A 57671-nucleotide genomic window follows, 5' to 3' on the forward strand; every position below is an offset into this window, starting at 1 on the left:
GGGCCTACCGCCTGAACCTGGGCGGCGGGCAGCCGGACAGCGGCTTGCCGGGCACGGAAACCGCGTTCACCGTCGATCGCGTGGTGGATCTGCCGAAGTGAGGGGATTCGCGCTCCTTGGCCTGACGGTCGCGGTCCTTGTGCTGCCGGCGGCTTCGCCCGCGGCCGCACAGCCGGCGAAGAAGGCGCAGGTTACCGAGGCGTCCACCGCGCCGCCGGGCGTTGCCTTCACCCGGCATCAGGAAGCGCCGCTGTGGAAGGTGACGCGGCATCCCGGCGAGGGCAAGGGCGCCTATGCCACGGGCACCTACCGCAATCTGTTCAGCGAACTGCTCGGGGTGCCGCGCGAAGAGGTGAAGGCGCGGATCGAGACGACGTGGCGCGCCTATTTCCATGGCGACGGGCAGGAGCAGCGGCTCTATTTCGAAACCGGCGCCAACGCCAACGGCACGCTGGCCTACGTTACCGACTGGGCGAACAACGATGCCCGGTCGGAAGGCATGAGCTATGGCATGATGATCGCCGTCCAGCTGGGCCACAAGCGCGAGTTCGACGCGCTGTGGAACTGGGCGAAGACTTACATGCAGGTCACCGACCCGGCCAATCCTTCCTATGGCTACTTCGCGTGGTCGATGGGCACCGATGGCAGCGCGCGCAGCACCGGGGCCGCGCCCGATGGCGAGGAATTCTTCGCCATGGCGCTCTATTTCGCGGCGAACCGCTGGGGCAACGGCACCGGCATCTACGACTACAAGGCCGAAGCCGACCGCATCCTGACCGCCATGCGCCATCGCGCGGTGATGACCGGGACGCCGCCGTTCCGCATCCACCCCGAAGACGCGCCGTTCGTGCAGCCGGATCGCCCCTGGCCCAGCATCAACAACCGGGCCGAGGCTGCGGCGCTGGCGGCGCAGGGCAAGACGCCTCCGCCGCCATGGCGCGATCCCGCGCCCAAGCCCCATGCGGTGGGGCCGATGATGGAGGAAAGCCACGCGATGATCCGCTTCGTGGCGGACGTGGGCTATCCGGGGTCGGACGCGTCCTACCACCTGCCCGCGTTCTACGAACTGTGGGCGCGCTGGGGGCCGGAGGCGGATCGCGCGTTCTGGGCGACGGCCGCCGACGTCAGCCGCGATTACTTCGTGCGCGTGACGAACGCGCGCACCGGCCTGGCCCCCGATCACAGCTATTTCGACGGCAGCACCATGACGACGGGCACGGGCGAGCCCTATCCGTTCGGCTACGACAGCTGGCGCACCGCCAGCAACTGGTCGGTCGATGCCAACTGGTGGGGCAAGGACCCGCGCCAGAAAGCGCTGAGCACCGCGATCCAGACGTTCCTGGCGGGCGAGGGGATCGATCGCTTCGCCGATCGCTACACGCTGGACGGCAAGCCTCTGTCACAGCGCCATTCGCCGGGAATGGTGGCGGCCACGGCCGTGGCCGGGCTGGCGGGCACGCCCGAGCCGCTGGCGCGCGCCTTCGTCAAGGAGCTGTGGGACACGCCGATGCCCGAAGGCGAGCAGCGTTATTTCGACGGCATGCTCTACCTCATGAGCATGATGCACCTTGCCGGGGAGTACCGGATCATCACGCCGCCGGTGCGGTAGCTATCAGGCGCGCGCGGGCGCGTCGATATCGGCCAGGGCCAGTTCGATCAGCGTCTGCATTGCCGCGCGCGCGGCCGGGCCATCGCCATCGGCCACGGCATCGAACAGCACGCGGTGATCGGGCAGGGGATCGCGCGGCAGCTTGCGCTTGCGCTGCTTGTAGATCGTGGTCCACCGCACGGCCGCCGAAATCGTGCTGGCCAGCGAGATCAGCGCCATGTTGCCGGTGGCCTTCAGCAGCGTGGAATGAAAGGCCTGGTCCGCCGCCTGCCCCAGCGGGGAAGCGAGCGTGTGCTTGGCCATTTCCTCCAGCGCATGGCCCATCTGCGCCAGTTGCGCCCCGGTGCGGCGCGTGGCGGCGATCTCGGCGGCGGCCGGCTCGATGATCAGGCGCAGCTCGAACAGGTCGTCGATTGCCGCCCGGCTGGGTTCGCCCTCGAAGGTCCAGGCCAGCACGTCAGGATCGAGAATGTGCCAGCGCGAGGGGTCGGTGATCTTGGTGCCCGCCTTGGGGCGGCTTTCGACCAGACCCTTGGCGGCGAGGATGCGGATCGCCTCGCGATAGGCGGTGCGCGAGATGTGGTTGCGCTCGGCAAAATCGACTTCGCTGGTCAGCACGTGGCCCGGCGGGTACTTGCCGGTGACGATGGCGATGCCAAGGTCACGCGCGATGCTGCCATGCAGCCGCAGCGATTTGTCAGACCTGTCGATCCCGTCCCCGACCGGTTCCTTGCTTCGCGACACGTTCCACTCCTTGCCCTTCCCCCTATTTGGGCGCAATTCCGCCAAAGTCCAGCGGTTCGATGATGCCGGGCGCCGGTGCGATCTGTCAGTCCTTTCGGATCAGGGCCGGCGGAATGTCCACTTGCCCGCATCGGAAGCCGGATCGAAGCGGACAAGGCGCGGCGTGCTGGCGCCCACGGCGGACAGCGCGAGGGGCCTGAACGGATCGGGCGTGGACTTCGGGATGATCCGGAAGGCGCCGTCGGCAAGCTGGTCGATCCGCCAGAGCTGTTCGGGCGCGCCGGTGAAGGCGGGCACGGCCACGACATCGCCCGCCGGCGTCGCCGCCAGCGCGCGGCTGGTGCCGGCGATCACGATCCGCACATAGGGCGCGCCGAACCAGCCGCCGGCGCCGGCCACCGGCTCGATCGTCCAGTGCTGGTGCGGCCGCACCATGTAATCGCCCATGTCGACCGGGATCGGCCCGGCCGGCCAGGTCGCGCGGTTCTGGTCGAGTGTCTGGTCGGGCACCGGCACCAGCGGTTCCTTGGGCGGTCCGAAGCCGGTCCATTTGAACGGCAGCCGCACCTCATCCACCGCCAGTTGCAGTGCGCCGCCGCGCTCGGACTGGATCTCGTAAGTCCCGGGGCGCAGGTTTTCCTGCCCCACGGGCCAGCCGTTCTTCCAGGTGAGCGGAAGGATCGCCAGCACGCTGCGTCCGGCGCGGTCCATGTCCGCCTCGTAGTGGAACGAGAACTTCTCCACCCCGTCGCCAAGGTCCACCAGCCCGAAGTGGCCCGCGCCCATGCCGCGCCCGTTCGACCCCCAGACGAGCTTGCCACCGCCCTTGAGCAGCGGCACGCCGAAGTTGTCGAGATACGGCCCCAGCGGACTGCGCGCGCGGCCGACGCGGATGTTGTAGGTGGAATTGGGGCCGTCGCAGCAGGTGCCGTGGGTGCCCAGCAGATAGTACCAGCCATCGCGGTACAGCAGCGCGGTGGCTTCCATGTCGATCGCCACATCGACCGGCTGGTTCTCCGGCAGGCGCTCGGCGGTCCTGGGATCAAGCTCGATCATGCGGATCGTGCCGAAATAGGTGCCGTAGCTCAGCCACAGCCGCCCTTCGGCCAGCAGGAACGCCGGATCGATGGCGTCGTGCAGTTCCACCCCGTCGCTGGAGGCGACCGTGCCGACCTCGTGAAAGGCGAAATCCTTCGAGGCCGGATCGAGCGATTTCGTCCACATGATCCGGACGTCGCTCTTGTGCCCGCCGTTCATGCCGCCGCCGCCCACGGCCCAGGCGACGAAATAGCGGTCGCCCAGCTTGATGACGTCGGGCGCGACGCCGCCGCCGGGGCGCACCGGGCCGCTCTTCCAGGTCCAGCCGTCGCTGGAGACAAGCCCGCCGCCGAACGTGCCGAACGTGTAGAACTTGCCATCCGATTCCACGATGGTCGAGGGATCGTGGATATAGGGTTCGCCCTCCAGCTGGGCGACGGGGTTGCTCTGCGCGAGCACCGCTGCCGGCACGAGAGCGAGGGCGGCGGCGAACACGTGGCGCTTCATCGGCATTCCCCTCACTGCGCGCGCACCGCAAGATCGCGGATCGGCTGGCCTTTGCCATCGACGAAGCGGACGCAGAAATCGCTGAGGCCGGGTCCGTTGATCACCGCCCCGACCAGCACGTTGCGGCCCTTCTTCAGGCCGACGGCGGGCGAGACGACATCGTCCATCACCATGCGGCGGTCGCCGAACAGCGCGGCCGTCTCCGCGCCGTTGAGCCACCAGACCGAGGCGGAATTGGAACCGGCGGCAAGATGCGCATCGGGAATGTCGCGCGGGGCGTCGATCACCGTCACTGCCCAGAAGATCACGCCGTAGGTCGGCTTGCCATAGGCCTGGGCGAAGCCGAATAGCTTGACGTCCCACGGCGTGGCATCGAGCGCGTGCCAGGTGAGCGAAGCGCCCTTGTGCGCTATGGTCTGGCCATCGCGCGGCAGTGCCTGGCCAGAGCCGGTACCAAGCCCGGCCGGACGGTCCGCGGCGAAGGCCGCGCGGACATAGGTGCTGGTGAACAGCTGGTTGGTGCGGTTGGGCTTGGCGATCGGTTCCAGCAGCAGCCAGCGCCGGATGAAGCCATCGGCATCAGGCGCGACGCTCCCCGCCGTCGCAGGGGTGAAGTGGGGCGCCAGCGGCGGCGCCGCGCGCGCCGCCACCGGCACGGCGCTGGCGGCGAGCAGCGCGAACGCTGCCCCAAGAACGCGGGCCTTGTGCATCATCACCTCTCCCCAGCCACGTAACCCCGTCCGACAATCGCCGTCAGAAGCGGTTGAGCATGTTCTCCAGCCATTCCTGCCGGCCCGAAACCGGCTTGGGAGCCAGATCGCGCGCCACGGCGAGATCGGCGATTTCGGCAAGGCTCGCGCCCTTGATCGCCTGTCCCAGTTCGCCGTTCCATCCGGCGTAGCGCTCGGCGCGGAAGGCATCGATGCGGCCATCGGTGATGATCGCCTCGGCGCGCAGCAGGGCCTTGGCGATCACGTCGACACCGCCGATGTGGCCGTGGAACAGGTCCGCCGCGTCGACCGACTGGCGGCGCACCTTGGCATCGAAGTTGAAGCCGCCATCTGTGAAGCCGCCGGCGCGCTCGATCTCGATGCAGGCCAGCGTCAGTTCCTCGACCGAGTTGGGAAACTGGTCGGTATCCCACCCGTTCTGCGGATCGCCGCGGTTAGCGTCGATCGAGCCGAAAATGCCCAGCGCGCGCGCCATGGCGATTTCGTGTTCGAAGGTATGGCCCGAAAGCGTGGCGTGGTTGGCCTCGATGTTGACCTTGACCTCGTTCTCAAGGCCGAAGCGCTTGAGGAAGCCGTACACCGTCTGCGTATCGAAATCGTACTGGTGTTTGGTCGGCTCGTGCGGCTTGGGCTCGATCAGGATGGTGCCGGCAAAGCCGATCTTGTGCTTGTGTTCGACCACCAGGCTGAGGAACCGGCCGAAATTTTCCTGCTCGATAGCGAGGTCGGTGTTGAGGATCGTGTCATAGCCTTCGCGGCCGCCCCACAGGACGTAGTTGGCGCCGCCCAGGCGGTGCGTCGCTTCCAGCGCGTCGCGCACCTGGCTCGCGCCCCAGGCATAGACTTCGGGGCGGGGCGACGTGGCCGCGCCCGCCAGATAGCGCGGGTGGCCGAACAGGTTGGCCGTGCCCCACAGCAGCCTGCGGCCATGCGCGGCTTGCAGTTCCTCCAGATGATCGACCGCGCGGGCGAAGCTGGCGCGGAATTCGCCGATGCTTTCGGCCGGCGCCATCACGTCCACATCGTGGAAGCAGTAGAACGGCAGGTCGAGCTTTTCGACGAAGGCGAGGGCCGCCTCGCGCTTGGCGCGCGCGGCGGCTTCATCCTGCGGGCCATTGAGCCAGGGGCGGTCGAAGGTGCCCGCGCCGAACACGTCGCTGCCCGGCCAACAGAAGGTGTGCCACATGCACACGGCAAAGCGCAGGTAATCCTCCATGCGCTTGCCGAAGACCACGCGGTCCTTGTCGTACCAGCGATAGGCGAAGTCGTTGGCGCTGTCGGGGCCTTCGTAGCGGACGGTGTCGAATGCGTCGAAATAGGCAGCGGACATTGCAGGCTTACTCCTTGATGGCGCTGAGCGCCCGATAGGCGGCGCGGAAGCGTTCCCGCTTCGGCGCAAGGCGGGCGGCGAGATCGGGATCGGGTTCGATCACCGCGCGAACGGGGGGACGGGTACAGACTTCGGCGGCGCTGGCGCCGGTGGCGGCCATCTGCGCCAGGCGCGCGCCGCCCAGCGCGGGGCCGACTTCGCCGCCGTGCAGATAGACCAGGCGGACGCCGAGCACGCTGGAGAGGATGCGGCCCCAGTGCGCCGAGCGCGAGCCGCCGCCGATCACGCACAGTTCCTCGATCCGCGTGCCGGCTCCGCGCAGCGCGTCGATCCCGTCGGCATGGGCGAAGGCCACGCCTTCGAGCACGGCGGCGGCCAGGCGCGGTGTGGTGCTTTCGTTGCCAAGGCCGAGAAACGCGGCGCGAATGTGCGGATCGTTGTGCGGCGTGCGTTCGCCGGAAAGATAGGGCAGGAACAATTCGCCGCCACTGGCCGCGCCGGCTTGTTCGGCCAGCGCGAAGAATTCGGCCGGCCCCGGCACGTTGCAGGCGCGCGCGGCCCAATCGATGCACGAGGCGGCGGACAGGTGCACGCTCATCTGGTGCCACACGCCGGGCAGCGCATGGCAGAACGCGTGGACGGCTTGCGCCGGATTGGGCCGGAATGCCGCGTTGGCGACGAAGATGACGCCCGATGTGCCGAGCGAGAGCATGCCCTGGCCATCGTCCAGCACGCCCACGCCCAGCGCGCCCGCCGCGTTGTCGCCAGCGCCCGCGACCACCGGCACGCGGCCCATGCCCCAATCGCGCGCAACATCCTCGCGCAACACGCCGGTCACGTCCGGGCCTTCGTGGAGGCGCGGCATGTGGCGTTCGTCGAGGCCGGTGGCGGTCAGCATTTCCCCTGACCAGACGCGCCCGGCCACGTCGAGCCACAGCGTTCCGGCTGAATCCGACATGTCGCTGGCCTTCTCGCCGGTGAGGGCAAGGCGCACGTAGTCCTTGGGCAGCAGCACGGTCCGCGTGGCGGCGAAGACATCGGGTTCGTGCTTGCGGACCCAGGCGAGCTTGGGCGCGGTGAAGCCGGGCATGGCGATGTTGCCGGTGATCGCGCGCGTGCGCGGCTCGTCCGCTTCCAGCGCGGCGCATTCGGCGAAGCTGCGGCCGTCGTTCCACAGGATCGCCGGGCGCAGCGGCCGGTCGTCCGAACCGAGCAGGGTGGCGCCATGCATCTGCCCGGCAAGGCCCACCGCCTGCACGCCGCCGCGCAGCGCGGTATTGATGCCGAGCACCGCCTTGTGCGCCGCCTCCACCCAGTCGGCCGGGGCCTGTTCGGACCACAGCGGCTGGGGGCGCGCCACGGAAAGGTCGGCGCTGCTTTGCGCCAGCACCTCGCCGCTCGCGGCGGTGACCACCGCCTTCACGCAGCTCGTTCCGACATCGATGCCAAGGAACATGGGTGGTTACTTCGCCTTCATCGGATCGATCGTCCGGATCGTGCCGTCGGGGTTGAAGGTCAGCTCCGTCACCTTGACGTTGCGCAGGTGGTTCTTGTTGGAAAGCTGGGTGTCGGCGTAGAACAGCCACCACTTGCCGTCGTGCTGGATGATCGAATGGTGCGTGGTCCAGCCCTGCACCGGCTTCAGGATATGGCCGGCATAGCGGAACGGGCCATAGGGGCTGGTGCCGATGGCATAGTTGAGGAAGTGCGTGTCGCCGGTGGAATAGGTGTAGTAATACTTGCCGTCCTTGCGGAAGACCCACGAGGCTTCGAAGAAGCGGCGTTCGTGGTCGCCGCCGGTCACCGGCTTGCCGTCCTCGCCCAGGATCACCGCGTCGCGCGGGGCCTCGGCAAAGGTCTTCATGTCGGGGTTCATCCGGACGACCTTGCCCGAAAGCGCCGGCTTGTCGTCCTGCTTGAGATCGGTGTCCGATCCGTTGGGGTCGTATTGGCCGGTCGCCCAGCGCTGGAGCTGCCCGCCCCAGATTCCGCCGAAATACATGTAGGCGGTGCCGTCATCATCCACGAACACCGCCGGGTCCATCGAGAACGAGCCGGGGATCGGCTCCTTCTCGGCCACGAACGGGCCGGTCGGGCTGTTCGACGTGGCCACGCCAATGCGGAAGGCGCCCAGGCCGTTCCGGTCCTTCGATTTGTCGCGCGCGGGGAAATAGAGGAAGTAGGTGCCGTCCTTGTAGGCGGCATCGGGCGCCCACATCTGCTGCGAGGCCCAGGGCACGTCCTTCACGTCGAGCGCGACCGGGCCGACCGTGACCTTGCCGCCGACCCTGTCCATCGAAAGCACGCGGTAGTCGCGCATGGCGTACTGGTTGCCCAGGTCGTCGTCTGGCGTCGGCGTGGCGATGTCGTGCGAGGGATAGACGTAGATCTTGCCGCCGAACACGTGCGCGGAAGGATCGGCGGTGTAGATGTCGCTGACAAGCGGCTGATCGCGGAACGCGCTGGCGGGCGCGCCGCCGTTGCCGGGCTGCTCCGCGTTGCCCGCTTTGGTGCAGGCCGCGATGGCCAGGACGCTGGCGAGGCACAGCGCGGCGGTGGTGATTCTTGCCTTCATGGTCGGACATCCTCTTGCAGGCCGTTTTCCCGGGCCTTTCGCATGATCGCTCGGGTAATGATAGCGCTACCTAAATGGTACGGCAATTTGAAATGTGGGGTTGGGGCCAGTGGGGTTGTGCCAGTCGATTGTGGAGACGCGGGGGCGGTCCCCCGCCGTCGCGCTCAATCCTCGAACGGATCGACCGCAACGCGCGTGCCGCGCAGGAAAGCGTCCGCCACCAGGCGCAGCGGATCGATATCCACGTCGCTGCGGCCGGTGCGGATCAGCGTGGCGAAGCGGGCGTAGAGGCCGGGGTATTCGTGATCCTCGTCGCGCTGGGTGCCGGAAGGCAGGGTCAGCACCGCCCCGCCGCTGGAGAGCCGGAGCGTGCCGGCATCGGTTTCCACCGCGATGTCCCAGCTTTGCGGGCCGGTCTGGCGCCAATCGAGGTCCATGTGGACGATCGCGCTGCCGGTATCGCGGAAATGCAGGTCGGCGGCGATCGGCGCGGCGCGGTTGGCGGGAATTTCCAGCGTGGCCGCCTCAAGGAAGATCGGGCGCGGCAGGATGCGGGTGACGATCGACAGCGCGTTGATGCCGGGATCGAACACGCCCAGGCCGCCCGGCTCCCAGATCCACGCCTGCCCCGGATGCCAGACGCGCACGTCCTCCCGCCAGGTGATCTCCACGCGCTTGATCCGCCGCTCGGCCAGCCAGGCGCGCGCCGGGGCGACGCCGGCGGCAAAGCGCGAATGCCACGCGGCGAACAGCGTGGCGCCGACCTTGTCCGCCTGGCTGTGCAGCGCGGCGACTTCCGCCAGCGTCGCGCCGGGCGGCTTTTCCAGGAACACATGGATGCCGCACGCAAGCGCCGTGCTCGCCAGATCATGACGGACCTGCGGCGGCGTGCAGAGCGCCACGGCATCGACCGCGGGGCCGCCAGCCAGCAGTTCGTCGAGGCTGGCGAAATGCGGCACGCCATCGACGCCCGGATCGTGCGGGCTGACCGTGGCGGCAAGACCAAACGCGCGGTTGCCGGCGATGGCGGGCAAGTGCTGGTCGCGGGCGATCTTGCCCACGCCGACCACGGCGATGCGGATCGGGTCCATCGCGCTAGAGCACCCGCACCTTCAGCGGGACCGAAGCGTCGCCCCTCGTCCGCGCCAGCGGATTGCGGCAGGGCAGGGTGAACGGCGCGGCCTCAATCTCGAACACGTCGCCCACCTGCGTGCGCACCGCATCGCTGAACGAAAGCGTGGCGGTGCCGAAGAAATGGACATGGACGTCGCCCGCGCGGCGGAAAAGGTCGTATTTGAAGTGGTGGTGTTCGAGATTGGCGAGGCTGTGGCTCATGTTGTCCTCGCCGGTCAGGAACGGCTTTTCCCACAGCACCTTGCCATCGCGCAGGATGCGGCTGGTGCCGCGAATGTCCGTCGGCGCGGCGTCGATCAGCAATTCGGGGCCAAGCGCCGCGCGGCGCAGCTTGGAATGGGCGAGCCAGAGGTAATTGTGCCGCTCGGTCACGTGGTCGGAAAACTCGTTGGCCAGCGCGAAGCCGAGGCGGAACGGCGTGCCGTCGGGGCCGATCAGGTAGATCCCGGCCAGTTCCGGCTCCTCGCCGCCATCCTGCGCGAAAGCCGGCATGTCCAGCGGTTCGCCGGGGCCGACAAGCTGGCTGCCATCGCCCTTGTAGAACCATTCGGGTTGCTGGCCCACGCCGTCCCCGGCGGGCTTGCCGCCTTCCAGCCCTTCCAGGAACATGCGCATGGAATCGGTCTGGTGCGCGGCGGCGGCTGCTTCGCGGTGCATCTTGTCGCGCCCTTCAGCCGAGCCGAGGTGGGTAAGGCCGGTGCCGGTAAGCGCAAGGTGCGCCGGGTCTTCGTGATCGATGGGCGCGAGGAAGTGGCCCGCTTCGAACTCGGCGGCGAGATCGATCGCCGGCCCGGCCGGGCACTTCCGCGCCTCCACGGCCAGCGTGGTGCCGGCCGCGATTGCGCGATGCGCCAGGTCGGTGGTGCGCGCCACGCCTTCGAGGACACGGGCCACATCGCCATCGGCGAGGATGACGCGGCGCGTGCCGTCGCCGGCGCGGTGCTGCAGGAGGCGGAGTGCCATGGATGAAATCTCCCGTCCGGCGTTCAGAGCGTCAGCGTGCCGTCGATCAGGCGGGGCGCGCCATCGCCGCGCGCCTCATCGCGCAACTCGGGCGGAAGCACCGCCGGGCTGAGGTTCTGGTAGCTGACCGGGCGCAGGAACCGGTCGATCGCCAGGCTGCCGACCGAGGTGGTGCGCGGGTCGGACGTGGCGGGGAAGGGGCCGCCGTGGACCATGGCATGGCAGACCTCGACGCCGGTGGGCCAGCCGTTGGCGAGGATGCGCCCGACTTTCGCTTCCAGCACCGGCAGCAGGCGCGTGGCCAGCGCCTCGTCGGCGGCATCCAGGTGGAGCGTGGCGGTCAGCTGGCCTTCCAGCCCCTTGACCACGGAGACGAGTTCTGCCTCGTCGCGGCAGACGACCACGATCGAGGATGCGCCGAACACCTCGTGCCCCATCGCCTTTTCGGCGAGGAAGGCTGCGGCGGTGGTGCGGAACAGCGCGGCGTGGCCCTGCATCGCTGCGCCGGCCAGGCCCTCGGCCAGCTTCTCGACGCCGGGCGTGGCCTCAAGCGCGGCGACGCCGGACTGGTAGGCCTTGCAGATGCCGCCGGTCAGCATGGTCTGGGCGGCGGCAGCACGGGTCGTCTCGGTGGCGGCGGCCAGGAAGGCGTCGAGCCCTTCGCCCTCGATCGCGAGGATGAGGCCGGGGTTGGTGCAGAACTGGCCGGCACCCATCGTCAGCGAACCGATGAAGGCCGCACCGAGCGCGCTCCCCCGCGCCTTCAGCGCTTCGGGCAGGAGCAGGACCGGGTTGATGCTCGACATTTCGGCATAGACCGGGATCGGCACGTCGCGGCTCTGGGCGAGGCGCACGAGCGCGAGGCCGCCCCCGCGCGATCCGGTGAAGCCCACGGCGGTGATGCGCGGGTCCTGCACCAGCGCGGCGCCGAGATCGTTCGAGGGGCCAACCAGATGGCCGAACACGCCGGCGGGCAGGCCGGAGGCGGCCACCGCGCGGGTGATGGCGGCGGCCACGAGCGCGCCGGTGCGCGGATGGGCGGGGTGGCCCTTGACCACGACCGGGCATCCGGCGGCGAGCGCCGAGGCGGTATCGCCCCCGGCGGTCGAGAAGGCCAACGGGAAGTTCGACGCGCCGAATACCGCGACCGGGCCGACCGGGATCATGCGCAGCCGCAGGTCCGGGCGGGGCAGCGGCTGGCGATCGGGCAGGGCGGGATCGATGCGCAACTGCTGCCACGCGCCCTTGCGCACGACATCGGCGAACAGGCGCAGCTGGCCCACGGTGCGGCCGCGTTCGCCTTCCAGACGGGCGCGGGGCAGTCCGGATTCCTCCATGGCGGCTTCGATCAGCTCGTCGCCGATGGCCAGGATCTCCGCCGCGATGGCTTCCAGAAACGCGGCGCGCTCCTCGCGCCCGGTGGCGCGGTAGGTATCGAAGGCGGCGGCGGCGGCGGCGCAGGCGGCATCGACTTCGGCCGGGCCATCGATGGGGAAGGCAGGGCCGGTCGGCTCACCCGTGGCGGCAGCCACGGAGCGGAATTCGGTCATGGGAATCTCCTGATTTACTCTGACATATTGCCAGAGGTGCCGGAACGCAACCGGTGGCGCGTTCCGCAAAGAGGTGTGGTAAGTTAAGTGTTCAGGCGGTTTCGCCGGTCGGGCGCGATCCCCACAAGGCGTAGAACAGCACGTACAATTCACAGGCGGCCGTCAGCAGGAACGATGTCTGCAGCCCATAGGAATCGGCCAGCCACCCTTGCACCACCACCAGCGCGCCGCCCGCGATCGCCATGATCAGCAGGCCCGAGCCTTCCTCGGTCAGCGGGCCGAGCCCGCGAATGCCGAGCGTGAAGATCGTCGGGAACATGATCGAATGGAACAGGCCGACAAGGATCAGCGCCCACATCGCCGCCGGCCCGGTGGTAAAGACGGTGACGAGCATGACCACGAACGCGCCGACCGAGAACGCGGCGAGCACCCGCGCGGCATCCACCTTCTGCATTATCGCGGACCCGAGGAAGCGGCCGACCATCATGCCGCCCCACAGGAACGTGAGATAGCGGCCTGCCTGCTCGTGCGTGAGATTGGCGATCGTGGGCTGGCTGACGAAGTTCACGAACAGGTTGGCGACGCCGATTTCGGCGATCAGGTAGATGAAGATCGCAGGCACGCCGAACACCAGGTTGCGGTGCTTCCACAACGACAGCTTGCGGCGTTCCTCGGGCGCGAGGCGCAGCGTCGCGCTGCCCATGGCGGGCAGCGGAAAGCGCGCGATCACTACGGCGAGAACCACGAGCACGACCGCGACCAGGCCATAGGGCAGGATCACCGACTGGGCATCGGCCAGCCGCTCCGCCGGGGTCAGCACCACGTCGGCGCTGGCGGTGCCGCCCTTCGACCGGCCGAGGATCAGGTAGGCGCCGAACATCGGCGCCAGCATCGTTCCCGCCGAATTCATCGCCTGCACCAGGTTGAGGCGCGAGGAGGCGGTTTCGGGCTTGCCGACCACGGCCACATAAGGGTTGGCCGCCACCTGCAGCAGGGTGATGCCGCTGGCGATCACGAACAGCATGGCCAGCGTTACCCCGTAGGACGGGATCGACGCGGCCAGCATCATGCCGAGCGCGCCCGCCGCCATGACCAGCAGGCCGATTACCAGCGCCTTCTGGTAGCCCGCCTTCTCGATCAGCTTGGCCGAGGGGATCGAAGCCACGAAATAGGCGATGAACCACACCGATTCGATCAATGTTGTCTGCGTATAGTTGAGATCGAACACGCTGCGCAGATGCGGCAGCAGCGTGTTGTTGATCACCGTGATGAAGCCCCACATGAAGAACAAGCTGGCCAGCAGCGTCAGCGCCGGGCCGTAGCGGACGGGGGAACCGGCGCTATCCGGCGAGATGTTGCTGTTTTCCGGCACCTTCGATTGTGTTGAGGCCACTGGCGGCATGGTCTCGGCTTCCTCTCGTCTGCTCTGCGCTGGCAACGGCTTGTTACCGTCTTGCGCAATCTGTATTTGTCAGACTATATCCGGGAAAAGGTCGCGTCAATGGGCGGCGCCGGTGACGACACGTTCCGAAAGGATGAGAGGATGACGATTGTGGGCAGGTCGAAAGGTGGCGTCCTGATGGTACTGGCACTGGCGGCGCCGGCGATGCTGGCGGCCCCGGCGGCGGAAGCGGCCGAAGCGCGGCAGGAAAGCGCCGGCCGGCTGGCCGACGGGTCGGAGGCGTTCGCGATCACGCTGAAGGCCGCGAACGGCGTCTCGGCGCGGGTCCTAACTTATGGCGCCACGCTGCAAGCGCTGATGGCGCCGGGCCGCGATGGCACGGTGGCCGACGTGCTGCTGGGCTACGACGATGTCCAGTCCTACGAGGCGAAGCCCAACTTCTTCGGCGTGACCGTGGGGCGCTATGCCAACCGCATCGCCGGCGGCCGGTTCACGCTCGACGGCAAGAGCTACCAGCTGCCGCAGAACAACAACGGCAACAGCCTGCACGGCGGCGCCAAGGGGTTCGACAAGCGCAACTGGCAGGTCGTTTCGCTCAAGTCCGGCCCGGTGGCGAGCGTGGTGCTGTCCTATGTCAGCGCCGATGGCGAGGAGGGCTATCCCGGCAAGCTCGACACCAGGGTCACCTACAGCCTCGACGAGCGCGGCAACCTGACCATCGCGTTCGAGGCCGCCACCGACAAGCCGACGATCGTCAACATGACCAACCACGCCATCTTCAACCTGGCCGGGGAAGGTTCGGCGATGGGTGCCATGGGGCACCGCCTGACGATTCCGGCATCGACCTATACCCCGGTCGGCGCGACGCTGATCCCGACCGGCGAGCGGCGCAAGGTGGCCGGCACCGTGTTCGATTTCCGCACGCCGCGCCGCGTGGCCGATGGGCTGCGCGACGGCACCGACCAGCAGATCGCCTATGGACACGGGTATGACCACAACTTCGCGCTCGACAAGGGCGCGACCGCTACGCCCCAGCTTGCCGCGCGGCTGGAAGACCCGGCATCGGGCCGCGTTCTCGAAGTGCTGAGCACAGAGCCCGGCGTGCAGTTCTACACCGGCAACTTCCTCGACGGGACGCTTATCGGCAAGAAGGGGCATGTCTATCGCATGGGCGATGGCATCGCGCTGGAACCGCAGAAGTTCCCGGACGCGCCCAACCAGCCGTCGTTCCTGTCCGCGCGCGTCGATCCGGGCAAACCCTATCGCCACGTGATGATCTACCGCGTCAGCAAGGCGCCGCCGGCGCGCTGATCCTTTTCGCACCTCCAGCACCCGAAGGCCGCAATGACCGATTCTTCCAGCAAGCGCCCCGCCCCGAAGCTGCGTTCCCGCGCTTGGTTCGACAATCCCGACAACATCGACATGACCTCGCTCTATCTCGAGCGCTATCTCAACTTCGGCTTGAGCCTTGAGGAACTGCGGTCGGGCAAGCCGATCATCGGCATCGCGCAGACCGGAAGCGATCTTTCGCCCTGCAACCGTCACCACATCGTGCTGGCCGAGCGCGTGCGCGAGGGCATTCGCGAGGCGGGCGGGATCGCGCTGGAAATCCCGGTCCACCCGATCCAGGAAACGGGCAAGCGGCCGACCGCCGGGCTGGACCGCAACCTGGCCTACATCGGGCTGGTCGAGGCGCTCTATGGCTATCCGATCGATGGCGTGGTTCTGACCACCGGCTGCGACAAGACCACGCCGGCGCTGCTGATGGCGGCGGCCACGGTGAACATCCCGGCGATCGCGCTGTCCGTCGGGCCGATGCTCAATGGCTGGTTCAAGGGCGAGCGCACTGGGTCGGGCACGATCGTGTGGAAGGGCCGCGAGCTGATGGCCAAGGGCGAGCTGGACGAGGAAGGCTTCATCAAGCTCGTCGCCAGTTCCGCGCCATCGACCGGCTATTGCAACACCATGGGCACGGCCACCACGATGAACAGCCTGGCCGAAGCGCTGGGCATGATGCTGCCCGGCTCCGCCGCGATCCCCGCGCCCTACCGCGATCGGCAGGAATGCGCCTGGCGCACGGGCAAGCGCGTGGTCGAGATGGTCCACGAGGACCTGAAGCCTTCGGACATCATGACGCTCGATGCCTTCCACAACGCCATCGTCGTCAATTCCGCGATCGGCGGATCGACCAACGCCCCGATCCACCTGGCCGCGATTGCCCGCCACGTGGGCGTGGACCTGCCGCTGACCGACTGGCAGCGGCTGGGTCACAAGGTGCCGCTGCTGGTGAATCTGCAGCCCGCCGGCGAATATCTGGGCGAGGACTACTACCGCGCCGGCGGCGTGCCGGCCGTGGTCGGCCAGCTGATCGCGCAAGGGCTGATCGCCGAGAACGCGATGACCGCGAACGGCCGGACCATGGGCGAAAACTGCCGCGACGCGAAGATCGAGGACGAGCGGGTGATCCTGCCGTTCGACAAGCCGCTGAAGACGGACGCGGGCTTCGTGGTGCTTTCGGGCAACCTGTTCGATTCCGCGATCATGAAGACCAGCGTGATCAGCGAGGAATTCCGCGCGCGCTATCTGTCCAACCCGGACGATCCCGACGCATTTGAAGGTCCGGCGGTGGTGTTCGACGGGCCGGAGGATTACCACGCGCGGATCGATGACCCCGCCACCGGGATCACCGCCGAAACGCTGCTGTTCATGCGCGGCGCGGGGCCTATCGGCTATCCGGGCGCGGCCGAAGTCGTCAACATGCGCGCGCCGGCCTATCTCATCACCGAGGGCGTCACCGCCCTGCCGTGCATCGGTGACGGGCGCCAGTCGGGCACCAGTGGCAGCCCCTCGATCCTCAACGCCAGCCCGGAGGCGGCGGCGATGGGCGGCCTGGCCCTGCTGAAGACCGGGGATCGCGTCCGCATCGACTTGCGCCGGGGCACCGCCGACATGCTGGTGCCGGACGCGGAACTGGCCGCGCGCCGCGCCGCGCTCGAAGCGGCGGGCGGCTATGCCTATCCGCCTTCGCAGACGCCGTGGCAGGAAATCCAGCGCGAACGCGTCGGCCAGCTTGCGACCGGCGCGATTCTGGAGGGCGCCGAGAAGTACCAGCGCATCGCGCAGACGCGGGGCCTGCCGCGCGACAACCACTGATCCGCGCCCGCGGTTGACGCGCGCGCTGGCCGGACATCCGCGGAGCGCGCTCTGCCGGGGCAGCAATCGCTACCGTTCTGCACAAAGGGGACTATCGATGCGTGGCAAATACCTCCGAACGCTCATGACCATGGGGTGTGCCCTGGCGATGACGGTGCCCGCCGTGGCGCAGACGACCGGCGGGGCCACCGTCACGGTCCAGGCCGACCGCCCCGGCCCGGTGATGAACCGCCAGGTCTTCGGCCAGTTCGCCGAACATCTCGGCCATGGCATCTATGGCGGGATCTGGGTGGGCGAAGGCTCGCCGATCCCCAACGATCACGGCTATCGCCGCGATGTGCTGGACGCGCTGAAGGCGATCAAGGTGCCGGTGGTCCGCTGGCCGGGCGGCTGTTTCGCCGACGAATACCACTGGCGCGACGGCATCGGCCCGCGCGCCAAGCGTCCGGTGAAGATCAACACCAACTGGGGTGGGGTGGACGAGGACAACAGCTTCGGCACCAACGAATTCATGGGCTTCGCCGAACGGCTGGGCGCGGAGGCCTACATATCGGCCAATGTCGGCAGCGGTACGCCCGCCGAAACCAGCGAATGGGTCGAGTACATGACCTCGCCCAACGGCTCGACCCTGGCGGGCGAGCGCGCGGCCAACGGCCATCCCGCGCCGTTCCAGGTGCGCTATCTGGGCATCGGCAACGAATTGTGGGGCTGCGGTGGCAACATGCGCGCCGAATATGCCGCCGATCTCACCAACCGCTTCGCCCAGTTCGCCAAGGCCGGCGGCAAGGACAAGATGCTCAAGATCGCCAGCGGCCCCAGCGACGAGGACTATCCCTGGACCGAGACGCTGATGAAGCTTTCGGGCAAGTACATCGATGGCCTTTCGCTGCATTACTACACCCGCCCGCGTGACAAGGACTGGAACGACAAGGGCGCGGCGCTGGGCTTTCCCGAGAGCGAGTGGGCGACGACGATGCGCAACACGCTGCGCATCGACGAATACATCACCAGGCATTCGGCGATCATGGACAAGTATGATCCCGAGAAGAAGAAGTGGCTGGTCGTCGACGAATGGGGGACGTGGTACGATCCCGCGCCCGGTTCCAACCCCGGCTTTCTGGTCCAGCAGAACAGCCTGCGCGACGCGGTGGTGGCAGGCCTCAACCTCAACATCTTCGCGCACCATGCCGATCGCGTGAAGATGGCGGCGATCGCGCAGATGGTGAACGTGCTGCAGGCGATGCTGCTGACCGACGGCGCGAAGATGGTCAAGACGCCCACCTACTGGGTCTTCGACCTCTACAAGCCGTGGCAGGACGCGACGACCTTGCCGATCGACCTGCAATCGCCGCTGTACCGCAACGGCGACGTCACGGTGCCGGCGATCAGCGCCTCGGCCGTGCGCGATACGGCGGGCCAGGTGCACGTGGCGCTGGTCAACCTCGATCCGCACCGCGCGATCCCGGTGTCGATCGGCCTTGCTGGCGTGCGGGCGGGCACGGTGAGCGGGCGGATCGTCACCGGCACGGCGATGGACGCGCACAACAGCTTCGAGGCGCCCGACGTGGTGCGGCCGGTGGCGTTCACTGGCGCGCGGATCGCGGGCGGGGCGGTCACCGCGACCTTGCCGGCGATGTCGGTGGTGGTGCTGGACCTGCGGTAGGGCCGGACGGAAGCCGGGGCCATGAGGCCGGGACCATGATGGCGGACGAAGCGCGCGGCATCACCCGCCGGGGCCTGATCGAAGGCGCGGTCGTGCTGGGCGCTGGATTTACGGTTTCCGGGCTTGCGCTTCCCGGGCTTGCTCTTCCCGGCATGGCCCTGGCGGAGCCTCCGATCCCGGCCGCGCGGCTGTGGTATCGGCAACCGGCCGAACAATGGACCGAGGCGCTGCCGGTGGGCAACGGCCGGCTGGGGGCGATGGTGTTCGGCGGCGGCGCGCACGAGCGGATCGCGCTCAACGAGGCAACGTTCTGGAGCGGCGGCCCCTACGATCCGGTCAATCCGGGGGCAAAGGGCGCGCTGGCGGAAGTGCGCCGGCTGATCTTCGCCGGGCAATTCGCGGAAGCGCAGGCGCTGGCCAACGCGCGGCTGATGGCCACGCCGCTGGGCCAGATGTCCTACCAGCCGATCGGCGATCTGCTACTGGACCTGCCCGGCCTTGGCCCGTTGGTCGATTACCGGCGCGAGCTGGACCTTGACGCGGCGCTCGCCACCACGCGGTTCGCCACACAATACTTGCGCTACCGCCGCGCGGTCGTGGCCTCGCCGGTGGACCAGGTGATCGCGATCGAGCTGACCTGCGACCGGCCGGGGCGGATCGACCTCGACGTGGCGCTGACCACGCCGCAGCGGGGCACCGTTACCGCGACCGGAGACACGATCCGGCTTGCCGGGCAAGGCCCGGCGGAGAACGGCGTGGCGGGCGCGCTGCACTTCGCCACGGCCGTCCGCGTGATGGCGCAGGGCGGCGTGACCGAAGCGCGGGGCGAACGGCTGGCGGTTCGTGGTGCCGATGCGGTGACCATCCTCGTCGCGATGGCTACCAGCTACCGCCGTTTCGACGATGTCGGCGGCGATCCCGCAACCACCACGGCCGCGCAGATCGAGCGCGCTGCGTCCAAGGGCTTTGCCCGCATCGCCGAGGAGGCGGCGGCCGAGCACCGGCGGCTGTTCCGCCGCGTCCGTCTGGACCTGGGCCGCACCCCGGCGGCGGACCGCCCCACCGACGAACGCATCCGCGTCGGCGCAACCACGGACGACCCGGCGCTGGCGGCGCTCTATTTCGATTACGGGCGCTACCTGCTGATCTGTTCGTCGCGCCCCGGCGGCCCGCCGGCCAACCTGCAGGGGCTGTGGAACGATGCGCCGCAGCCGCCGTGGGGCTCGAAGTACACGATCAACATCAACACCGAGATGAACTACTGGCCGGCGGAAGTGACCGCCCTGCCGGAATGCGTCGCGCCGTTGGTTCAGCTGGTCCGCGAGCTGGCGATCACGGGCGAACACACGGCGCGCGCGATGTACGGCGCGCGCGGCTGGGTGGCGCATCACAATACCGATGGCTGGCGGGCTACGGCCCCCATCGACGGCGCGCAATACGGCCTGTGGCCGATGGGCGGGGCGTGGTTGTGCCTCCATCTGTGGGACCGCTTCGACTACGGGCGCGACATCGCCTATCTGCGCGCGGTCTATCCGCTGATGCGCGGGGCGGCGCTGTTCTTCCTCGATACGCTGCAGACCGATCCGGCCAGCGGATACCTCGTGACCAACCCGTCGCTGTCGCCCGAGAACGAGCACCCCCAAGGAGCGTCGCTGTGCGCGGGGCCGGCGATGGACCAGCAGATCCTGCGCGACCTGTTCGACCGGACGGCACAGGCCGCCGCCATCCTGCATACCGATGCCGGTTTCGCGGCGCAGCTCCGCGCCACGCGCGCGCGGCTGGCGCCCGACCGGATCGGCGCGCAAGGGCAGCTTCAGGAATGGCAGGCCGATTGGGACGCCGCCGCCCCCGATGCGCATCACCGACACGTCTCCCATCTCTATGGCCTGTTTCCCAGCAGCCAGATCGATCCCGACACGACCCCGGCGCTGGCGCGCGCGGCGCGGCGGTCGCTGGAGCTGCGCGGCGATGAATCGACCGGCTGGGCGACGGCGTGGCGGGCCAACCTGTGGGCCAGGCTGCGCGATGGCGACCATGCGCATCGCATCCTCGTTTTCCTGCTGGGGGCCGATCGCACCTATCCCAACCTGTTCGATGCGCATCCGCCCTTTCAGATCGACGGCAATTTCGGCGGCACCCGCGCCGTGGCCGAGATGCTGATGCAGAGCCGCGACGGGGAACTGCTGCTATTGCCCGCGCTGCCGCGTGCCTGGCCGTCCGGATCGGTGTGCGGCCTGCGCGCGCGCGGAGCGATTGGCGTCGATATCGCGTGGCGGGGCGGACTGCTGGAACGGGCGGTGCTGACCGCCGATGTCCCCGGTTCGCTGGTCGTCCGGTGTGGCGATGCGCGCCGCAGCGTGCGGCTGGCGCCGGGGAAGAGCGTGATACTGAACGGCCCGGGCCTGCAACTGGCACCGGGCGCGTCGTGAAGGAAAGGAACTGAACGTGGGCAAATCCTTGTTATCCAATCGGAAAGGTCTTCTCGCCGGGCTTGTCCTCATGGGCGCCAGTTTCGCGGCGTCCCCGGCGTTTTCCCAGGCGGTGACCGAGAGTCCGCCGGTCGTCGCTGGCGCGCCGCGGCTGACGGTGCAGACCATCACGGTCCACGGCGCGGCGCTCGAAGGCAATCTGGAAGGCGAGGCGGCGGACCGGACGGTGCTCGTCGTGCTGCCGCCAAACTACGCCACCCAGCCCAGGCGGCGCTATCCGGTGCTCTATGCGCTGCACGGCTATTCGATCGGTGCCCAACAATGGGTTCAGGAGATCCATGTGCCGCAGACGATCGCCAACGCCTATGCCAAGGGCCTGCCGGACATGATCGTGGTGATCCCCGATGCCAAGACCGCGTACAACGGGTCGATGTATTCGGGCTCGATGACCACGGGCGATTTCGAGACGTTCGTTTCGCGCGATCTGGTCCGCTACGTCGATGCGCACTACCGCACCATACCCGATCGCCTGAGCCGCGGGCTCGCCGGGCATTCGATGGGCGGCTATGGCACGGCGCGGATCGGGATGAAGCACGCCGACACGTTCGGCGCACTCTACATGATGTCGCCGTGCTGCCTTTCGGCCCGCGCCGCCGATCCGCTCACCCCGGAAGCGGCGGCCGCGCTGGCCAGCGTGACGTCGCCGGCGGATTCGGCGAAGCTTCCGTTCCCGCTGCGCGCCCAGTTCGCGGTGGCGGCGGCCTGGTCTCCCAATCCGAAGAAGCCGCCGCTCTACCTTGACCTGCCCGTCGAGAACGGCGTGACAAGGCCCGACGTCATCGCCCGGTGGGCGGCCAACGCGCCGCTCTCCTTTGCCGATCAATACATCGGCAACCTCCGCCAGTATCGCGCGATCGCGATCGACGTGGGCGATCAGGACAGCTTGAAGGTGGATGCGCAGAAGCTCCACGACCTGCTCGATGGCTACGGGGTGGCGAACAGCTTCACCATCTATCCCGGCACCCATGTCAGCCGTGTCGCCTTCCGGTTCCAGGACGAGGTGTTGCCCTTCTTCGGCCGAGAATTGAAGCGGTGAAGCGCCGGTTGCACCGGATCGCGCCCGCCATCGCCGCGTTGGCGCTGGCCCATGTCCCGGCTTCCGCCTCGGCGGACCCACTGGACCCCACCGGGCGGTGGACCGCCAACGAACGTGGCGATGCCGCCCTGCCGCCGATGGGGTGGAATTCGTGGAATGCCTTTACCTCGGACATTTCGGAGGAGAAGATCATGGGTTCGGCGGAGGCGATCCTCCGTTCGGGGCTTGCCGCCAAAGGCTATCGCTACATCAACCTTGATGATGGCTGGTGGCTCAAGCGGCGCCAGCCGGACGGCCGGATGATGCCCCGCACGGCCCAGTTTCCCTCGACCATTGTGCCGGGGGGCGATCCCAGCTTGCGCCCCTTCACCGATCGTCTGCACACGATGGGATTCAAGGCCGGCATCTACAGCGACATCGGGCGCAATTCGTGCGGGCAGGTCTATACCTCGACGATGCCGAACCAGCCCGAGGGCAGCGTGGCGGAGCGCGAAGTCGGCCTCTATGGCCATATCGATCAGGACATCCGGCTCTATTTCCAGGACTGGGGCTTCGATTTCATCAAGGTGGACGGCTGCGGCATTCGCGGGCTGCCGGCGGATCATCCCGAAGTCCGCTCCGGGCGCTATCGCGCGCTGCCGCCGCTGGTGGATTCCGATAGCCTGGCGCGGACCGACGTGGCCGCGGTGCGGCGCCTCTATGGCGAAGTGGCCGATGCGATCCAGCGCTACCGGCCCGACGGCCACTATATCTTCTCGATCTGCCTGTGGGGCTCGGCCGACGTGCGCGCCTGGGGCAAGGATGTCGGCGGCATGTCGCGCACCAGCGAGGACATTGCGCCGAGCTGGGCCAGGATGTTGCACAATCTCGATACCGTCGCGCGCCGGCCGCTCTATGCGCACCCCGGCTCGTGGAACGATCCCGACATGCTGTTCGTCGGCACCGGCGATTTCGACGAGCATCACCTGACCGAGGCGCGATCGCACTTCGCGCTGTGGGCGATGGTCAACGCGCCGCTGTTCATCGGCTATGACTTGCGCCACGCATCGCCGGCGTTGCTGGAACTGCTGGGCAACGAACGCATCATCGCGATCGATCAGGACCCGGCCGGCAACCAGGCGACGCTCGCGTTCGATAGCGACGAGGTGCAGATCTTCGTCAAGACGCTGGCGAGCGGCGACAAGGCGGTGGCGGTGTTCAACCGGGGCAGCGGTCCGGTGGACATGAAGCTGACCGCCGCACACCTGGCCTTCGCCGATGCGGCGGAGATCGGGCTGACCGATCTGTGGTCGGGCGTGCAATCCCGCTTCACCGGCGAGAAGGAGCTTCACCTTGCGTCGCGCGAAACGCTGATCTTCACCGCGCGGGGAACACGCCTGCTGGCGAACGGTGTCTACCTGTCCGAGCAGCCCGGCAGCGTCAATCCGGCGGTGGACGGGGTGCGGACGCCGCAACCCGACCCGCTGGTCCACCGCGCGCCGCTGCAATGGCAGGGCACGCGCGGCAAGGGCGATTTCCCGCGCTATGGCGGCTGGGGCGGCGCGCGGGTGGACCGCACGCCGTTCGACCAGCCGCAGCGCATCGCCGGGCAATGGCTTGGCAACGGCATCGGCGTGCTTGCCAATTCGCGGCTGGAAGTGCGCAGCGGGGGCTACCGCCAATTCCGCGCGCGGGTGGGGATCGACGATTCCGCCGCGCCCGATGCGGCGCCCGTCACGTTCCTGGTGTACGGCGATGGCCGGCTGCTGGCCCGATCGCGGCCGCTGCGGCGGGGCGAGCCGGCGCAACCGCTGTCGGCGGACATCGCGGGGGTCAGGATCGTCGAGCTGGTGACCCGCCAGGCGAGCGCCAGTGCCGCGGACATTCCGGTCAACTGGGGGGAAGCCGCCCTGCTTCGCCCGGATGGATCGCGGCCGGACTGAGTTCGGACCCGTGCGAGGGAAAACCATGAACCACGCTCCCTGCTGCGGCCATTCGCGCCGCGCCTTCCTCTGTTCCGCCGCGACGGCGGCAGTGGCCGCCGGTTTTGCGCCGGCCGCCGTGGCAGGGGCGACTCCCGCGCCGGCCGGAGGCGTGCCCGCGCCGGCGCTGCGGCCGTTCGATCTGGCTGACGTCGATCTGGGCGAAGGCCCGTTCCTGCACGCCCAGCGCATGACCGAAGCCTATCTGCTGCGCCTGCAGCCCGACCGGCTGCTGCACAACTTCCGGGTCAACGCGGGGCTCGCGCCCAGGGCACCCGTCTATGGCGGTTGGGAGTCCGCGGGCATCTGGGAGGATATCAACTGCCACGGCCATACGCTTGGCCACTATCTGTCGGCCTGCGCGCTGGCGTGGCGATCGACCCGCGATCGCCGCTTCCGGCAGCGGGTGGACTATATCGCCGACGAACTGGCCGCATGCCAGCGGGCGTCGGGCACCGGCCTGGTCTGCGCGTTTGCCAAGGGGCCAGCGCTGGTTGCGGCGCATCTGCGCGGGGAGCCGATCACGGGCGTGCCCTGGTACACGCTGCACAAGATCTTCGCGGGGCTGCGCGACGGGGCGCTGCTGGCCGAGAGCGCCCGATCGCGCGAGGTTCTGCTGCGCCTTGCCGATTGGGCGGTGATCGCCACCGCCCCGCTGACGGACGCGCAATTCGAGGCGATGCTCGATACCGAACACGGCGGCATGAACGAGGTTTTCGCCGATCTCCATGCCATGACCGGCAAGCCCGAATACCGCGACCTTGCCCGCCGCTTTTCGCACAAGGCGATCCTGGAGCCGCTGTCGCAGGAGCGCGATCATCTCGACGGGCTTCATGCCAACACGCAGATCCCCAAGATCGTCGGCTTCGCACGGGTCTACGAAGCCACGGGCGACACCGCTTACCGCAATGCCGCCGCGTTCTTCTGGAAGACGGTGGCGCAGACCCGCTCGTTCGCGACCGGCGGCCACGGCGACAACGAACACTTCTTCCCGATGGCCGATTTCGCCAGCCACGTGTTCTCGGCGAAGGGCGGCGAGACGTGCTGCCAGCACAACATGCTCCGCCTGACCCGCGCGCTGTTCCTGCGCGATCCACAGGCCGATTATGCCGATTACTACGAGCGCGTGCTGTACAACGGCATTCTTGCGTCGCAGGACCCGGACAGCGGCATGGTCACCTATTTCCAGGGCGCACGGCCGGGCTACATGAAGCTGTACCACACGCCCGAGGATTCGTTCTGGTGCTGCACCGGCACGGGCATGGAGAACCACGTCAAGTATCGCGATTCGATCTATTTCCGGGGCGACGACAGTATCGTCGTGAACCTGTTCATCCCCTCGACCGTGCGCTGGGCCGAACGCGATGCGGTGTTGACCCAGACCACCGCTTTCCCCGAGCGCCCGTCGACCTTGCTGAAATGGGCGTTGAAGCGCCCGACCGAAGCGACGCTCAAGCTACGTCACCCGCGCTGGAGCAAGGAGGCGACCGTGCTCGTGAACGGGCGCGCGGTCGCGCGGTCGCGGCATCCCGGCAGCTTCGTTGACGTGCGCCGCGCCTGGGAGAACGGCGATCAGGTGGAGCTGGTCCTGGCCATGCACCTCGCGATCGACCGCGCGCCCGCCGCGCCGGACATCGTGGCCTTCACTTACGGCCCGCTGGTGCTGGCCGGTGCGCTCGGCCGTGAAGGTCTGCAGGATGGGGCCGATGTGATCGTCAACGAGCGCCTCTATGGCGCCTATAACGATGGCCCGTTCACGACGCCGCAACTGGCTGGCGATCCGGAGGATATCCTGGGCCGGATTCGCCCCGGCCCGGAGCCGCTGCACTTCACCGTGCCGTCATCGACGGGCGCGCCGGTCCGCCTCGTGCCCTATTTCAGGATCGCCCACGAGCGCTATGCGACCTACTGGCCGACGACAGCCTCATGACCTGACCCTGGCACGGACCGGTCACTCGGCCGGCACGGCGATGTCCTGCCGCGCCATGCGGCGCGAGCCGTAGACCAGTTCGAACAGCGGGCTGGCCATCATCGTCGTCACGATCGCCATGAACACCAGCATCGCGAACAGCGTCGGCCCGATCAGGCCCTTCTGCAGGCCGATGTTGATGATGATCAGTTCCATCAGCCCGCGCGAGTTCATCAGCGCGCCGATGCCGAGCGCGGTGGGATTGTCCTCTCCGCACAGCCGCGCGGCGAGGTAGCAGGCCCCGAACTTCGCGAGGATCGACGCGGCCAGGATGCCGAGCGCCATCAGGAACAGCGGCCACGAGCCGATCATGTCCATGCGCGTGTTCAGCCCCGAATAGGTGAAGAACATCGGCAGCAGCATCACCACCGTGAGCGGCTCGACCCTGCGCTTCAGCTCTTCGGCGAAAAGCCCGCGCGGCATGAACACGCCCAGGATGAACCCGCCGAAGATGGCGTGGATGCCGATCGCGTCCATCAGAAAGGCCGAAAGGCACAGCAGCATCAGCGCACTGGCCAGCACGGCCATGCTCATTTCTCCGCGCTGTTCGACCGCATGGCCCAGCGGGGCCAACAGGCGCCGGCCGAACGCGAACAGCAGGCCCGCGTAGAGAAGCGCTCCCCCGATGGCGACGACCGCGATTCCCGCGCCACCGCCGAACGTGGCAAGCACCACCGCCAGCACGCACCATGACGCGGCATCGTCGAACGCGCCGGCGGTGAGCGAGAGCGTACCCAGCGGGCTTTCGGACAGGCCGCGTTCGTTGATGATCCGCGCCAGCATCGGGAAGGCCGTCAGCGCGATGCAGGCGCCCGTGAACAGCGTGGCGCTGGTCCGGCCGATGTTCGCCGCAAACAGGCCCGGTACGTCGAGCAGGAACGGCGTGATGACCACCGCGATCGCGAACGGCGCCGCGATGCCCGAGACCGATACCGCGGCCGCGCTGCGCGCCTTCGCGCGGAAGTGCGTGGGGCTGAACGTCAGCCCCACCAGGAACATGTAGAGCGCCACGCCAAGCTGCGACCCTGCATACAGCACGTTGCGCGTTTCCGCAGGGAAGATGGCCGCCTGCAGGCCGGGCGCGAGCAACCCCAGCAGCGAAGGACCGAGAAGCACGCCCGCGATCATCTCGCCCACCACCTGCGGCTGGCCGAGGAACTTCTGCCCGATCCGGCCCACGACCTGACAGGCCAGGATGATCAGGGTCAGCTGGAGGAAGAAGTGCACGCTGAAGTCGCCGGGCACATAGCTGGCCGCCGCGCCCGGTGCTGGCGGGCCGTGTGGCGCCAGGATTCCGCCCAGTATCGGCAGGACTTCGTCCAGAATGTGGGCCATGGCTTCCTTGCACTCTCCCGGGGCGCAGCGCCTTCGCGCTTGTCGTCGATCGATGCAGGGGAGATGCGCTACGCGTCCTCCGGCATCAATGCATTGACAGCCATGGTAGCGTTATCTTGCATGTCTGGCAATCGCCGCTATGCGGGAGGAGAAGAGTCGGTTGTCGCCTAGCTCCGCTGCAGCGTTTCCCGCTGCATAAGCCAGATTACGGCTGCCGTTGTGAACGACGCTGCACCCAGCAGCATCGCGGTTGCCAGGCTGAAGGACTGCGCGATCTGCGCGGTGATGATCGGCGCGAAGAAGCTGATCACCCGGCCCCAGTTGAAGATCGAGGCGGCCGTCGATTGCAGGTGCGGCGGATAGAGTTCGGCCATCCACGGCCCCCAGATCACGCTGGAGCACAGTGCGGCGCCATAGATGAGCCCGGCCACTTTCAGCACCGTCGGGTCCGCAGGCCCCAGCAGATAGACCGCGATCGCACCCGAAGCGATGAGGAAGCCGATGGCGTTGAAGCGGCGCCCGAAGCGATCGGCGGCCCAGCCCCAGAAGAAGCCGCCCACGATATTGCCGCTGAACTGCCAGGCGACCAGTGCGCCGGCGGTCTGGGCGCTGAACCCGCGTTCGCCGGTCAGGTAGGTCGTGAGCCAGCCGCTGAACGCCGCGTAACCGAAGAAATTGAGGCCGGCCATAGTCGCCAGCATCAGCGTCTGCTGGCGCAGGCCGGGCGCGAACAGTTCGCTGATCGGCAGGCGCGATACCCCGCCGCGCGCCCCGCGATCCATGCGCGATCCGGTGGGGATGGCGGCAAGGACAAGCAGCGCCAGGGCGAGGGGAGGAATGCCCCCGATCAGCAGCAGGTGCTTCCAGTTGCCCGGCGCGACCAGCCCCATCGCCACGCCGAGCACGACGATCGATAGGCTGAAGGCGGCGTTGAGCGTGCCGGCAAGACGGCCGCGCAAGGTCGGCTGGAACAGGTTGATGTAGATGCCGACAACTACCGGAAACGAGCCGCCGGCAAAGAAGCCGAGCAGGAAACGCTGGAGCAGAAGCTGCGGGTAGCTCGCAACGATCATGCCGGCGAGCAGCAGCACGCCGTAGCCGAACACCAGCCCCGACAGGACGCGGCGCCGCCCGATGCGATCCGCGATCTGCCCCAGCACGATGGCCCCGGTCAGCGCGCCCGCGCCCTGCGCCGAATAGGCCGAGCCCGCCTCGATCAGCGAAAGCCCCAGCGATTCCCGGATGTAGGGCCGCAGCACGTCCACCGTGTTCCAGGCCCAGCCATAGAGGAACTCGCAGGCAAGCAGCAGCACGAAGACCAGCACCTGACGCCCAAGGCCGGGTTCGGCCGAGGCTGGATCGGAGTGCGGCAGCGGAACGGAAGCGGCGGGAATGGACATGGGATCGGTCCGCTGAACGGGAGGGCGGGAGGGCTTGCCGTGCGGTGGGGGCCGCACGGCAAGCACGGATGCGCTCAGGCGGCGCGCTGCAGTTCGGCGAGCTTGATCTGCACCAGCATCGAGAGTTCGTCATAGACAACCCATTCGTCGACGATCTTGCCGTCGCGAATGTGGAAGTGGGTGACGCCCATCACGGAAAGGTGGTGGCCGGTCGGCGCGCCGAGCGAGCCGTAGCCCATGTGGTGACCGTCCATGGTCCAGCGCAGGGCATACTTGGTGCCGCCCTCTTCGCTGTCGACCGAGCAGATATGCTGCGGCACGAAGGCGCAATCCGGGATCAGGGCGACCAGGCGCATCGTCTGCTGCAGCACCGCCGCAACGCCGCCCAGTTCGCGCATCAAGGGGCCATGCCACTGGCAATTGGGCGCGTAGATGTCGCGGATCAGGCCGAACATGCGCTTGTTGTAGATGTGGTGCAGCCAGCGGAGCAGCTGTTCCTCGCCTTCGTTGTGGGCGATCGAAAGGTCGGCTTCGCTTTCGGGCGGATACTGGCCCAGCAGGCGCCGGTTCTCGGCAAGGTCCAGCACCGTCTCGCCGTTTTCGAACTTCTTCCGCGCCAGCCCTTCGGCGAACACCTGCGGGTCAACGCCGACCTGGATCAGCGGCCCCATGTTGTCGCGGACGATCCATTCCTTGTAGATCTTGTTTTCCAGGATCATGCACTCGGCGACCGTGCGGGTGCAGAACGTCCGACCGGTCGGCTTGCCCCACGAACCGAACTCGGAGTGGCGGCCAAGCCCGTGGGTCATGTGGCTGGTGTAGAAGCCGTCCACGTCGTTGCCGCGCCAGATCACCTGCTGCGCCATGCCACGGCGGTCGGGAAACTCGACAAGCCGCTGGATCGTGTCGCGGATATGCGTCTCGCGGTCATACATCGTGCCCAGCGTGGTGTAGGCAACGCAGTTGTGGGTGTAGTGGCTGTAGATCAGCCCCACGTCGCGCTCGTCCCAGATGCGATGGGTGCAGCGGATGATGTAGTCGACGATGTCGGTATAGGATTCGTCGAACCCGCGCATCGACTGCACCCGCGGCCGGTTTTCGGGCACCAGCTGCGTGAAATCGCGGCGTTCCACCTGGAGGACGCTGCCGCCGGAGGGCGCGGCCGCTTTCGCGGATTCGACCGGCTTTACGGGCTTGGGATTGCTTTCGGTCACGATACCTCCGAGGCGTTGGAATAGGTTGAGTTGTCTGCGCACTGACGTTCTGCGCGCGATTGGTGAAGATCGACCTGCCCGAGCCAGGTGGAAAACGCGGCGGAACAGGCGGCGGGTTGCTCAAGAAGCAGGAAGTGCCCCGCATTGGCAACCTCGGTCCATGTCGCCCAGGGCAGGGCGTTGGCCATTTCGGCCTGCAGCTCTTCGGGCGCGACGACGTCCTGCGCGCCCGAAAGCACGAGTGTCGGCATGTCCATGCGGGCAAGGCGCGGGCGGTTGTCGGGGCGTGACAGCGCGATTTCGGTCTGCCGTTCGGCCGTGCCCGGCGGGCACGCGTTCGCCATGGCGATGATCAGCGCGCGAAGGCACTTTTCCTCGCTGCGCGACGGGTGGACATACCGTGACCAGAGCTGTTCGCTGACGAGCGTCGCGGGATCGACACCGGCCACCGCGGCGCGACGGGCGGCATGATCGGCCTCTGGCACAGGTCGCGCGTTGCCGGCGATCAGGGCCATGGCCGCGATCCGGTGCGGCGCACGGGCGGCGAGTTCCAGCGCAACGATGGCCCCGAGAGAAAAGCCCACGGCGATGAACCGGTCCGGCGCCGTCGCCAGCAGCCTTTCGGCCGCGTCTTGCACCGACGTATCTTGCGTCAGATCGGCATGAAGCGTGCGTTCGGCGGAAAGCGCGCCCGAGATCGCGGCGAAAACGCGCGCATCGCACAATGTTCCGGGCAGGAACAGGACGGGTACGGTGCTCTCGGCCGGCAGCATCGAAGGCGGTCTCTTTTCTCGTTTCAGTGCAGGCCTAATCCGAAAAGCGAAAACTCGGCCTTGCGCTTTCCCCGGTCTTGACCTACCAGATTTGCATTCGAATGCAACATCAAGTTTGGAGCTTATCGTGACCGAGTGGACCCGAGAGGCCATGGCGCAGCGCCTGGTGCGTTATGCCGATCTCGTGCCTTGCCGCACCGCCTTCATCGATACCCGCACGCCGGGGTCGACAGAGAAGGAGAACTTCACAATCATCGGTCCGGGCGTGTCCGAAAGCACCGACCAGTTCGTGCACATAACCGAGAAGCACGGTTTCAACATCGGGGCGGCGCGCCAGCCCTTCGGCTGCGTCAATTCGCAGCACAGCCATGATACCGCCGAGGTCTTCATGGTCCATTCCGGGCACTGGCGGCTGCTGTTCGGGCCGAACCGCGAGGATGGCACGCTGGACATCGGACCGGGCGACGTCGTGTCGGTGCCGATCCACATGTTCCGCGGCTTCGAAAAGATCGACGATGGCCTGGGCATGCTGTTCACCGTGCTGGGCGAGGACGATCCGGGCAAGGTCACCTGGGCGCCGGCGGTGTTCGAGGCGGCCGAAGGATTCGGACTGAAGCTCGTCAAGGGCGGGCAACTGATCGATACCAGCGAGGGTGAGCACACCCTGCGCCAGATGGAGCTTGAGGCCCCTCTCGACGAGAACCAACTGCGCGAACTCGCCACCCCGCCGATCGAGAAGCTGATGCAGTGCATCGTCCGCTGGGGCGATGCCGTGGCGAACCCGGATTCGCCTCTCGCGCGCGAAGGCGTCGAGGAGGCCGGTCTGATCGCGGTGGGCGCCAGCGGAGACGGTTTCGCGGCTGGCCCGATTGCGGGCTGGTGGCCGCACGGGTTCCAGTTGCGCCTGCTGACGTTGCAGACCGGTGCCTATGTTCCGATGCACGCCCGCGCCGAAGCGGAAGTGCTGATCGTGCAGGAAGGGACGCTGGAGGTAAGCTGGGGCAGCGAAGCGCTTCTGCTGGGGGCGGGCGATACGCTCACCATCCCGACCGGCCTCGCCCATGCGTTCCGGAACACCGCTTCGGTGCCGGCCAAGGCGTTTGTGGTACGCGGAACCGACAGTCCGGCGGCGCCGATCTTCGGCTGAGCCCCTCGACGGCATGTGAAAAGGCCCGCGAACCTGGTGGTTCGCGGGCCTTTTTGCGTGTCCCGAAGGGCTGTCGGTCCGATTATATCCCGGCCGTCACCGCGAGGCGTCTCGCGGTGACGGCCTGCGGACGAAATCAGGCGTTGGCCTTCTGGCGTTCGAGGCGGATCGCGGCCGCCTTCTGGTGGCCTTCCAGCCCTTCGCTGCCGCTCTGCCGCATCGCCGGCGGGGCGACCGCGCGCACCGCGCTATCGTCAAGCCACTGGTGGGTGGCGATCTTCACGTAGCTGCCGACCCACAGGCCGCCGGTATAGCGGCCGGCGCCCATGGTGGGCAGCGTGTGGTTGGTGCCCACGTTCTTGTCGGAATAGACCACGCTGGCGTTTTCACCGATGAACAGCGATCCGTAATTGCGCAGCTTGTGGGAGAAGGCGTGCGGATCGCGGGTGTGGACCTGCAGGTGTTCGGCAGCCACGTAGTCGGAATAGGCGATCATCGCTGCCTCGTCCGCGCAGATCACCACTTCGCCGTAATCGCGCCAGCTTTCGCTGGCGACGGCGGCGGTAGCGAGCGTCTTGAGCTGGCGTTCCACGGCGGCCACGGTTTCTTCGGCCAGCTTGCTGTCGGTAGTGATCAGGCCCACGCGCGTGCGGATGTCATGCTCCGCCTGGCCGAGCAGATCGGTGGCGATCAGTTCGGGATCGCCGGTCTCGTCGGCCACCACGAAGATTTCGGAAGGTCCGGCGAGCTGGTCGATGCCCACCGGCCCGAACACCTGGCGCTTGGCCTCGTTCACGAACGCGTTGCCGGGGCCCATGATCTTGTTGACCTGCGGCACGCTTTCGGTTCCGAACGCCATGGCCGCGATGGCCTGTGCGCCGCCGATGCGGAAAATGCGGTCGGCGCCGGAGAGGTGGCACCCGGCGATCATGGCGCGGTGCGCGTTGGGGGGAAGACAGGCAACCACTTCGCTGCAGCCGGCCACCTTGCCGGGGACGATCGTCATGATCGGGGCCGACAACAGCGGGAAACGGCCACCCGGAACATAAGCCCCGACGCGCTCGATGGGAATCACCCGATGCCCGAGGTGCAGGCCCGGCATAGGCTCGACTTCCAGCGGAAGAATGGTTCCCAACTGGGCTTCGGCGAAGCGGCGGACGTTCTCGATCGCGAACTCGGTGTCCGCGCGGGTCTGCGGATCGAGTTCCGCCACCGCGGCGGCGCGATCGGCGGCGCTGACTTCGAACTGGTCGAGATCGGCCTTGTCGAACTCGCGGGAATACTGGCGCACGGCGGCGTCGCCGCGGGTGCGCACATCGCGCAGCACGCCGGCGACCAGATCCGAAACCGAACTGCTGTCGGCAATCTGGTCTCGCGCCGGGGCCTTGGCATAGCGCGTGCGATTCTCGAAGCCGCGCGGGGCTGGGACACTCATGGATACGCTCCTGTGGTGGAATCTGCGCGCCCGTATATTGCATTCGAATGCAATTGTCATGCCCCTTGTGCGCGGCAGTGTCGCCGCCCTAATCCGACGCCGAACTTGCCTGTTGCGACCGACAGCCTAGAAGTGCCGCAAGTGCAAGCGCGACGGGATCTCATGGCGAAAACCAAGTCTGACACGGATGCTCAATCGTTTCTGGCGAAGGCCGGGCGGCGGCCGACCTCTTACGATGTCGCGCGCCTTGCCGGGGTTTCGCAGTCGGCGGTTTCGCGGTGTTTCGCGCCCAACGCCTCGATCGGGCAGGCGAAGCGCGAAAAAATCCTGAAGGTCGCGGCGGAGATCGGCTACAAGCCGAATGCCCTCGCGCAGGCGCTGATTTCCAAGCGTACCCACCTTGTGGCGGTGCTGATCTCGAGCAATACCAACCTTACCTATCCGGAAGTGCTGGCGGGCTTGTGCGCCAGCCTGACCGATCGCGACATGCGCGTTCTTCTGTTCAGCCTGCGCAGCGAAAGCGATGTCGACCAGATCATCCACCAGATCTGGCGCCATTCGGTGGACGGCGTGATCGCGGCGGTGCGTCTGTCGGACGACCAGCTGGCGGAATTTGCCCGTCACCGCATTCCGGTGGTGCTTTACAACCGCATGGCCAGCGGTGGCGGAGCCGGTTCGATCCGGTGCGATTCCGCCCAGGGCGAACGCGATCTGGTGACGCGCCTTCTGGACAGCGGGCATCGCCGTTTCGGAGTCATTGCCGGCCCCGAAGACAGCTATGTCGGCGAAGAACGGCGCCAGGCCACTCTGGCTACCCTGGCGGCGGCCGGCATGACCGATGTTCCGGTGGTGCGCGGAGACTACAGCTACGCTTCCGGACGAGCGGGGCTGATCTCTCTCCTGCAGGAACAACCCCAACTGGACGCGATCGTCTGTGGCAGCGACATGATGGCCATCGGCGCCATGGACGGCGCGCGCCAGGATTGCGCCCGGCGCATACCGCAGGACCTTTCGATCGTGGGTTTCGACGGGTCCGGCCCCGCCATGTGGGAAAGCTACCGCCTGACGACGATCCGTCAGCCGGTCAACCGGATGACCGAAGCATCGGTCGCGATGCTCATGGAGCGACTCGACGATCCTTCCGTTCCGGCGGAACAGCGTCTGTTCTCGGGCGAGCTGATCATCGGAGAATCGGCGCGCTTTGCCTGATGGCAACCGGATCGATGCATTCGGTATCAGATATGTTGTTAAAATGTCGCACGAGGGCGGCATTTCTGCGCGTCTTAACGAGGTTGTGCCGCCGCAATATGTGCGGCTGATGGAAATTAAAATACAGAAACATAAGGATTATTTTGAACAGGCTGATGCGTAATCGCAAAATGTGACTTCGAATGCAAAAAGATATCGACGGGTTGGCGCGGGCTCGATAAGTTCCTGTCAAATTCCAATGAGGGAAAGGGGAGTAATCGATGCATCGCAAATTCTGCCTCGGGGCGTCCGCCATCGCGACGGCGCTGGCCGCTTCACCGGTTCTGGCGCAGGGCGCGCCGCAGTCTGACGCCGGCGCCGGTGCATCGGCCGATGTGGGTGGGGACATCATCGTGACCGCGCAGCGCCGCAGCGAACGCCTGCGCGACGTGCCGATCGCCGTCACCGCCCTGTCTGGCGAGGCGCTTGAGCGGCTGCACGCCAACAACATCTCGCGCGTCGAATTCGCCACGCCCGGCTTTACCTGGGGTTCGCAGGGTTCGGACTCGTTCCCGGCCATTCGCGGCGTCCGCACCAGCCTCGTTTCCGCCCAGACCGACCCCGTGATCGGCTTCTATGTCGACGGCATCTATCAGAGCCGCACGCAGCAGCAGAGCATTCCGCTGTTCGACGTGGCCCGCGTGGAAGTGCTGCGCGGTCCGCAGGGCACGCTGTACGGCCGTAACACCTTCGGCGGCAACGTCAGCGTCGTCACGTCCGATCCGACGAAGGATCTTGGCGCGGGTATCAATATCGACAAGGGCAATTTCAACTCGGCCCGGATCGACGGATACGTCAACATCCCCGTGTCCGACACGCTGCAGCTGCGCGTGTCCGGCGTGTTCCAGCGCCACGATGGCTATGTCCGTTCGACCACCTCGGACGTCGTGCTGAACGACCTCAACGAAAACGCGCAGCGCGTGGTGCTGAAGTGGAAGCCCGACAGCCGCCTGGAAGTGACGCTGCGGGCTGGCACCTGGCGCCGTGACGATGCGGGCGCGGGTTCCTATGGCTACAAGGTCGCGGGCACGCTGATCAACCCGGCCACGGGCTATCAGTCGATCAACGGCAGCCCCCTGGCGGTAAACCCCTCGGTGCCCAACGGTTCGCCCAACGTTGCCGGGCGCGATGTGGGCCTGCCGGTCACCGGCGGCGCGTGGACCAACGATTGGGACTATCAGCCTTTCGAACACATCAAGGAAGACTACGTTTCGGGCCAGATCGCCTATGATCTCGGGTTCGCGACGGTCAAGTCGATCACCGGCTACACCCACTTCCGCGCGCATCGCAGCGCCGACAACGACCAGTCGAGCAAGGTGTTCGAAGCCTATGGCTACGGCTCGGGCATCCAGGAACCCAACACCCGGTCCAACGCGTTTTCGCAGGAAATTCAACTCGCCTCGAACTCGCGCTCTCCGCTCGAATGGTTGATCGGCGGCTATTACCTGCATGACTCGATCTTCGAGACCTATCAGCAGAAGATCACCGCGCCGGGCGCGACCACCAATGGCTTCAAGGCGGATTCGGACATCACCACCAACGCCTATGCCGCGTTCGGTCAGGCCAGCTACGCCATCGTGCCGGACAAGCTGAAGCTGATCGGCGGTCTGCGCTACAGCCACGAAAAGAAGGCCTTCATCTTCTCCGACTATGCGGACGCGGCGCCGGGCACCTACAACTTCGTCACGCCCTATGTGACGACGAAGGGTTCGCCGGGCTTCAACAGCTGGACCTGGCGCGCGGGCATCCAGTTCACGCCTTCGCGTTCGACGATGATCTATGCCACCGCGTCCACCGGCTTCGCGTCCGGCGGTGTGAACGACACCGGCGGCAACCCGCTGATCCCGGCTTCCTATGCGCCTCAGAAGGTTTCGGCCTATGAAGGCGGCGTCAAGTCGCTGATCCTTGGCGGCAAGGGCCAGATCGAGGCGTCGGTGTTCTACAACCGCTTCTCGAACCTGCAGATCAACGTCTACACGCCGCTGGTTTCGTACTTCGGTTCGGCCGGCAAGGCACGCAGCTATGGCGGTGAAGTCGCGCTGCGTCTCAATCCGGTGGCTGGCCTGCACATCGACACGACCGCAGCGTTCATGAACGCCAAGTACACGAGCTATATCAGCGGCAACAACTTCTTTGGCCTGTCGAATGGTACGGATCCGGTCTCGCTGAACCTTGCCGGCAAGTCCATTCCGCAGTCGCCGAAGTTCAAGTCGACCGTTGCGGTGTCCTACGATCTCGATCTCGGCGATGCCGGCACGCTGTCGCCGATGGGCACCTGGCTGCATTCGAGCAGCTACTACGTCACCGACCGCAACACCCCGCTGGATTTCCAGAAGTCCTACGACAAGTTCGATGCCTCGCTGCGCTGGAGCGACAAGAACGACCGTACCTTCGTGGAAATCTATGGCGACAACCTCACCAACCGCGCGGTCCTGCTGAGCGGCGTGATCGGTCGCCGCCAGCGCATGCAAGTCTCCTATGGCGCGCCGCGTACCTACGGCGTCCGCGTCGGCACGAAGTTCTGATCTTCACGCGGGGCGGGACAGGTTCCCGCCCCGTCATTGTCTGTTCTCCCTCTGGCCGGGCCCTGATCGGGTCCGGTCATTTTTTGTGCGCGCGGCAAGCGCCGTTCGCCGGCCACGGGGCGAACCGAAGCCGGCAAAATTCGGAAGTGCGAGAGAGGCGGAAGCGCCGGGTTTAGACGGCCGTTGCCTCGATCAGCCGGGCAAGGGCGAACAGCGCGCCCTCGTTGACCGGCGGAGCGAGGAATTCGATGCCCACGGGCATGCCGTTCGCGGCGAACCCGGCGCAGACCGTCAGCGCCGGCCAGCCGCTGCGGGCCGCCAGCTCGGGAGCCCAGCCGCCCTTGGGGTTTTCCAGATCGTCCGGAATGGCCTGCGAGGTCGGATAGACGAGGGCATCGATAGCTAGCGCCGCGCAGGCCGCGCCGAGATGCTCCGCCAGGGCCTGGTGCCGTGCCAGGATGCTGGCGGTTTCGCGGTCCTTCGCCGCGATCCGCGCAGCGAGCGCCTTGGCATGATCGGGCAGAAACGCCTCTCCGGCCACGATCGCATCGAGCGAGGCAGGGGCGGAGCCGGGCAGGAAGTTCGATGCGAGATAGGCATCGAAGGCCGCCGCGAACTCGGCATCCACGATATGCTCGCCATGCCCGGGGTTGAGGTTGGCCGGCAGCGCGGGCAGGTCAACCAGCGTGACGCCCGCTTCGGCCAGCCGGTCGAGCGCGGTGGCGCATACAGCATCCACGGCGGCGTTGGCGCCGAACACCTCGCGCACCACCCCGATCCGGCGTGGCAGCGCGGACACTGACACACCGTGGCCCATCGCCGCGAGCAGCAATTCGGCGTCCGCCACCGTTCGGGCGATCGGGCCGACCGTGTCGGTGGACGGGGCGAGGGGGGCGATGCCCTGCATCGGCAGCGCGCCGTGGGCGGGCCGGAATCCGACCAGCCCGTTGTAGGCTGCGGGGATTCGGATCGAACCGCCGGTGTCCGTGCCGATCCCGCCCAGCGCATAACCCTGAGCCACGGCAACGGCGGTGCCGCCGCTCGATCCCCCGGCGCTGGCGTGCGGAGCCCGGGGATGGAGGACGTCGCCGCCCAGCGAACTGCGCGAGCGGATTTCGAACGAGAATTCGGACAGGTTGGTCTTGCCGACGATTACCGCACCCGCATCGCGCAGGCGTTCGACGATTATGGCCGATCGCCGGGGCATCGCGCCGGCAAGCGCGCGGCAGCCCGACGTGGTGGGCACACCGGCAAGATCGATGTTGTCCTTGAGCACCAGCGGAATGCCATGGAGCGGCCCCGCTGCGGTGCCCTGCGACCGGGCGCGGTCGGCGGCCGCCGCGTCCCGCGCCGCGTGCGGATTGAACGCCAGCATCGCGTGGAAGCGATCGCCGTCCCTATCCAGCTTCTCGAGCACCTGATCCAGCAAGGCACGGGCGGTGGTTTCCCCACGCGCCAGCATCATCGCCGCGGCCGTTATGCTGGCCGGCGGTCCGGTCACGCGCGCGTGCGGTCCAGAAGAGCAGCGGCGCCCTTGAGCAGGAAGGCGTGGTCCGATTCCAGCAGGAACAGCGTCGCGCCGTGCTGCCGCCACAGCGGGACGTCTTCGGCCCGCGCCACGAACATGCCCACCGGACGGCCATGGCGACGCCCGGCAGCGCAGATCTTTTCGACGGCGGCGATCACCTGCGGGTCGTCCTGGCTGGACGCGCCATAGGCGACGGTCAGATCCGCACGTCCCACGAACAGCGCGTCGATGCCCGGCACGGCGGCGATCTCGTCGATGGCGTCCACCGCTTCGGGGTCTTCGATCTGGGCAATCACGGCGGTATTGGCCGCACTTGTGGCCAAGTGATCTGCCATGGTCCGCGTGGTATAGCCCGCCGCGCGCGATGATCCGGCATAGCCCCGGCCACCCGCGCCATAGTGCGCGTACCGCACGAGCGTTTCCGCTTCCGCCCGGGAACGGACGTGCGGCGCGACCACGCCGGTGGCTCCGCAGTCCAGCGCGCCAAGGATCTGTTCGGGCGACGTGACCGGCACCCGGACCAGAACCGGCTTGTCCGCCGCGCGGGCCAGCGCGACGCAGAGGTCGATATCGCGCCGGTCGAACGGCGCGTGCTCGGCATCGAGGCACAGGCAGTCCAGCGCCGTCAGCGCCAGGACTTCCACCACGATGGGCGATGGGGTCTTGATGAACGTGCCGACCAGCAAATCGCCGGCGTTCAAGCGTGCCTTGAATGTCATTCCGCCGTCCATCCGCCATCGACGACCAGGCTGGTGCCCGTCACCATTGCGCTGGCATCGCTGGCGAGGAACAGCGCCGCGCCCATCAGGTCTTCCACGGTGCCGAGCCGGCCCAGCTTGATCTTCTGGAGCACGCTGGCCCGGAATGCCTCGTCTTCGAAGAACGGTTTGGTCATCGGCGTCTCGATGAAAGTTGGCGCGATAGTGTTGCTGCGGATGCCGTGCGGCGCAAGGTCGAGCGCGAAGGCCTTGTTCATGCCTTCCAGCGCCCACTTGCTGGCGCAGTAGAGGCTGCGGTTCGGCCCGCCGACATGGCCCATCTGGCTGCCGATATGGATCAGGCTGCCCTTCACGCCATCACGCAGCATGGCCTTTACGCAATGCTGCGCCACGAAGAACGCCGCTTTCACGTTGAGGTCCAGCACCGCGCCGTAATCGGCCTCGTCCACCTGCCACATCGGCATGGGGCGGTTGGTCCCGGCGTTGTTGACAAGGACGTGGAACGCGGGCCGGCCTTCGAAGAAGGTGGCAACCGCGCCCATGTCCGCCACGTCGAGCACGGCCGCCTCGGCCACGCCGCCCGCCTGCCCGATGGCGGCGGCCGCTTCCTCTATTTCGCCTTGCGTCCGCGCGGCGAGCGTGACCGCCGCGCCCGCTTCGGCAAGGGCCGCCGCCATCGCCAGCCCGATCCCCCTGCCGGCGCCGGTCACCAGGGCCCGGCGCCCGTCCAGGCGGAAAGACGGCGTGACCGGCAGCATTAGGCGCGCGTCAGTTCGCTCGGGGTTGCCTGCCCGGCATAGGGCACGTCGCGTCCGCCATAGCGCCGCACGCGCAGGTTGGCCTGTTCGCCGTGCCCGGCAAAGCCTTCCAGCGCGCACAGCCGGCTGCAATATTCGCCCACCAGCGCGCTCGCTTCGTCGGTGAGCACCTTCTGGTAGGTGCAGGTCTTGAGGAACTTGCCCACCCACAACCCGCCGGTATAGCGCGCCGCCTTCTTCGTCGGCAGCGTATGGTTCGTGCCGATCACCTTGTCGCCGAAGCTGACGTTGGTGCGCGCGCCCAGGAACAGGGCGCCGTAGTTGGTCATGTTCTGCAGGAAATAATCGGGATCGGCGGTCATCACCTGCACGTGCTCGCTGGCGATCTCGTCGGCGATCCTGACCATTTCCTCGTAGCTTTCGGCCACAATGACCTCGCCATAGGTCTCCCACGCCTTGCGGGCATGATCGGCGGTGGGCAGGATCTGCAACAGGCGCTCGATCTCGGCCATCGTTTCGCGCGCGAACTTCTCGCTGTTGGTCAGCAGCACGCCGGGGCTGTCGGGGCCGTGTTCCACCTGCCCGAGAATGTCGGTGGCGGCCATTTCCGGGTCGCAGCCGATCTCGTCGGCGATGATCAGGGTTTCGGTGGGGCCGGCGAACAGGTCGATGCCCACGCGGCCGAACAGCTGGCGCTTGGCTTCGGCCACGAAGGCATTGCCGGGGCCGACCAGAATGTCGATCGGGTCGATCGTCTGCGTGCCGATGGCCATGGCGCCGATTGCCTGGATGCCGCCCAGCGCATAGATCGCGTCCGCCCCGGCCAGGGCTTGCGCGGCCACGATGGCGCGGGCGGGCTTGCCCTGGAAGGGCGGGGCGCAGGTGACGACGCGCTTCACGCCGGCCACCTTGGCGGTGATCACCGACATGTGCGCCGACGCCAGCAGCGGATACTTGCCGCCCGGAACGTAGCAGCCGGCGGCGTTGATCGGCACGTTCTTGTGGCCCAGCACCACGCCGGGCATCGTTTCGACTTCCACGTCCTTCATGGAATCGCGCTGGATCTGCGCAAAGTTGCGCACCTGCGCCTGCGCGAACTCGATGTCCTTGCGCTCCTGCGCGGTCAGGCTATCGACCGCGGCATCGATTTCGGACTGGCTCAGGCGATAGTCTTCGCGGTCCCACCCGTCGAAACGGATGCTCATCTCGCGCACGGCCACGTCGCCCCGCGCCTCGATGTCGGCCAGCGCCGCTTCCACCGTATCGCGTACCTTCCGGTCGCCCTCGGCCTTCGCTTCCGCCGTCGCCCCACGCTTGAGATAGATTGCCACTCAACTCTCCGTCTTCGGATTTGCATTCGAATGCAAACGGTGTGGCAAGCTTGGTGCGGCAAGTCAAGGGCGAGGCGGATGCGAAGCCTCGGGGCGCGGTATGCATCGCTTGGACGATGCCGGCGCCGGCGGTTAGCGGCCGGGTCCTTGCCCGACCAGTTCGGCTTCCCGTGTGCAGGCGGTCGGGTCCGGCACCGGGGCATGCGCGCGCAGCCTTGCCAGTTCGCGCGCGGCAGCGGCAAGATCGCGGTGATAGGCAGGCGAGGTCTGCAGCATCGCGAACATCGCGCTGCCGGCAAGCCAGCCCGCTTGCACCGCGCTGTGCGAATGGACACCGCAGATCACGCGGCTTTCGCCATAAGCGCGGGCACGGGCGAGGAGAGGCGTGGCGCGATCGGGCAGCAACTGGACCAGCACCAGTGCTTCCAGCCAGCCGTTCGCGGCATGGCCCGAAGGATAATCGCCGTTGCGCGCCAGATGATCGGTGCGCGGCTCGCAAATGGGCGCATCCGTGCCGAGATAGGGCCGCGCCTTGCGATAGTGCTCCTTCACCGGTCCCACCATCTCGCCCGTGCCGATCCGGTCGAGCAGCGCGGCCAGCGCCGGCGCGCGGCGAGCATCTATCCGCATCCCCATGGCGCAGGCATAGCGATCGAGCGGCGCATTGGTCACGTCGTCGGCCGCCATCCGCCAGCGCGGGCTTCCCTCGAGCGCGCGGGTGGCCCGAAACAGGGCAAGATCGGCGTTGTCCTGCGGGCTGCCCGGCGCGGGGGGAAGGGGCAGCACGGCCACCCCGTCCGGCACGCGCGCCGGCGCCACGTAAGGCGCCTGCGCTGCGCCCGAGGTTGCCGCGAGCGCGAGCGCCACGCCCGCCGCCAGCCAACCGGGCCGCACGCGGTCAGGCCTCGATGCGCATCGGACCGATCCCGGGATCGGTCCGCCCGGCGCGCCCGTTTTCCACCTTGCCGGCAAAGCGGCGCAGGAAGGCCGGTTCGCTGTCGGTGCGGACGGTCAGGTCGTACCAGTTGTCGCTCGGGCTGAGCCGCCACAGGTCGCTCACCCGCTTGCCCGGCGCCACGGACACCGAGCGGATCGGCGCGGTCTGCGCGCGGTAAGCGAGATCGAGCGCGATCGCGAACGTCACCGGCGCGGCTCCACGATTGACCAGCACGAGTTCCACTGCATCCATTTCCGGCCGGTCGATGCACAGCGCCTCGACGTGCGCGCCAAGTGGCCCGGCGAAGCGCCGCCACAGCCCGTTAGGGCCGCGTAGGGTGAGGTCATAGGCGTCGGCGGTTGCGTCGGCAGCGGGGAGGGGGGCATCGTGCCACTGCTCGCTGGCGAAGCGGTCGCCCGCGCCGATGGTGTAGTGCCATGGCTCCTGCCGGTCGGTGTTGTCGTGGACGGTGAAGGCCGCGCCCTTGGTCCCGGTGTTCGCCAGCGTCAGGCGGAAGCGGCGCGCGGGCGTGACTTCACCCGTCACCGCGAGGCGATAGGGCAGGGGGCGATGCGGGCGTTGGCCGGGCATCTGCGCGGCGGGCTCCTGCCGCGCCGGAATGGCGTTGGCGGTGCCCGCCGCCGAGCGGGCCACGCGGTCGCGGAAATCGGCGGTGTCGGGCAGCGCGCGCGCCGGGCGCGAGGGATCGGCGCGCGTGAAATCGAACGCGGAAGTCAGATCGCCGCATACCGCGCGGCGCCACGCGCTGATGTTGGGTTCGCGCACGCCGAAGCGCCGCTCCAGAAAGCGCAGGACCGAGGTGTGGTCGAACAGTTCCGAGCAGACGAAGCCGCCCCGGCTCCACGGCGAGACCAGCATCGTCGGCGTGCGGATGCCCAGCCCGATGGGGTGGCGCGCGCCATGTTCGGCGGCCCAGGCGCTTTCGGCCGACCAGTCCTTCATCTCGCCGTCGAGTGGCACGGTGCTGTGCCCGCGATAATCACCCACCGGCGGCACCGGCGGCGGCATGTGGTCGAAGAAGCCCCCGGCCTCGTCGTAGTTGAGGATGAACACAGTCCTGGCGAAGACGTCCGGGTGATCGATCAGCGCCTCGATCAGCTTTGCGGTGACGTGTTCGCCCTTGGACGGTTCGGCCTTGGGGTGTTCGGACAGGTCCGCCGCCGTGACGATCCACGAGACCGCCGGAAGCTGGCCAGCCGCCACGTCGGCACGGAACGCGGCGACGAGCTGTTCGCCGTCCGAACGGGTGCGGTCCGGCCCCTGCCGATGTTCGCTGACCCAGGCCCGCCCCCGGCGGTACAGATCGGAATCGGGCGGGCAGGGCCGGAACGGCGGGAATACCGAGAGCAGGTTGTCGCCGAAATTGTCGTATTCCTGATAGACCTTCCACGCGATGCCGGCCTGCTGCAGCCGTTCGGCATAAGTCGTCCAGCGATAGGCGTCGGCGCGCAGCGGCTGGTCGGTCGCCATGTCGGCGCTGGGCGTCTCGTCCTCGCCGTAGTTGCTCATTTCCGGATCACCGCCGACCGTGCCGCCACCGTTGCAGCCGGTGAACAGGTGCAGCCGGTTGGGATAGGTCTGCGTCATGGTGGAGCAGTGATAGGCGTCGCAGACGGTGAAGGCGTCCGCCAGGGCATAGTAGAACGGCAGGTCGCCGGCGGTGTAGTGCAGCATCCGGTTGTGCAGTTCGCCGGTGTGGCCCCAGCGGTCGTAGCGGCCCTGGTGGAAGATGTGCATGTTCTCGCGGTGCGACTGGTCCGCGCCGTCGACGGTGAACGATCGGGTCGTGTGCGAATCGCCGTGATAGGGCAGGACATGCCCGTCGGGATGCTGGTCCGAAGGCTGTGCCCACACGGCGCGTCCACCCGGCAGGCGCAGCGGGCGGGGATCGCCCAGCCCGCGCACGCCGTTCAACATGCCGAGATAGTGATCGAACGAACGGTTTTCCTGCATGTGGATGACCACGTGCTCGACATCCATGATCGAGCCCGTGTGGCCCGCCGGCGCGATCGCCAGCGCCCGATCGATCAGGCCCGACCACAGTCCGCCTGCCGAAAGCGCGCCCGCCACGCTGCCCGCCTGCGCCGTCGCCTTGAGGAAATCGCGCCGGTTGCCGCCGCTTCTGCTCATGCCCGTGCCTTTCTCCGTTGCCGTCAGCCGGTCTGTAAATGTCGCCAGCCAGTCATATTTTTGGTATAGTCCAAAACTGCTACAGATTGACGACGCCCGGAGCGGTGCCGGGCTGCATAAAGCCATGTGCAGGCCTTGCATTGCCGCGGCAGGAATGACGGGAAACCGAATGACGACGACCAGAATTGACAGGATTTTCCGAATTATCAACGAATTCGGCGACCATCACTACGGCGAGGCGATCTCCCAGATCGAGCACGTTCTGCAATGCGGGCACCTGGCTCGGACTGAAGGGTGCACGCCGGCGCTGATCGCGGCATCGCTGTTGCACGATATCGGGCAATTCATTGACGACGCGGGAAATGCTGCGGAGCACAAAGGCATTGATGCGCGTCACGAGGTGACGGGGGCTGCGTTTCTTTCTCCGTTCTTCGCGCCTGACGTGACCGAGCCGGTCCGCCTGCATGTCGATGCCAAGCGTTATCTCTGCGCGGTCGAGCCGGGTTATGCGGAAGGCCTCAGCGGCGCTTCGCTGCTCAGCCTGCAACTGCAGGGCGGCGCGATGAACCCCGATGAAGTGGCCTCTTTCCGAAGCAACCGCTGGTTCGAGGACGCGATCCAGCTTCGCCGCTTCGACGATCTGGGCAAGCGCAAGGACTGGCAGGTTCCCGATCTGGAAACATATCGCCCGCTGCTTGCGGGTCTGCTGCTACCCGAAGGTTGAAAGTGGTGCGACGATGGGCTCCTGCGCGGGGGCCGTTCCATATTTTGATGCAGGCGCGAAAGCTGTAACGCCGATGTAATGGCAAACTGGTTTATACCAGTTGACTGAAAAATCGATTCGCAGACGCCCCACCGGCCGGAAGCTCTCCGCTTCCGGCAACGGGTGCGCCTTGCCTTTTCGGATCGTCCCGCCGGTGCGGGGCGCAGTCGGGGTTTTTGCGTTCCTGGGGAGAAACGACATGGCAGGTTACAAGCGCGCGCGGCAGGGCCGCGCGCTGTTCCGGGCGTCTGTGGCGATCGCGTCGATCGTTGCCGGCACCGCCGCGCACGCCGACGAAGCGGCCGATGCGCCCGATTCCATCACGGTCACCGGCCAGCGCCTGAGCACGGTGGCCGCGATCGAGGAGAAGAAGAAGGCCGACAACGTTATCGACATCATCTCGGCGGACAACCTGGGCAAGCTGCCCGACGCCAACGTGGCCGATGCGCTGGCCCGCATTCCCGGCCTGTCGGTGATCGTGAACCAGGACACGGGCGAGGGCGAATACGTCGCCATTCGCGGCCTTTCGGGCACGTACAACGCGGTCTACATCAACGGCGTGCGCGTGGCGCAGACCGATCCGGGCAGCCGCGATGTTTCGCTCACCGTGCTGCCCCCGAACGGCCTTGCCTCGATCCGCGTGACCAAGACGCTGACGCCCGACCAGGATGGTGACGGCATCGGCGGCTCGATCGATTTCCGCACGCCCACCGCGTTCGATTTCCAGAACGACCTGACGCTGCGCGCCTATGGCGCGGCCGGCTTCAACCAGCAGGCGAAGGATGCGGGCGAAGCGGCGGGCACCTATCAGGGCCAGCTCGATTTCGGCAAGCGCTTCGCCGACGGCCGCTTCGGCGTGTTCATCTCCGCCAACTACGGGATGAACCACGGCAACGGGCAGGAAACCGAAAACGACGGCGAATGGGAACCCTATCGCTGGCGCAAGGACAGCCAGGAGGCGATCGATCAGAGCAACATGCATCTGCCCGGCATCGATCTCGATTACCGCCGCCTGCAGCAGAAGCGCTATGGCGGGAACGTCTCGTTCGACTATCACGGCGATCACACGCAGCTTTACCTGCGCGGCCAGTATTCGCACCAGGAACAGCGCGGCACCAACGACGTGACCGACTACCGCAGCCGCAAGACTGCGCGGCTGACGCAGGTGAACATTAATGACACTACGCTGGTCCAGCCCGACAAGGCGGTGATCGGCACCGGCGCCAAGGGCCGCATCTACAGCTATACCACCAGCCAGATCGTCGATGCCGACGGTGATGGCGTGATTACCGATGCCGACCGCAATTCCAGCCAGTACTGGTCGCTCAACGGCCGTTCCGGGGTGTGGAACCCGCAGGCGTTCCAGTTCGCGCGCAACTTCTCGACGATCGACCAGAACCAGACGCTCTACACGATCGACCTGGGCGGCCACATCGACGCCGGTCGGCTCCAACTCGATTACGACGCCAGCTATTCGGGCGGTTCGCGCGCCACGCCGGAAAGCTATTCGATCAGCTACAACTGCGACAAGTGCACTTATCCGCTCAACGCGCAGGGGCTGGACTGGGTCTCGGCCGACCCGCGCTTTCCCCATGTCGACCTGACCGGACCCGCCGCTAATGTCGAACATGACTCGTCGCTGCTGCCGTTCGACGGGCTCAACGTATCGCGCGACCGCCAGAAGGACAGCCGCATCGCCTTCCGGTTCGATGCGCGCTATAATTTCGAAGGCAGCGTACTCGATTACGTGAAGGTCGGGGCCAAGTTCCTCCAGTCGAAGCGCCAGTACGATTACTATCCCGGCTACGGCGGCGATCTTTCGGGCACGCCGCTCGATGGCCTCAACCTCAAGCAGTCGGGGCTCGTCCAGAAGGAAGTGATGAGCGTGCTGGGCGGCCAGTACTATTACGGCGACGTGTTCAACCGCGACAAGGTGGTCGCCGCGATCAATGCCGCGATGAAGGCCAACGGCTTCACCGACAGCGGATCGCCCGATCTGACGCAGCGCAAGCGCGGCACCGAGCGCGTCTATGCCGCCTATGCCCTCGCTCATTTCCACTTTGACTCGCTGCAGGTGATCGCCGGCACGCGCTTCGAACGCCGCGAGACGCACAACGTCGGCTGGTCCGACGACAGTGCCGGCAGCGGCTTCATCGCGACCGACCGGGGCTACAACGTGCTGCTGCCCAGCGTGACCGCGATCTGGCGCCCCGACGACAAGAATGTCGTCCGCGCCGCGATCTGGACCGGCTATTCCCCGCCCGAATACGGGTTCATCGCCGCCAGCCAGTCGGTTTCGCGCAATTCCAAGGGCGAAGTGGTCGGCATCTCGCGCGGCAACCCGGACCTCAAGGCGGCGCGGGCGCTCAACCTCGATCTCTCGCTGGAAACCTATCCCGATGCCACCAGCATCGTTTCGGCGGGCGTGTACTACAAGCGCATCTCGAACTTCATTTTCACCGGCGGGAACGAGGTCAACGCCAACACTTCGGTCGGCACCGTCGTGATCGACCAACCACAGAACGGGCAGAGGGCGACGATCTACGGCGTCGAGCTGAACATCATCAAGGGGCTCCAGGGCATCACGCCACCGTTCGACGGCTTCGGCATCGAGGGCAACATCACCGTGCAGAAGTCCAGCGCGGAAACGGGCCTTGCCTATCGCGCCGGCAAGCCGATCCGCTTCGTCAACACGCCGCACCTGATCTATAACGCGGCGCTGACCTACCAGAAGTACGGCGTCGAGGCGAAGCTCTCGTACAACTATCGCGGCAAGTACATCGAATCGCTGCGCGACAACGCGGTCGACAAGTGGGTCCAGCCCAACCGCAGCCTCGATTTCCATTCGCGCTACAACTTCAACAAGCACTTCGCGCTGGACTTCGACGTGGGTAACATCCTGGGCGGGTGGAAATACTACACCACCAAGGGCGACAACCCGAGCTACCAGAAGGACTACATGGAGCCGGGCCGCACGTTCCTGTTCCGCGCCAGCTACGTGTACTGACCCACCCTTCCGGACCTGGCGCGGGGGCATCCCTCCGCGCCATCCACGCCGCCCGGCTCCCTCACTGGCCGGGCGGCGTTTTGTTGGCTGATGACCGCGCGCGGTGATGCAACCGCGCGCCAAGCCTCCGGGCGTCGATGATGTAAGCGCTTGCGCTCGTTCCGTTAGCGCGGTAGCCCGATGAAAAGAGGCCATCGCCAGTTCCGTTTCGCATGGCCTGCGGGAGAAGATCGTGATCCACACCGTTCTCGCCACGGGCGACCTTGCGATGGATCGCGATGACTATGACGCCTGTTTTGCGGGCACGGCCGATCTCCTGCAAAGCGCGGACATTGTGTTTGGCCAGCTTGAAACCAGCTTTGCCGAACGGGGCGTAAGGCTTCCGCAGGCGCGCCACGCCGTACTGGCCCGTCCCGAAGGCGCCGCAGCGCTTGGCCGGGCCGGGTTCGACGTGATCTCCATGGCCGGCAATCATGTGATGGACTGGGGCGCCGACGCCTTCTTCGAAACGCGCGGGCACCTGCAGGCGGCCGGCATCAGTGTGGTCGGTGCGGGGGCCAATATCGTCGAGGCGCGCCGCCCGGTGCTACGGCAGCTTCCTGACGGAACGCGCGTCGCCTTCCTCGCCTATTCCAGTATTCTGCCGCACAGCTATTGGGCGGACGAGCGCCGGCCGGGCTGTGCCCCGATGCGCGCCTTCACGGTCTACGAACAGATCGAACACGATCAGCCAGGCACGCCGCCGCGCACCCACACCTATCCCCATCGTGCCGATCTTGCCGCGATGGAGGCGGATATCCGCGCGGCGAAGCGCGAAGCGGATGTCGTGCTTGTTTCGCACCATTGGGGCATTCATTTCGTGCGCGCGGTGATCGCGGACTATCAGCGCGACGTTGCCCGTGCGGCGATCGCCGCGGGGGCTGATGCCATTTTCGGTGGCCATGCCCATATCCTGAAGGGCTGCGAGGTGATCGACGGCAGACCGGTATTCTATTCGCTGTGCAACTTCGCGACCGACCTGCGGATGGACCCTGCGCATGCGGCATCGAAGAGCTTCAATGAAATCCGCGTTCTGGCGGAGGAATGGGAGCCCGATTTCGACAGCCTTTACAATTTCCCCAAAGCCGCGCGCCTGTCGATGATCGCGCGGCTGGATATCGCCAATGGCCGGGTGCGGCAGGCCGGCTTCCTGCCCCTGGTGATTGGCCGCGACGCGGTACCGCGCGTGCCTGCGCCGGGGACCGCGGATTTCGCGGCGGTGGTCGATTACATGGCTGCGGTGACGGACGAGGCGGGGCTCAACGCGCGCTATCGCGTGGAAAGCGACATGGTCATCGTGGAAGCGGCGCAATGAGCGCGCGCCACCGTCGGTTGTCGCTGGCCGCTTTTCCGATGGAAGCCACGGTCTTCCTCTATCTGCTGGCCTATCTGCCGAACGTCATCGTCACGCGTCTGGTCACCTCGGTAACGCATCCCGGCCTGGGACGGCCGTTGACCGGGCTGGAAACGCTGCCGGCCTCGCTGATCATCAGCATGGTCCTGACGTGGGCGTTCATCTGGATTTCGGGATGGCACCGCGATGCCCACGCCGTGCGGGTGGCCGGCATGCGCTTGCCCGTGCCGACGCGTTATACGCTGCTTTCGGGGCTGGGGACCGCGCTCGTGCTGTTCACGGTGCCGCTGTCGTTCACGATCCGGGATGTGAGCATCCCGTTCATCCAGCTCATCATGCGCGGCGATGTCCTGGTTATCGCGCCGCTGGTGGACATGGTATTCGGACGCCGCGTACGCTGGTGGAGCTGGGCGGCGCTGGCCATGGTGCTGCTGGCCTTGCTCATCACCTTGACCGATCGGGGCGGCCTCAAGCTGCCGCCCATCGCGATCGTGACGGTCGTGCTCTACACCATCGGCTATTTCCTCCGGCTCGCAGTGATGACCAAGATTTCCAAGACCGGAGATGCCGCCTCAGTCCGACGCTACTTCGTCGAGGAAAAGATGATCGCGCTGCCCTTGTCGGTGGCAGCGCTCGCGCTGATGTCCGCGTCCGGCATCGGCGGCCAATCGGGCGAGCTTGCCTGGGGCTTCGTCAGTGTGTGGACGGACCCCGTGCTGTGGCCGCTGTTCTGGATCGGCTGCACGCTGACGTTGATTTCGGTGCTGGCGATCATGATCCTGCTGGATCCGCGCGAAAATGCCTATTGCGTGCCGCTGGAACGCGCCGCGAGCCTGGTCGCCGGGGTTGGCGGATCGGTTCTGCTCGCCTTGTTCTGGGGATTGAAGATGCCGCGCCCGGCCGAACTCGTGGGCGCCGGCATTCTGATCGCGGCGATCGTGTTGCTGTCCCTCGCCCCCCGGCTGGCGGCGCGATGATGGCGTCGCCCGAAACCGGCATCAGTGACACGCTGGCCCGGCACATCGCCGCGATGCGCTGGGACGGCTTGCCCGACGATGCGCGCGCCGCCGCCGCCCGCGCATGTCTGGACGCAACCGGGGTGATCTACGCCGCCAGTGGCCTTGCCCACGAAGCGCAGCCGTTCGTGACGCTGGCCGCGCGCGGTGGAGAGGGGCCGTGTAGCATTCTTGGTACCGGCATACGCGCCCTGCCGGTCGGCGCCGCCTTGGCGAATGGCGCCCTTGCCCATGCGGTTGATTACGAGGACGCGTTTGATCGCGCGCCGGCCCATCCCAACGCCTCGCTCGTCCCGGTGCTGCTGGCGCTGGCGCAGTCCGAAGGCCCGGTGGATGGCCGGCGCTTCCTGACGGCGCTGGCGGTCGGTGGCGACATCGCCTGCCGGATGGCGCTTTCGCTCAGGCAGCCCATGGAGGAGGGAGGATGGTATCCGCCCCCCATCGTCGCGGCCTACGGTGCCGCCGCCGGGGCGGCCAACCTGCTGGGGCTAAACGCCGAGCAGGTGAAGGACGCGCTGTCCATGGTCCTGTGTCAGGCAACCATGCCGGGCGAGATCAAACACAGCCGGAGGACGGTGCTGCGGGCGGTGCGCGAGGCCTTTCCCGCCCAGGCCGCGCTTACGGCGGTGCTACTGGCGAGAGAGGGGGTTGCGGGGTTCGAAGCCCCGCTGGAGGGCAGGGCCGGGTTTTACGCGCTTTACGCCGGTGGCGCCTTTTCGGCCGACGATCTTGCCGATCGGCTGGGCACGCATTTCTGGGGTACGGAACTGACGTTCAAGCCCTGGCCGAGTTGCCGGGGAACGCATCCGTTTATCGAAATGGCGCTTGATCTGCGCGGCCGGCACGGTTTTGCCCCGGCCGCAGTCGCCGGCATCGATGTGGAGGTCGATGAGGTGCAGCACATGCTGGTCGATCCGCTGGAGCGCAAGCAGACGCCGGCGGTCGCGATCGACGCGAAGTTTTCCATACCCTTTACGACGGCGCTGGCGCTGACAAGGGGTGGCGTCGGCCTCGACGATTTCGACGCCGACACGCTGGCCGACCCGCAGGTGCTGGCCCTATCGGCGCTGGTGCGGCCGCGTGTTGCGAAGGCGCCGGCCTGGCAGCGGGGCACCGGCGGGGCGATGGGCATCCGGCTCCACGATGGGACGTTCCTGGAGGCGATGGTACCCGATGCGCTGGGCTGCCCGGCGCGCCCGCTGCCGCCTGCGGCGCAGCATGCAAAGTTTGTCGATTGCCTTGCCCATGCCGCGTTGCCGCGTGGCCGGGATCAGGCGGAACGTCTGGCGGCCGCGATCCTCACGCTGGATCGTTGCGAAGACGTGGGCAGCCTGTTCGCGTAATCGTGCGCAAACCGCTTGCAGGCGGCGGTCCCGCGGGGCTGCCGCGCTATCGGCCGTGTTCAGAACAGCACGCGGATCTCCGCGCGGCGTTGCGATTGTCCGGGTAGCCCGTCCGCTTCCGGCTCGTCCGTGGGCAGGGCGCCCGTTTGCGCGCGGGTCTCCACGATCATGCCCGGCAGAAGCCGCCGCAGCGTTTCGGCGATGCTGGCGGCACGCGCGGCGGCAAGGCCGGCCGGCTCCGCGATAGTGCGGCCGGACACGGGCGTCGGATCGGTTGCGGCAAATCCGGTGACGACAAGCTTCCGGGGGTGAGCCGCGCGAATCCAGGTGACCGCGTTGTCGATCAGCCAGTCGTCGTACTGATAGACGAGGAAGTCGTTGCCGAACTCGAAATAGACCGGGAATGTGCGCTCGGCATAAGGGCCGGGCGGCACCTTGCGGGGCACGGACAGCGGATCGATGTTGCGGCGGGGCAGCTTGTAGCGCCGGCCCGCGTATCCTTCCGCCGGCAGCATGTGGCGCGGGCAGGGCGTATCCAGCCGCGAAGTCCGCACCGGGTCCAGCACCGTTGCACCGCACGGAGTGGGCGGATCGGCGGAAACGCGGCCTTCCACCAGCACTTCGCGGTTCCAGTCGGGTTTGTAGGGGCTTTGGCTCACGTCATAGCGGATCCCGCTTTCGCGGTCGTCCGCCAACCAGCAACCCGATTTGCGGCCGGAATCGGTATCACGATAGACGGGGCAGGCGATGAAGCGGACAAGTTCGCCCGCCTGTTGCGCCTGTGCCGACAACGGCGCCGCCAGCACGACGAACCATCCGGCTGCAATCGCGATCCTTTTCATCACAGCACGCTCATCAGGTTGACGAGATCCTGTTTCTCCTGCTCGGTATAGCCGATGGAGTAGCGACGCTCGTAATAGTCCACGATCCCTCGCAAGTCCTTTGCCAAGCCGTTGGAGAAGTACGGCGCGCGGGCGGACAGCCCCCGCATGGATTGCAGCGTGATCTTGCCGACATCGGCGCAGCGGCCACTGGTCAGCGCGAAGCCGGGATCATAGGTGTAGATGACCCGGCCATAATGCGGGTGCGGCGCTTTCAGGCAGGTGACCTTGAACAGCGGCAGATCGGCCCAGGGATCGGCGAAGGGCAGCGTCGTCGTGCCGAGGTCGACCTGCCCCGGCGCCACATCGTTCCCCATCTGGCTCATGTTGTGACAGAACACGCACGAATTGCGCACCGGATTGCCGAAGCCGATGCGGGAATTGATGCCGGCCGTGTCGGTGATGAGAAACATCTTTTCGCGAAACACGCGCGCGCCACGGGCTACGGACTGGCGGAAGGCCAGTTGCTGTGGCGTCAGCGTGCGCGCATCTTCCGCGCTGATCTTTTCCCACCCCGTGAATTCGCTCCATACCGGTTCCCCGATGCTGCCAAGCGCGCCGGGCTGCGAATCCCGCAAACGCGCCGGCCCGGCCCGGGCGCCGGTCGTATCGACAGCACCGCCGGCCTTGCTCGCTTGCTGCGCGGTGAAGATGCGCAGTTCGAAATCCTCGATCCGCCTGCGCTGCTCGGGCGTCAGCCGGCGCAGCATCTGCAGGTGGCTAGCCGCCGCGTCTTCCATCTGGATGCGCAGGTTGCCGGCGCGGTTGTCCGCCATGAGATTGCCGGATTCGGGCTTGCCCGTATCGGGATCGAGCGGCAGCGCGTAGCCTTGCTTGGGATCATAGGGAAAGCCGACCGCCAGCAGGTATTTCATGTTGGCGACCGGGCGCGGCCGGCGATAGACCGAGATCCTGCCCGCCGCGGGGCCGTAGTGCGGACCGCTGTTGCAGCCGTTCGGATCGCGCACCACGTCGATCGAGAAGTCCGGCGTCACCGGCTGGCCATTGAACTGCCGCACCGGCCACGGGCGTTCGATGCGGATCAACCCCCGTTCCAGCAGCAGCGAATGCGATGCCCGTTCCGCCTGCGGCAACGTGGGGCAGTTCGAGCCGTCGTAGGCCGCGAACAAGGGGTCCTTGCCGCCAGTGCGCTCCCATTGCCGCCGGGCGCTTTCGGCAGACAGGCTCATGGCATCGGCCGGCTGGTGGCAGGTCACGCAGGCGCGGCCGTTAGGGCCGAGGGGCTCGAAGAACGGGTGGTCCTTCGTCGGCATCGGACCGCCGACAAGCAGCGCGCGCAACGTGCCGTTGGCGTTGTCGTAGTCCAGTTCGGCCGGAAACACCCGGCCTTCGCCCGGTGCCCACCAGCGGTCCGGCGCATCGCCGCCCCGCGCACCTGCCGATAGGGCAAGCGTCAGGACGGCGATTGCGGGCAGGACGTGGTGGAACCGGATGGACTTGAACACGGTGCGCATCACGTCCGTCCGTTGCCGTCAGTTGCCGATCTCGACCTTGATGCGCAGGCCGTAGGTGCGCGGGGCGCCATAGATGATGCCGCCGTCCGCGCTCGAGCTGTTCTGGATCTGCGTGGCGATGTAGGTCTTGTTGGTCAGGTTGTTGACGAAGGCTTCCAGCTTGTACTTCTTGCCCAGGTCGAACGTCAGGCGCGCGTCGAAGATGTCGCGTCCGGGAACCAGGGTGTTCACGCTGGGGAAGGGCGTGGCATTCTGCCGCGACAGATGCGACCACTGGATGCGCGGCGTCACGTCCACGCCCGCCAGCGCGAGCGTGTATTGCGCGCCGGCATTGACCGTCCATTTCGGAGAGAAGGGCAGCACCCGTCCCTTGGGCACGAAGCGCAGGTTGGTGGGGCAGCCGGGATCGGTGCCGGCCGCGTTGGTATCGGAGATGCAGGCCGAATTGTTGAACTTGGCATCGAGATAGCCGACGCCGGCGTTGGCCGCGAAGCCGCCGAACTGGGCGGTCAGTTCGAGTTCACCGCCCTTGGAGCGCCCCGCCAGCGCGTTCTGTGTGGTGGGCAGGCCGCCGACAAGGCTCGACAGCTGGATGTCCTTGTAGTCCGAATAGAAAACGTCGCCGTTCACGCGCAAGTGGCGGTCGAGGACTTCCGTCTTGAAACCGAGCTCGTAGACGAAATTGCGCTCGGGCTTGAAGTTGGGCGTGTTGGGCGTGAGGTTGACGCCGCCCGCCTTGTAGCCCTTCGACGCGGTCAGGTAGATCAGCCCGTTGCCGTTGAAGTGATAGTTGACGCCAACCTTGCCGGTCAGCTGGCTCGAGGCCTGTTGGCTGACGAAGGGCAGGGTAAAGCCGGCGCCCGGAACGGCAAAGCGGGTGTAGACCTGCTTGTCCCAGCTGTAGCGCGCGCCCGCGAGCAGTTCGATCTGCGGCGTCACGTAATAGTTGATCTGCCCGAAGATCGATTGCGAGGTGTTCTTGGCGGTGGTGATGATGCTGCTGTTCGATTGCAGCAGCTGCGTGGTGTTGCGGTTATCGCGCAGCAGCGTCACCGGAACGGTCTCGTCCATCACGAACGCGCCCAGCACCCACTGGAACGGGCCCTTGCCGGTCGAAAGCAGGTTCACTTCGCCGATCAGCGTCTTGAAGCGCGTATCGCCGTTGCTGACCCGGCCCGGGAAGCGCGCGGTGTTGGCGCCGGATGTCGGCAGGTTGGCCGGAACCGGCAGCGCGGTTGCGGTGCGGTCGCCGTCGGTCTGGTCGTGCGTGAAGCCGTCCTGCCACGAAACGAGCCCGCGCGCCTGCACGGTGTCGGCCACGTCGTAGCGCGCCTCGGCCGAAATCCGGTAGCCGGCCTGGTTCTGGAACGAGGGGGCGTCTTCCTCAATCACGAACGGGTTGGAGGAGACCGCGTCGTTCCGGTTCTTCACGGCGTTGTTGTCGGTCCGCACGTCGAAATATTCGCCGCGCACGTTGACGTTCAGCTTTCCATCCATGCCGCGCAGGCGCAGGTTGGCGCGGATCGCGTCCATGTTGAGGTTGCCGGGCTGGCTCAGGGCGTTGGCGGCGATGTTCCGCGTGTAGCTGTCACGCTGTTCGTGGACGTAGGCGACGCGCAGGGCAACGTCCTCTCCGCCGATATTGGCGGCCACGACGGCGCGATAGCGATCATAATTGCCCGCGGTGAAATCGCCCACCGCGAAATTGCTGCCGAACTCGGGCTCGGGCGTGCGGACGTAGACCGCGCCACCGGTTGAATTCTGGCCGGTCAGCGTGCCCTGCGGGCCGCGCAGCACCTCGATCGAACCGATGTCGAAGAAGCTCTGGCCGATGAACTGTTCGTGCGGGATCAACTGGCCGTCGATGTAATAGGCGACGCCCGGGTTGGATGTGGGGGCGGACTGCGCGATGCCGACGCCGCGGATATTGATGAACGTCGATCGGTTGAAGGTGTTGATCGCCACCGATGGCGCCACCTGCTGCATGTCGTTGAGGTTCGACACGCCCTTCCTCTGCAGATCCTCGCCCGACAGGACCGTTGCCGAAATGGGCACATCCTGCAGGCTTTGCGTGCGGCGTTCGGCGGTCACGACGATGGTCTGCAGCGCGCCGTCGTCCTGCGGGCTGTCGGCCGTCTGGGCCAGCGCGGGGAGCGAAACGCTGCAAAGAAGGATGGACAACGCAGGGCGCGCCGCACGTGCGATGGTGGTCATGGTTTCCTCACCCTCATGAGAATTGTTTGTGGCGTTGGCCGATAACGCATATGTAAGCCCTTGCATAGATGCTTTGTCACGCCGTAGACCCGATAGCGTCCGTCAGCGCGCGCGATTGCGTCGTTCGTGTGCCGACAGGAGGCGTGAAAGCGCGCAGCAGAACGCAAAGGCGGTTGTCAGCAGCAGCGCCAACGCCAGCCGTAACGGGGTTACCGGGGCGAACAGGCCGAGGATTGCCATGGCGCAGCCGCTGGCAAGCATCTGCGTCGCCCCGGCGAGGCTGGCCGCGGTTGCCGCGAGCCCTTCCTCCGCAAAGATCGCGGCATGGATCGCGGCCGGTCCGATCATGCCGGAGGCCACGCCCAGCAACATCATCGGGGCGACGAGTGGCACCGGTCCGATGATCCCGCGGTAGGCCAGCCATGTGGCAAGCAATGTTCCACCCAGAGCGATCGCTGTGCCTGCCAGCAGCGCATCGCCGCGGCGCTCGGTCAGGCCGACCAGGCGCGTTCCGGCGATGCCGGCGCCCGCGATGGCAAGCAGCGCCGTGCCCGTTTGCGCCGGGGTCAGTCCGAACTGGCGGATCAGCAGGAAAGGAGCGCTTCCCAGAAACATGTAGAGGCTGCTGCTGGCGCAGGCGAGACTTCCCGTCGCCAGCAGAAATCCCGGGTTCGACAGGAGTCGGGCATACCCTTTGAGAAGCCTCGCGGAACTGGCCGACGGATGGGCGGTGGAGGAGCCGCTGGCAGGCGCACCGGTCCTGTCCCGCGTTTCCGGAAGCAGAAGCCACGATGACGCGAACGAGGCGCCGCCCACCAGCGCCAGCATTCCCAGGATCATGCGCCACCCGCTGTGAGTCACAATGAGTCCCCCGATAACGGGCGAGATTGCCGGGGATAGCAGGACGATCGTCATCAGCGTGGCCTGCCTGCTTGCGGCTTCCGCGCGATCGAACAGATCGCCCACCATGACGCGCGATGCCACGACTCCGGCCGCTCCACCCATCGCCTGCAGCAGCCGCGCGCCAAGCAGCATTGGGAAGTTCGCGGCAAGCGCGCCGGCTGCCGCGCCCAGCATGTAGCAGGCCAGGCCCAGCAGGAGAACGGGGCGGCGGCCCCAGCGATCGGCAACCGGCCCCGCGATCAACTGGCCGCAGGCAAGGCCGCCGAGATAGACGCTCACAACTTGCTGGGCGCGTGCGGGATTCAGGCCCAGTTCGCCGGC

At 67.1% G+C, this 57671-nt stretch carries 42 protein-coding genes (2 of these 42 cut by a window edge); 17 read left to right on the top strand and 25 right to left on the bottom strand.

Annotated elements, in window-relative coordinates; all coding sequences use genetic code 11:
- Together NMD1_RS00940 and NMD1_RS00945 are read left to right on the top strand one after the other, a co-directional pair.
- Positions 1-101, top strand: partial view of a glycoside hydrolase family 3 C-terminal domain-containing protein gene (locus NMD1_RS00940; RefSeq protein WP_125953747.1) — the 3' portion only. The gene continues 2563 nt to the left of window position 1, outside the view; the window shows 101 of its 2664 coding nt (coding positions 2564-2664); the start codon falls outside the window, past its left edge; its stop codon occupies positions 99-101.
- Positions 98-1609 (top strand): glycosyl hydrolase family 8, encoded by a 1512-nt coding sequence (locus NMD1_RS00945; protein ID WP_125953230.1) that lies wholly within the window; start codon positions 98-100, stop codon positions 1607-1609. Before NMD1_RS00940 ends, NMD1_RS00945 begins: the two co-directional genes overlap by 4 nt.
- A gap of 3 nt (positions 1610-1612) precedes the next feature.
- On the opposite strand, the gene NMD1_RS00950 is transcribed toward NMD1_RS00945, so the two are convergent.
- The 10 genes from NMD1_RS00950 to NMD1_RS00995 form a co-directional block, all read right to left on the bottom strand.
- A complete protein-coding gene (locus tag NMD1_RS00950; RefSeq protein ID WP_124808874.1) occupies positions 1613-2353 on the bottom strand; it encodes a FadR/GntR family transcriptional regulator in 741 nt (246 codons plus the stop codon).
- A 99-nt stretch (positions 2354-2452) separates the two neighbouring features.
- A complete protein-coding gene (locus NMD1_RS00955) occupies positions 2453-3898 on the bottom strand; it encodes a family 43 glycosylhydrolase (protein ID WP_125953231.1) in 1446 nt (481 codons plus the stop codon).
- 11 nt (positions 3899-3909) lie between these two features.
- Positions 3910-4611 (bottom strand): acetylxylan esterase, encoded by a 702-nt coding sequence (locus NMD1_RS00960; protein ID WP_125953232.1) that lies wholly within the window; start codon positions 4609-4611, stop codon positions 3910-3912.
- Positions 4612-4651: 40 nt separating this feature from the next.
- Complete coding sequence (gene xylA, locus NMD1_RS00965) at positions 4652-5959, bottom strand: xylose isomerase (protein WP_125953233.1); 1308 nt, start codon at positions 5957-5959, stop codon at positions 4652-4654.
- A 7-nt stretch (positions 5960-5966) separates the two neighbouring features.
- Entirely contained in the window at positions 5967-7415 is a 1449-nt protein-coding gene (gene xylB / locus NMD1_RS00970; protein WP_125953234.1) for a xylulokinase, read from the bottom strand.
- 6 nt (positions 7416-7421) lie between these two features.
- Positions 7422-8534: a glycoside hydrolase family 43 protein gene (locus NMD1_RS00975; RefSeq protein ID WP_125953235.1), complete on the bottom strand. Its 1113-nt coding sequence runs from the start codon at positions 8532-8534 to the stop codon at positions 7422-7424.
- A gap of 164 nt (positions 8535-8698) precedes the next feature.
- Positions 8699-9625 (bottom strand): Gfo/Idh/MocA family protein, encoded by a 927-nt coding sequence (locus NMD1_RS00980; RefSeq protein ID WP_125953236.1) that lies wholly within the window; start codon positions 9623-9625, stop codon positions 8699-8701.
- 4 nt (positions 9626-9629) lie between these two features.
- Positions 9630-10631: an AraD1 family protein gene (gene araD1, locus NMD1_RS00985; RefSeq protein ID WP_125953237.1), complete on the bottom strand. Its 1002-nt coding sequence runs from the start codon at positions 10629-10631 to the stop codon at positions 9630-9632.
- Between the two features lie 23 nt (positions 10632-10654).
- Positions 10655-12181 carry an aldehyde dehydrogenase (NADP(+)) gene (locus NMD1_RS00990; protein WP_125953238.1) on the bottom strand — a complete coding sequence of 509 codons (1527 nt, stop codon included), beginning with the start codon at positions 12179-12181 and terminating at the stop codon, positions 10655-10657.
- A gap of 91 nt (positions 12182-12272) precedes the next feature.
- Positions 12273-13583: a sugar MFS transporter gene (locus NMD1_RS00995; protein WP_206694924.1), complete on the bottom strand. Its 1311-nt coding sequence runs from the start codon at positions 13581-13583 to the stop codon at positions 12273-12275.
- A gap of 204 nt (positions 13584-13787) precedes the next feature.
- On the opposite strand from NMD1_RS00995, the gene NMD1_RS01000 reads away from it, so the two are divergent.
- The 7 genes from NMD1_RS01000 to NMD1_RS01030 all read left to right on the top strand — a co-directional run bounded on the left by NMD1_RS01000 (position 13788) and on the right by NMD1_RS01030 (position 25815).
- Positions 13788-14894, top strand: coding sequence for an aldose epimerase family protein (locus NMD1_RS01000; RefSeq protein ID WP_125953748.1), 1107 nt, complete (start codon positions 13788-13790; stop codon positions 14892-14894).
- Positions 14895-14927: 33 nt separating this feature from the next.
- Complete coding sequence (locus NMD1_RS01005; protein ID WP_125953239.1) at positions 14928-16736, top strand: IlvD/Edd family dehydratase; 1809 nt, start codon at positions 14928-14930, stop codon at positions 16734-16736.
- Between the two features lie 97 nt (positions 16737-16833).
- A complete protein-coding gene (locus tag NMD1_RS01010) occupies positions 16834-18399 on the top strand; it encodes an alpha-N-arabinofuranosidase (protein WP_375600780.1) in 1566 nt (521 codons plus the stop codon).
- A 35-nt stretch (positions 18400-18434) separates the two neighbouring features.
- The gene (locus NMD1_RS01015) at positions 18435-20828 is read left to right on the top strand and encodes a glycoside hydrolase N-terminal domain-containing protein (protein WP_233497269.1); all 2394 of its coding nucleotides are present in this window, start codon (positions 18435-18437) and stop codon (positions 20826-20828) included.
- A gap of 70 nt (positions 20829-20898) precedes the next feature.
- Positions 20899-21924: an alpha/beta hydrolase family protein gene (locus NMD1_RS01020; RefSeq protein ID WP_125953240.1), complete on the top strand. Its 1026-nt coding sequence runs from the start codon at positions 20899-20901 to the stop codon at positions 21922-21924.
- Positions 21921-23846, top strand: a complete 1926-nt coding sequence (locus tag NMD1_RS01025; RefSeq protein WP_375600781.1) for an NPCBM/NEW2 domain-containing protein — start codon at positions 21921-21923, stop codon at positions 23844-23846. Before NMD1_RS01020 ends, NMD1_RS01025 begins: the two co-directional genes overlap by 4 nt.
- 25 nt (positions 23847-23871) lie before the next feature.
- Positions 23872-25815 carry a glycoside hydrolase family 127 protein gene (locus NMD1_RS01030; protein WP_125953241.1) on the top strand — a complete coding sequence of 648 codons (1944 nt, stop codon included), beginning with the start codon at positions 23872-23874 and terminating at the stop codon, positions 25813-25815.
- A gap of 21 nt (positions 25816-25836) precedes the next feature.
- On the opposite strand, the gene NMD1_RS01035 is transcribed toward NMD1_RS01030, so the two are convergent.
- The 4 genes from NMD1_RS01035 to NMD1_RS01050 all read right to left on the bottom strand — a co-directional run bounded on the left by NMD1_RS01035 (position 25837) and on the right by NMD1_RS01050 (position 30576).
- Positions 25837-27189, bottom strand: a complete 1353-nt coding sequence (locus tag NMD1_RS01035; protein WP_125953242.1) for a cation:proton antiporter — start codon at positions 27187-27189, stop codon at positions 25837-25839.
- A gap of 167 nt (positions 27190-27356) precedes the next feature.
- Positions 27357-28589 carry an MFS transporter gene (locus tag NMD1_RS01040; protein ID WP_125953243.1) on the bottom strand — a complete coding sequence of 411 codons (1233 nt, stop codon included), beginning with the start codon at positions 28587-28589 and terminating at the stop codon, positions 27357-27359.
- A 74-nt stretch (positions 28590-28663) separates the two neighbouring features.
- Positions 28664-29803 (bottom strand): ester cyclase, encoded by a 1140-nt coding sequence (locus NMD1_RS01045; RefSeq protein WP_199558035.1) that lies wholly within the window; start codon positions 29801-29803, stop codon positions 28664-28666.
- Complete coding sequence (locus NMD1_RS01050; RefSeq protein ID WP_158453838.1) at positions 29800-30576, bottom strand: alpha/beta fold hydrolase; 777 nt, start codon at positions 30574-30576, stop codon at positions 29800-29802. The genes NMD1_RS01045 and NMD1_RS01050 overlap by 4 nt, the downstream gene beginning before the upstream one ends.
- 127 nt (positions 30577-30703) lie before the next feature.
- Between NMD1_RS01050 and NMD1_RS01055 the strand changes: the two genes are divergently transcribed.
- A complete protein-coding gene (locus tag NMD1_RS01055; protein WP_125953245.1) occupies positions 30704-31723 on the top strand; it encodes a cupin domain-containing protein in 1020 nt (339 codons plus the stop codon).
- A gap of 136 nt (positions 31724-31859) precedes the next feature.
- Here NMD1_RS01055 and hisD (NMD1_RS01060) read toward each other — a convergent pair whose 3' ends face one another.
- Complete coding sequence (gene hisD, locus NMD1_RS01060; RefSeq protein WP_125953246.1) at positions 31860-33158, bottom strand: histidinol dehydrogenase; 1299 nt, start codon at positions 33156-33158, stop codon at positions 31860-31862.
- 162 nt (positions 33159-33320) lie between these two features.
- On the opposite strand from hisD (NMD1_RS01060), the gene NMD1_RS01065 reads away from it, so the two are divergent.
- On the top strand, positions 33321-34367 hold the full coding sequence (locus tag NMD1_RS01065; protein WP_125953247.1) for a LacI family DNA-binding transcriptional regulator: 1047 nt from the start codon (positions 33321-33323) through the stop codon (positions 34365-34367).
- Between the two features lie 260 nt (positions 34368-34627).
- On the top strand, positions 34628-36931 hold the full coding sequence (locus tag NMD1_RS01070; RefSeq protein ID WP_125953248.1) for a TonB-dependent receptor: 2304 nt from the start codon (positions 34628-34630) through the stop codon (positions 36929-36931).
- Positions 36932-37103: 172 nt separating this feature from the next.
- On the opposite strand, the gene NMD1_RS01075 is transcribed toward NMD1_RS01070, so the two are convergent.
- From NMD1_RS01075 to NMD1_RS01100, 6 genes are all read right to left on the bottom strand, one after another.
- On the bottom strand, positions 37104-38432 hold the full coding sequence (locus tag NMD1_RS01075; protein WP_125953249.1) for an amidase: 1329 nt from the start codon (positions 38430-38432) through the stop codon (positions 37104-37106).
- Entirely contained in the window at positions 38429-39178 is a 750-nt protein-coding gene (locus NMD1_RS01080) for an HpcH/HpaI aldolase/citrate lyase family protein (protein ID WP_199558036.1), read from the bottom strand. The genes NMD1_RS01075 and NMD1_RS01080 overlap by 4 nt, the downstream gene beginning before the upstream one ends.
- On the bottom strand, positions 39175-39936 hold the full coding sequence (locus tag NMD1_RS01085) for an SDR family NAD(P)-dependent oxidoreductase (RefSeq protein WP_125953251.1): 762 nt from the start codon (positions 39934-39936) through the stop codon (positions 39175-39177). Before NMD1_RS01085 ends, NMD1_RS01080 begins: the two co-directional genes overlap by 4 nt.
- Positions 39936-41267: a histidinol dehydrogenase gene (hisD, locus tag NMD1_RS01090; RefSeq protein ID WP_125953252.1), complete on the bottom strand. Its 1332-nt coding sequence runs from the start codon at positions 41265-41267 to the stop codon at positions 39936-39938. Before hisD (NMD1_RS01090) ends, NMD1_RS01085 begins: the two co-directional genes overlap by 1 nt.
- A gap of 132 nt (positions 41268-41399) precedes the next feature.
- Complete coding sequence (locus NMD1_RS01095; protein ID WP_125953253.1) at positions 41400-42161, bottom strand: phosphatase PAP2 family protein; 762 nt, start codon at positions 42159-42161, stop codon at positions 41400-41402.
- A 4-nt stretch (positions 42162-42165) separates the two neighbouring features.
- Positions 42166-44355, bottom strand: coding sequence for a phosphocholine-specific phospholipase C (locus NMD1_RS01100; protein WP_125953254.1), 2190 nt, complete (start codon positions 44353-44355; stop codon positions 42166-42168).
- On the opposite strand from NMD1_RS01100, the gene NMD1_RS01105 reads away from it, so the two are divergent.
- The 5 genes from NMD1_RS01105 (at position 44336) to NMD1_RS01125 (ending at position 51877) form a co-directional block, all read left to right on the top strand.
- Positions 44336-45079, top strand: coding sequence for an HD domain-containing protein (locus NMD1_RS01105; RefSeq protein WP_233497270.1), 744 nt, complete (start codon positions 44336-44338; stop codon positions 45077-45079). The two genes, NMD1_RS01100 and NMD1_RS01105, sit on opposite strands and share 20 nt — an antisense overlap.
- Before the next feature lie 238 nt (positions 45080-45317).
- The gene (locus tag NMD1_RS01110) at positions 45318-48125 is read left to right on the top strand and encodes a TonB-dependent receptor (RefSeq protein WP_125953255.1); all 2808 of its coding nucleotides are present in this window, start codon (positions 45318-45320) and stop codon (positions 48123-48125) included.
- Positions 48126-48357: 232 nt separating this feature from the next.
- The gene (locus tag NMD1_RS01115) at positions 48358-49479 is read left to right on the top strand and encodes a CapA family protein (RefSeq protein ID WP_125953256.1); all 1122 of its coding nucleotides are present in this window, start codon (positions 48358-48360) and stop codon (positions 49477-49479) included.
- Positions 49476-50495 (top strand): hypothetical protein, encoded by a 1020-nt coding sequence (locus NMD1_RS01120; protein WP_125953257.1) that lies wholly within the window; start codon positions 49476-49478, stop codon positions 50493-50495. The genes NMD1_RS01115 and NMD1_RS01120 overlap by 4 nt, the downstream gene beginning before the upstream one ends.
- Entirely contained in the window at positions 50492-51877 is a 1386-nt protein-coding gene (locus tag NMD1_RS01125; protein WP_233497271.1) for an MmgE/PrpD family protein, read from the top strand. Before NMD1_RS01120 ends, NMD1_RS01125 begins: the two co-directional genes overlap by 4 nt.
- Positions 51878-51936: 59 nt before the next feature.
- On the opposite strand, the gene NMD1_RS01130 is transcribed toward NMD1_RS01125, so the two are convergent.
- The 4 genes from NMD1_RS01130 to NMD1_RS01145 form a co-directional block, all read right to left on the bottom strand.
- Positions 51937-52719 (bottom strand): hypothetical protein, encoded by a 783-nt coding sequence (locus NMD1_RS01130; RefSeq protein WP_125953258.1) that lies wholly within the window; start codon positions 52717-52719, stop codon positions 51937-51939.
- On the bottom strand, positions 52719-54233 hold the full coding sequence (locus tag NMD1_RS01135) for a hypothetical protein (protein WP_125953259.1): 1515 nt from the start codon (positions 54231-54233) through the stop codon (positions 52719-52721). Before NMD1_RS01135 ends, NMD1_RS01130 begins: the two co-directional genes overlap by 1 nt.
- Positions 54234-54251: 18 nt before the next feature.
- The gene (locus tag NMD1_RS01140; RefSeq protein WP_125953260.1) at positions 54252-56447 is read right to left on the bottom strand and encodes a TonB-dependent receptor; all 2196 of its coding nucleotides are present in this window, start codon (positions 56445-56447) and stop codon (positions 54252-54254) included.
- Between the two features lie 102 nt (positions 56448-56549).
- On the bottom strand, positions 56550-57671 hold the 3' portion of the coding sequence (locus NMD1_RS01145) for an MFS transporter (protein WP_233497272.1). The gene runs 57 nt beyond the window's last position; the window shows 1122 of its 1179 coding nt (coding positions 58-1179); its start codon lies off the right edge, out of view — the gene reads right to left on this strand; it ends in the stop codon at positions 56550-56552.

It is taken from the genome of Novosphingobium sp. MD-1 (assembly GCF_001014975.1).
Taxonomy (GTDB): Bacteria; Pseudomonadota; Alphaproteobacteria; order Sphingomonadales; family Sphingomonadaceae; genus Novosphingobium.

Coding starts and splice junctions, on each gene's coding strand:
- NMD1_RS00955 (WP_125953231.1), bottom strand. CDS start 3,898: ATGAAGCGCCACGTGTTCGCCGCCGCCCTCGCTCTCGTGCCGGCAGCG.
- hisD (WP_125953246.1), bottom strand. CDS start 33,158: ATGAGTGTCCCAGCCCCGCGCGGCTTCGAGAATCGCACGCGCTATGCC.
- NMD1_RS01110 (WP_125953255.1), top strand. CDS start 45,318: ATGGCAGGTTACAAGCGCGCGCGGCAGGGCCGCGCGCTGTTCCGGGCG.
- NMD1_RS01080 (WP_199558036.1), bottom strand. CDS start 39,178: ATGACATTCAAGGCACGCTTGAACGCCGGCGATTTGCTGGTCGGCACG.
- NMD1_RS01035 (WP_125953242.1), bottom strand. CDS start 27,189: ATGGCCCACATTCTGGACGAAGTCCTGCCGATACTGGGCGGAATCCTG.
- NMD1_RS01010 (WP_375600780.1), top strand. CDS start 16,834: ATGCGTGGCAAATACCTCCGAACGCTCATGACCATGGGGTGTGCCCTG.
- NMD1_RS01050 (WP_158453838.1), bottom strand. CDS start 30,576: ATGCTGCCGGCCGAGAGCACCGTACCCGTCCTGTTCCTGCCCGGAACA.
- xylB (WP_125953234.1), bottom strand. CDS start 7,415: ATGTTCCTTGGCATCGATGTCGGAACGAGCTGCGTGAAGGCGGTGGTC.
- NMD1_RS01065 (WP_125953247.1), top strand. CDS start 33,321: ATGGCGAAAACCAAGTCTGACACGGATGCTCAATCGTTTCTGGCGAAG.
- NMD1_RS01100 (WP_125953254.1), bottom strand. CDS start 44,355: ATGAGCAGAAGCGGCGGCAACCGGCGCGATTTCCTCAAGGCGACGGCG.
- NMD1_RS01070 (WP_125953248.1), top strand. CDS start 34,628: ATGCATCGCAAATTCTGCCTCGGGGCGTCCGCCATCGCGACGGCGCTG.
- NMD1_RS01120 (WP_125953257.1), top strand. CDS start 49,476: ATGAGCGCGCGCCACCGTCGGTTGTCGCTGGCCGCTTTTCCGATGGAA.
- NMD1_RS01085 (WP_125953251.1), bottom strand. CDS start 39,936: ATGCTGCCGGTCACGCCGTCTTTCCGCCTGGACGGGCGCCGGGCCCTG.
- xylA (WP_125953233.1), bottom strand. CDS start 5,959: ATGTCCGCTGCCTATTTCGACGCATTCGACACCGTCCGCTACGAAGGC.
- NMD1_RS00995 (WP_206694924.1), bottom strand. CDS start 13,583: ATGCCGCCAGTGGCCTCAACACAATCGAAGGTGCCGGAAAACAGCAAC.
- NMD1_RS01130 (WP_125953258.1), bottom strand. CDS start 52,719: ATGAAAAGGATCGCGATTGCAGCCGGATGGTTCGTCGTGCTGGCGGCG.
- NMD1_RS01125 (WP_233497271.1), top strand. CDS start 50,492: ATGATGGCGTCGCCCGAAACCGGCATCAGTGACACGCTGGCCCGGCAC.
- NMD1_RS01005 (WP_125953239.1), top strand. CDS start 14,928: ATGACCGATTCTTCCAGCAAGCGCCCCGCCCCGAAGCTGCGTTCCCGC.
- NMD1_RS01000 (WP_125953748.1), top strand. CDS start 13,788: ATGCTGGCGGCCCCGGCGGCGGAAGCGGCCGAAGCGCGGCAGGAAAGC.
- NMD1_RS00980 (WP_125953236.1), bottom strand. CDS start 9,625: ATGGACCCGATCCGCATCGCCGTGGTCGGCGTGGGCAAGATCGCCCGC.
- NMD1_RS01030 (WP_125953241.1), top strand. CDS start 23,872: ATGAACCACGCTCCCTGCTGCGGCCATTCGCGCCGCGCCTTCCTCTGT.
- araD1 (WP_125953237.1), bottom strand. CDS start 10,631: ATGGCACTCCGCCTCCTGCAGCACCGCGCCGGCGACGGCACGCGCCGC.
- NMD1_RS01020 (WP_125953240.1), top strand. CDS start 20,899: ATGGGCGCCAGTTTCGCGGCGTCCCCGGCGTTTTCCCAGGCGGTGACC.
- NMD1_RS00960 (WP_125953232.1), bottom strand. CDS start 4,611: ATGATGCACAAGGCCCGCGTTCTTGGGGCAGCGTTCGCGCTGCTCGCC.
- NMD1_RS01135 (WP_125953259.1), bottom strand. CDS start 54,233: ATGCGCACCGTGTTCAAGTCCATCCGGTTCCACCACGTCCTGCCCGCA.
- NMD1_RS01040 (WP_125953243.1), bottom strand. CDS start 28,589: ATGTCCATTCCCGCCGCTTCCGTTCCGCTGCCGCACTCCGATCCAGCC.
- NMD1_RS01140 (WP_125953260.1), bottom strand. CDS start 56,447: ATGACCACCATCGCACGTGCGGCGCGCCCTGCGTTGTCCATCCTTCTT.
- NMD1_RS00990 (WP_125953238.1), bottom strand. CDS start 12,181: ATGACCGAATTCCGCTCCGTGGCTGCCGCCACGGGTGAGCCGACCGGC.
- NMD1_RS01015 (WP_233497269.1), top strand. CDS start 18,435: ATGATGGCGGACGAAGCGCGCGGCATCACCCGCCGGGGCCTGATCGAA.
- NMD1_RS00975 (WP_125953235.1), bottom strand. CDS start 8,534: ATGAAGGCAAGAATCACCACCGCCGCGCTGTGCCTCGCCAGCGTCCTG.